This is a genomic window from Ruegeria sp. J8 (genome assembly GCF_056531925.1).
The window spans coordinates 226495-269772 of sequence record NZ_JBQFMR010000007.1 but is presented as its reverse complement, the minus strand read 5'-3'; the positions used below and the strand labels follow the sequence as shown (position 1 = coordinate 269772).

The 43278-nt window shown below is 56.1% G+C and carries 53 protein-coding genes and 1 pseudogene (1 of these 54 only partly in view); 23 read left to right on the top strand and 31 right to left on the bottom strand.

Annotated features, from left to right (window positions below; genetic code table 11):
* The 4 genes from ACR0L1_RS16350 to ACR0L1_RS16335 all read right to left on the bottom strand — a co-directional run.
* Positions 1-196: hypothetical protein (locus tag ACR0L1_RS16350; RefSeq protein WP_480859862.1), on the bottom strand; the 196-nt coding region annotated here is incomplete at its 3' end.
* Between the two features lie 129 nt (positions 197-325).
* Positions 326-1939, bottom strand: a complete 1614-nt coding sequence (locus ACR0L1_RS16345) for an alpha/beta fold hydrolase (protein WP_480859860.1) — start codon at positions 1937-1939, stop codon at positions 326-328.
* Positions 1940-2181: 242 nt separating this feature from the next.
* The gene (locus ACR0L1_RS16340) at positions 2182-2481 is read right to left on the bottom strand and encodes a hypothetical protein (RefSeq protein WP_480859858.1); all 300 of its coding nucleotides are present in this window, start codon (positions 2479-2481) and stop codon (positions 2182-2184) included.
* Between the two features lie 364 nt (positions 2482-2845).
* Positions 2846-3145 carry a hypothetical protein gene (locus ACR0L1_RS16335; RefSeq protein WP_113790467.1) on the bottom strand — a complete coding sequence of 100 codons (300 nt, stop codon included), beginning with the start codon at positions 3143-3145 and terminating at the stop codon, positions 2846-2848.
* Positions 3146-3705: 560 nt separating this feature from the next.
* Here ACR0L1_RS16335 and ACR0L1_RS16330 point away from each other — a divergent pair.
* Entirely contained in the window at positions 3706-4221 is a 516-nt protein-coding gene (locus ACR0L1_RS16330) for a DUF805 domain-containing protein (protein ID WP_480859857.1), read from the top strand.
* 75 nt (positions 4222-4296) lie between these two features.
* Complete coding sequence (locus ACR0L1_RS16325) at positions 4297-5067, top strand: hypothetical protein (protein WP_480859855.1); 771 nt, start codon at positions 4297-4299, stop codon at positions 5065-5067.
* Between the two features lie 826 nt (positions 5068-5893).
* Here ACR0L1_RS16325 and ACR0L1_RS16320 read toward each other — a convergent pair.
* On the bottom strand, positions 5894-10192 hold the full coding sequence (locus ACR0L1_RS16320) for a hypothetical protein (RefSeq protein ID WP_480859853.1): 4299 nt from the start codon (positions 10190-10192) through the stop codon (positions 5894-5896).
* A 445-nt stretch (positions 10193-10637) separates the two neighbouring features.
* Entirely contained in the window at positions 10638-10886 is a 249-nt protein-coding gene (locus tag ACR0L1_RS16315; RefSeq protein WP_480859851.1) for a helix-turn-helix domain-containing protein, read from the bottom strand.
* Between the two features lie 112 nt (positions 10887-10998).
* On the opposite strand from ACR0L1_RS16315, the gene ACR0L1_RS16310 reads away from it, so the two are divergent.
* Entirely contained in the window at positions 10999-11301 is a 303-nt protein-coding gene (locus ACR0L1_RS16310) for a hypothetical protein (protein WP_480536155.1), read from the top strand.
* A gap of 261 nt (positions 11302-11562) precedes the next feature.
* Here ACR0L1_RS16310 and ACR0L1_RS16305 read toward each other — a convergent pair whose 3' ends face one another.
* Both ACR0L1_RS16305 and ACR0L1_RS16300 read right to left on the bottom strand, forming a co-directional pair.
* Complete coding sequence (locus ACR0L1_RS16305; RefSeq protein WP_480859849.1) at positions 11563-11823, bottom strand: DUF2312 domain-containing protein; 261 nt, start codon at positions 11821-11823, stop codon at positions 11563-11565.
* 157 nt (positions 11824-11980) lie between these two features.
* A pseudogene (locus ACR0L1_RS16300) lies at positions 11981-12139 on the bottom strand (DUF2312 domain-containing protein); the annotation flags it as partial.
* A gap of 163 nt (positions 12140-12302) precedes the next feature.
* Here ACR0L1_RS16300 and ACR0L1_RS16295 point away from each other — a divergent pair.
* Positions 12303-12521: a hypothetical protein gene (locus ACR0L1_RS16295; protein WP_170770077.1), complete on the top strand. Its 219-nt coding sequence runs from the start codon at positions 12303-12305 to the stop codon at positions 12519-12521.
* Positions 12522-12530: 9 nt separating this feature from the next.
* On the opposite strand, the gene ACR0L1_RS16290 is transcribed toward ACR0L1_RS16295, so the two are convergent.
* Complete coding sequence (locus tag ACR0L1_RS16290) at positions 12531-12746, bottom strand: hypothetical protein (protein ID WP_170770076.1); 216 nt, start codon at positions 12744-12746, stop codon at positions 12531-12533.
* A gap of 244 nt (positions 12747-12990) precedes the next feature.
* Here ACR0L1_RS16290 and ACR0L1_RS16285 point away from each other — a divergent pair, with 244 nt between their 5' ends.
* From ACR0L1_RS16285 to ACR0L1_RS16270, 4 genes are read left to right on the top strand one after another with little or no spacing between them, the layout of a single operon-like run.
* Complete coding sequence (locus ACR0L1_RS16285; protein ID WP_480859847.1) at positions 12991-13854, top strand: MBL fold metallo-hydrolase; 864 nt, start codon at positions 12991-12993, stop codon at positions 13852-13854.
* 22 nt (positions 13855-13876) lie between these two features.
* Positions 13877-14299, top strand: coding sequence for a YeeE/YedE family protein (locus tag ACR0L1_RS16280; protein WP_170790449.1), 423 nt, complete (start codon positions 13877-13879; stop codon positions 14297-14299).
* The gene (locus ACR0L1_RS16275; protein WP_480859845.1) at positions 14299-14730 is read left to right on the top strand and encodes a DUF6691 family protein; all 432 of its coding nucleotides are present in this window, start codon (positions 14299-14301) and stop codon (positions 14728-14730) included. The genes ACR0L1_RS16280 and ACR0L1_RS16275 overlap by 1 nt, the downstream gene beginning before the upstream one ends.
* A gap of 9 nt (positions 14731-14739) precedes the next feature.
* Positions 14740-15171: a protein tyrosine phosphatase family protein gene (locus ACR0L1_RS16270; protein ID WP_170790448.1), complete on the top strand. Its 432-nt coding sequence runs from the start codon at positions 14740-14742 to the stop codon at positions 15169-15171.
* 9 nt (positions 15172-15180) lie between these two features.
* On the opposite strand, the gene ACR0L1_RS16265 is transcribed toward ACR0L1_RS16270, so the two are convergent.
* The 5 genes from ACR0L1_RS16265 to ACR0L1_RS16245 form a co-directional block, all read right to left on the bottom strand.
* Positions 15181-16254 carry a FliM/FliN family flagellar motor C-terminal domain-containing protein gene (locus ACR0L1_RS16265; protein ID WP_480859844.1) on the bottom strand — a complete coding sequence of 358 codons (1074 nt, stop codon included), beginning with the start codon at positions 16252-16254 and terminating at the stop codon, positions 15181-15183.
* A gap of 73 nt (positions 16255-16327) precedes the next feature.
* Positions 16328-19006, bottom strand: a complete 2679-nt coding sequence (locus tag ACR0L1_RS16260; RefSeq protein ID WP_170790447.1) for an ATP-binding protein — start codon at positions 19004-19006, stop codon at positions 16328-16330.
* Positions 18994-19305, bottom strand: a complete 312-nt coding sequence (locus ACR0L1_RS16255) for a hypothetical protein (RefSeq protein WP_480859843.1) — start codon at positions 19303-19305, stop codon at positions 18994-18996. Before ACR0L1_RS16255 ends, ACR0L1_RS16260 begins: the two co-directional genes overlap by 13 nt.
* A complete protein-coding gene (locus tag ACR0L1_RS16250) occupies positions 19302-19682 on the bottom strand; it encodes a response regulator transcription factor (protein WP_480859841.1) in 381 nt (126 codons plus the stop codon). The genes ACR0L1_RS16255 and ACR0L1_RS16250 overlap by 4 nt, the downstream gene beginning before the upstream one ends.
* A gap of 77 nt (positions 19683-19759) precedes the next feature.
* Positions 19760-21055, bottom strand: a complete 1296-nt coding sequence (locus ACR0L1_RS16245) for a helix-turn-helix domain-containing protein (protein ID WP_480859839.1) — start codon at positions 21053-21055, stop codon at positions 19760-19762.
* Between the two features lie 177 nt (positions 21056-21232).
* Between ACR0L1_RS16245 and ACR0L1_RS16240 the strand changes: the two genes are divergently transcribed.
* The 4 genes from ACR0L1_RS16240 to aat all read left to right on the top strand — a co-directional run bounded on the left by ACR0L1_RS16240 (position 21233) and on the right by aat (position 24459).
* Positions 21233-21769 carry a LuxR C-terminal-related transcriptional regulator gene (locus ACR0L1_RS16240; RefSeq protein ID WP_170770066.1) on the top strand — a complete coding sequence of 179 codons (537 nt, stop codon included), beginning with the start codon at positions 21233-21235 and terminating at the stop codon, positions 21767-21769.
* Positions 21770-21918: 149 nt separating this feature from the next.
* On the top strand, positions 21919-22419 hold the full coding sequence (gene accB / locus ACR0L1_RS16235; protein WP_170770065.1) for an acetyl-CoA carboxylase biotin carboxyl carrier protein: 501 nt from the start codon (positions 21919-21921) through the stop codon (positions 22417-22419).
* 9 nt (positions 22420-22428) lie between these two features.
* The gene (accC, locus tag ACR0L1_RS16230) at positions 22429-23778 is read left to right on the top strand and encodes an acetyl-CoA carboxylase biotin carboxylase subunit (protein WP_170782801.1); all 1350 of its coding nucleotides are present in this window, start codon (positions 22429-22431) and stop codon (positions 23776-23778) included.
* Between the two features lie 48 nt (positions 23779-23826).
* On the top strand, positions 23827-24459 hold the full coding sequence (gene aat, locus ACR0L1_RS16225; protein ID WP_480859836.1) for a leucyl/phenylalanyl-tRNA--protein transferase: 633 nt from the start codon (positions 23827-23829) through the stop codon (positions 24457-24459).
* On the opposite strand, the gene ACR0L1_RS16220 is transcribed toward aat, so the two are convergent.
* The 6 genes from ACR0L1_RS16220 to ACR0L1_RS16195 form a co-directional block, all read right to left on the bottom strand.
* Positions 24414-24782, bottom strand: coding sequence for a DUF2155 domain-containing protein (locus ACR0L1_RS16220; RefSeq protein ID WP_170770062.1), 369 nt, complete (start codon positions 24780-24782; stop codon positions 24414-24416). The two genes, aat and ACR0L1_RS16220, sit on opposite strands and share 46 nt — an antisense overlap.
* Positions 24782-25231, bottom strand: a complete 450-nt coding sequence (gene mlaD / locus ACR0L1_RS16215; protein ID WP_170770061.1) for an outer membrane lipid asymmetry maintenance protein MlaD — start codon at positions 25229-25231, stop codon at positions 24782-24784. The genes ACR0L1_RS16220 and mlaD overlap by 1 nt, the downstream gene beginning before the upstream one ends.
* Before the next feature lie 12 nt (positions 25232-25243).
* Entirely contained in the window at positions 25244-25627 is a 384-nt protein-coding gene (locus tag ACR0L1_RS16210) for an NADH:ubiquinone oxidoreductase subunit NDUFA12 (RefSeq protein WP_170770060.1), read from the bottom strand.
* A gap of 79 nt (positions 25628-25706) precedes the next feature.
* The gene (locus ACR0L1_RS16205) at positions 25707-26066 is read right to left on the bottom strand and encodes a RidA family protein (protein WP_480859833.1); all 360 of its coding nucleotides are present in this window, start codon (positions 26064-26066) and stop codon (positions 25707-25709) included.
* Between the two features lie 62 nt (positions 26067-26128).
* Entirely contained in the window at positions 26129-27394 is a 1266-nt protein-coding gene (gene clpX / locus ACR0L1_RS16200) for an ATP-dependent Clp protease ATP-binding subunit ClpX (RefSeq protein ID WP_170770058.1), read from the bottom strand.
* A 135-nt stretch (positions 27395-27529) separates the two neighbouring features.
* The gene (locus ACR0L1_RS16195) at positions 27530-28162 is read right to left on the bottom strand and encodes an ATP-dependent Clp protease proteolytic subunit (protein WP_170770057.1); all 633 of its coding nucleotides are present in this window, start codon (positions 28160-28162) and stop codon (positions 27530-27532) included.
* A 320-nt stretch (positions 28163-28482) separates the two neighbouring features.
* Between ACR0L1_RS16195 and ACR0L1_RS16190 the strand changes: the two genes are divergently transcribed.
* On the top strand, positions 28483-28824 hold the full coding sequence (locus ACR0L1_RS16190) for an ArsR/SmtB family transcription factor (protein WP_170790441.1): 342 nt from the start codon (positions 28483-28485) through the stop codon (positions 28822-28824).
* Between the two features lie 7 nt (positions 28825-28831).
* Here ACR0L1_RS16190 and ACR0L1_RS16185 read toward each other — a convergent pair whose 3' ends face one another.
* Positions 28832-29953: a zinc ABC transporter substrate-binding protein gene (locus tag ACR0L1_RS16185; protein ID WP_480859832.1), complete on the bottom strand. Its 1122-nt coding sequence runs from the start codon at positions 29951-29953 to the stop codon at positions 28832-28834.
* 93 nt (positions 29954-30046) lie between these two features.
* Between ACR0L1_RS16185 and ACR0L1_RS16180 the strand changes: the two genes are divergently transcribed.
* From ACR0L1_RS16180 to ACR0L1_RS16165, 4 genes are all read left to right on the top strand, one after another.
* The gene (locus ACR0L1_RS16180) at positions 30047-30526 is read left to right on the top strand and encodes a Fur family transcriptional regulator (protein ID WP_480502737.1); all 480 of its coding nucleotides are present in this window, start codon (positions 30047-30049) and stop codon (positions 30524-30526) included.
* Positions 30523-31266 carry a metal ABC transporter ATP-binding protein gene (locus ACR0L1_RS16175; protein WP_480859830.1) on the top strand — a complete coding sequence of 248 codons (744 nt, stop codon included), beginning with the start codon at positions 30523-30525 and terminating at the stop codon, positions 31264-31266. Before ACR0L1_RS16180 ends, ACR0L1_RS16175 begins: the two co-directional genes overlap by 4 nt.
* Positions 31266-32060: a metal ABC transporter permease gene (locus ACR0L1_RS16170; protein ID WP_480859828.1), complete on the top strand. Its 795-nt coding sequence runs from the start codon at positions 31266-31268 to the stop codon at positions 32058-32060. The genes ACR0L1_RS16175 and ACR0L1_RS16170 overlap by 1 nt, the downstream gene beginning before the upstream one ends.
* Positions 32061-32134: 74 nt before the next feature.
* Positions 32135-32272, top strand: coding sequence for an entericidin A/B family lipoprotein (locus ACR0L1_RS16165; protein ID WP_170770051.1), 138 nt, complete (start codon positions 32135-32137; stop codon positions 32270-32272).
* Positions 32273-33349: 1077 nt separating this feature from the next.
* On the opposite strand, the gene ACR0L1_RS16160 is transcribed toward ACR0L1_RS16165, so the two are convergent.
* Both ACR0L1_RS16160 and ACR0L1_RS16155 read right to left on the bottom strand, forming a co-directional pair.
* The gene (locus tag ACR0L1_RS16160) at positions 33350-33799 is read right to left on the bottom strand and encodes a hypothetical protein (protein WP_237215606.1); all 450 of its coding nucleotides are present in this window, start codon (positions 33797-33799) and stop codon (positions 33350-33352) included.
* 116 nt (positions 33800-33915) lie between these two features.
* Entirely contained in the window at positions 33916-34230 is a 315-nt protein-coding gene (locus ACR0L1_RS16155) for a hypothetical protein (protein ID WP_237215608.1), read from the bottom strand.
* Positions 34231-34421: 191 nt separating this feature from the next.
* Here ACR0L1_RS16155 and ACR0L1_RS16150 point away from each other — a divergent pair, with 191 nt between their 5' ends.
* Positions 34422-35369: an aldo/keto reductase gene (locus ACR0L1_RS16150; protein WP_170790436.1), complete on the top strand. Its 948-nt coding sequence runs from the start codon at positions 34422-34424 to the stop codon at positions 35367-35369.
* 34 nt (positions 35370-35403) lie between these two features.
* On the opposite strand, the gene lepA is transcribed toward ACR0L1_RS16150, so the two are convergent.
* Positions 35404-37203 carry a translation elongation factor 4 gene (gene lepA, locus ACR0L1_RS16145; RefSeq protein ID WP_170355008.1) on the bottom strand — a complete coding sequence of 600 codons (1800 nt, stop codon included), beginning with the start codon at positions 37201-37203 and terminating at the stop codon, positions 35404-35406.
* Between the two features lie 86 nt (positions 37204-37289).
* A complete protein-coding gene (locus ACR0L1_RS16140) occupies positions 37290-37790 on the bottom strand; it encodes an RNA ligase family protein (RefSeq protein ID WP_480859826.1) in 501 nt (166 codons plus the stop codon).
* On the opposite strand from ACR0L1_RS16140, the gene ACR0L1_RS16135 reads away from it, so the two are divergent.
* From ACR0L1_RS16135 to ACR0L1_RS16125, 3 genes are all read left to right on the top strand, one after another.
* Positions 37749-37994, top strand: coding sequence for a hypothetical protein (locus tag ACR0L1_RS16135; RefSeq protein WP_480859871.1), 246 nt, complete (start codon positions 37749-37751; stop codon positions 37992-37994). The genes ACR0L1_RS16140 and ACR0L1_RS16135 overlap by 42 nt on opposite strands.
* A gap of 84 nt (positions 37995-38078) precedes the next feature.
* Positions 38079-38387 carry a hypothetical protein gene (locus tag ACR0L1_RS16130; protein ID WP_170770048.1) on the top strand — a complete coding sequence of 103 codons (309 nt, stop codon included), beginning with the start codon at positions 38079-38081 and terminating at the stop codon, positions 38385-38387.
* Positions 38388-38453: 66 nt separating this feature from the next.
* Complete coding sequence (locus ACR0L1_RS16125) at positions 38454-39395, top strand: LysR family transcriptional regulator (RefSeq protein ID WP_480859825.1); 942 nt, start codon at positions 38454-38456, stop codon at positions 39393-39395.
* On the opposite strand, the gene ACR0L1_RS16120 is transcribed toward ACR0L1_RS16125, so the two are convergent.
* Positions 39392-39835, bottom strand: coding sequence for a low molecular weight protein-tyrosine-phosphatase (locus ACR0L1_RS16120; RefSeq protein WP_480549097.1), 444 nt, complete (start codon positions 39833-39835; stop codon positions 39392-39394). The genes ACR0L1_RS16125 and ACR0L1_RS16120 overlap by 4 nt on opposite strands.
* Positions 39836-39863: 28 nt before the next feature.
* Between ACR0L1_RS16120 and ACR0L1_RS16115 the strand changes: the two genes are divergently transcribed.
* Together ACR0L1_RS16115 and ACR0L1_RS16110 are read left to right on the top strand one after the other, a co-directional pair.
* Positions 39864-40559, top strand: coding sequence for an NAD-dependent deacylase (locus ACR0L1_RS16115; RefSeq protein WP_170790434.1), 696 nt, complete (start codon positions 39864-39866; stop codon positions 40557-40559).
* Between the two features lie 61 nt (positions 40560-40620).
* On the top strand, positions 40621-41229 hold the full coding sequence (locus tag ACR0L1_RS16110; protein ID WP_170782814.1) for an HdeD family acid-resistance protein: 609 nt from the start codon (positions 40621-40623) through the stop codon (positions 41227-41229).
* A gap of 76 nt (positions 41230-41305) precedes the next feature.
* Here the strand turns inward: ACR0L1_RS16110 and ACR0L1_RS16105 are convergent, their stop codons facing one another.
* The 5 genes from ACR0L1_RS16105 to meaB all read right to left on the bottom strand — a co-directional run.
* The gene (locus ACR0L1_RS16105) at positions 41306-41779 is read right to left on the bottom strand and encodes a copper chaperone PCu(A)C (RefSeq protein ID WP_480502743.1); all 474 of its coding nucleotides are present in this window, start codon (positions 41777-41779) and stop codon (positions 41306-41308) included.
* A gap of 44 nt (positions 41780-41823) precedes the next feature.
* Positions 41824-42174 carry a hypothetical protein gene (locus ACR0L1_RS16100; protein ID WP_480859823.1) on the bottom strand — a complete coding sequence of 117 codons (351 nt, stop codon included), beginning with the start codon at positions 42172-42174 and terminating at the stop codon, positions 41824-41826.
* Positions 42175-42257: 83 nt separating this feature from the next.
* The gene (locus ACR0L1_RS16095; protein ID WP_214646780.1) at positions 42258-42407 is read right to left on the bottom strand and encodes a hypothetical protein; all 150 of its coding nucleotides are present in this window, start codon (positions 42405-42407) and stop codon (positions 42258-42260) included.
* Positions 42408-42573: 166 nt separating this feature from the next.
* Positions 42574-42861 carry a 50S ribosomal protein L28 gene (rpmB, locus tag ACR0L1_RS16090; protein ID WP_170326827.1) on the bottom strand — a complete coding sequence of 96 codons (288 nt, stop codon included), beginning with the start codon at positions 42859-42861 and terminating at the stop codon, positions 42574-42576.
* Between the two features lie 231 nt (positions 42862-43092).
* A protein-coding gene (meaB, locus tag ACR0L1_RS16085; protein ID WP_170782816.1) for a methylmalonyl Co-A mutase-associated GTPase MeaB crosses the window boundary here: on the bottom strand, positions 43093-43278 show its 3' end. 786 nt of this gene lie beyond the right edge of the window; only the last 186 of its 972 coding nucleotides appear in the window; the start codon falls outside the window, past its right edge — the gene reads right to left on this strand; the stop codon is at positions 43093-43095.

Sequence of the window (43278 nt, the reverse complement as noted above, 5' to 3'; positions counted from 1 at the left end):
CACCTGCATCACGCAGCATGACGAGCGTACCAGCTTCCGAGAACTGAGAGCTTTCAATCGTTCCGGATTGACCGTCTGGTCCACCAACCTGCCGCAAATGGTCGATACACGCGTCGTCGGCTTCAGACATTGCAAAAGCAGCTGTGCCCGCGATTGCGAAGACGGGTGTAAGGAGTTTGAGTATCTTAAGCTTCATCAGTTGGCCCCTGTTGAATGATCGTTTTAGTTTCGTTTGGCCCAAGGTTGTGGCGGGCTATTTTCGGACTTCAGAAATGCCTATCTCTGTTGCTTAGCTTCCAAATGAAGATCTACGTGTCCCGAATTTCTAATCCCTCGACAAAGACCCGTCTGGTAAAACGAAGTTCACCGGCTCAAGTGCGTTTAGGCAGGGTGCAGAAACCACGTTTGAAACGTCGGCAAGAAACTTGACCACAAGTGAAGCCGCGCAACGGTTGAATTCCCCAAGCTGGACATGCGTCCCAGACGGAAAAACAAATTGTTGCGCGTTCGGTAGAGCCTCCTCGATTTTGTCGGCTAGGAACGCTGGTGTTCTCGCATCTAGCTGACCTGTCAGTATCAGCGTCGGAACGTCGGTTTTGAGCGGCTCATCGGTTTCCCTTGGAAGCTCTGGAAGCGCCAAAACCTCACACGCAGTCTTATACTGTTCAACTACCAACCCAGAAAACAACGCAGCGTATTCACTTGTGTCAGGTGTTGTCTTGACCTCATCGGTAGATTTGACCGGATCTTCAGAACAGACGACTGCGAAATGCATCAGTGAAGCAAGACTCCCAGCCGGTGCATCTCTAGCTTCTAGCGCTGCCTGTCCAATTATTGGGCCGAGCCCCTCTGACAAACCTGCCCGGCCTTCGGAAAGTAAGAGTGTCAGTACGGCCGGTAGACTGCCAACTGAGATCTGACCGCTTTGCCGCTCAAACACAAACTCAACGAAACTTTGCTTGGAGATGCTGAAGGTTAAAGTCTCTGTCTCGTCTTTCGGGTTCGTATAGGTTGTTGGGATTGGGCCCTCTTGAAAGAGATCAATTCCCTCTTGAACCAGAGAAAGCAGATCGAACTCTGCATCGCATTTTGGCTCGGCGGAACACTGCGTTGCGAGTTGCCCAATCGAAAAATCAACGCCAATCGCCCTGTTTTCCGCCCAATTTTTGGTCGTCCGTGTTTCTGCGCCGTCAAGTATGAGAGCTTCAAGATTGTGGCCGAACATACGAGCGTAGTGTTGCGCCAGAAGTGTTCCATAAGACGCACCATAGACGGCGATTTTTTCGTATCCGAAGGCTTCTCGGGCAGCGTCCAAATCCCGTGCCATTTGCAGGCTATTGAATTTGGTCAAATCAATACCGTCAGTTTCAGCATCTGATTTGCAAGTTTGAATAGCGTCACGAAGCCAATCCTCATCATTAGATGCAGTTTGATCTTCAAAGACAGCCCGCCACGGTAAACGATGGAAGGAAGTGCAATCCAAAGAAGGTACACTGTGTTTGGAACCGCGCTCTTCAAGGATAAAGATATCTCGGGTCGAGACCAATGGGCCGAGCATTGGATCTGAGAAGACGGCGTAAATCCCTTCCGTCAAAAGCGAGGATCCGGGTCCCCCCGACAGCATAAACACTGGCGGAGCTGCCGTTTCCCTTTTTTGGGAGACACGGACGAAAGGTAGGCCAATTAAGTCTTCGTTAGGGTAGGACCGGTCCTGTGGAACATAAAACGTGCCACAAGACACATCCGACTCAATTTCTGCTTCATCTGGGAGGGGTACAACGCAGGGACCAGGAACAATCTCAAACACACTTTGCGCGAATGCTGATCCGCTGAAAAAGGCCATCTTCAACATGCTCAATGTGCACGTCAAACGCAGTTTGCCGACATTGGATAGAGCAAATTGGCAAATATCAGTAGGTTTCAGCGTCCTGCTGCTCATCAGGTCATGGTCCGTACGGCCATACTAAATTCAGCAGAAAAACAACAACGGCCATCGCGACAACTACTTTCCAGTTAAACTTGCGACGTTCCTCTTCTTTAATGATCCCTGTCATTTGAAGTACAAAGAGTGTTGCCACTAGTAGTAGTACGGTTACGACAGCATGTGCCAAGTCAAAGTGCATTCAACAAGTTCCTTTCATTTACCAATCAATCCCTTCTTTGAACTGAGATCAGGGGATTTCACTTCGCTTCTCTTAGCTTTGACAGAAACTCATCGCATGCCTGTGCGCTGCCGACGATCTCGTCCGTCGTCTCAATCCCTTGAAGTGACGCCATCTCGGAATTCACGCGATTTAGGATCTGGTCCGCTTGCTCAGCGGTGATCAGGTTTTCGGCCTGTGCTCCTTTCAATGTGGAACAGACACCGGCGGACAAGCCAGTCGCAACGCCGACACCCACCGCGGCACCGCCACCCAGGGTCATCGCCCCAACCACGCCGAGGACGAGCCCGATCACGATTCCCAAGATTATTTTTCCCATGATTTCCTCCCTGTTGGTGACAACGAGCTTAGCCTTCACTACTGCCGCGAACCGCGTGCCCATCTGCAAATCAAAACCAGCACCAAAAGGTTGAGAACCGGTGCAAGCGCCGCGAACCACGGTTTGGCCGTCTCTGAAACCCACTCCGCTACGAGTATCCAGGGTAATCCCAATGGCAAAAGGAACACCCCGGACAACGGGTCTCTTTCTTGTCCCAACCAGCCAAATGTACCCGTCAAGAACAGAAACAAAGCCAGCAGGTAAAAGATCGCAAATACGATGGTGGTTATTCTACAAACCAAGTCGAGTTTTCCGAAGAGCAAGCCAGTGTTGCGCAGCCGTATTCAGCTGCGCACCAAACAGATCACAATGCGCCTTCGTCGCCCAGGAACTCGATACCAGCTGTCGCGCCATCACTGTAAGCAATGCAATTCCAAGGAGCACGATCCTCGCCAACGCCGACTGTGACCTGTGTTCCCGCCTCGCTAAACGCGGATGAGAGCACCACGACTTGCGAATTGTTCGTCGTGTTGGCTACATCTCGCAAACACGCCTGCTGAGCCGGCGTGAGTTCGGCGGACGCGCTTGATGTACTCGTATCGTCGCAGGCCGCAAGCAGTGCGAAACATGTCGCGCCTGCAATCATCACCATCTTGTTGGTCATCTTCTTCTCCCTCTGGTTCCCTTGAAATTAGTGAAATTGGATGCGCTTGTTTGAAGCTCTCGCGTCTGTGCAGCCAATTGAACATACCTTGATCCTGTGACTACCTTTCCCAAAACTTGCCGCGGTGGGCTTGGTCGGCGGGACGATATTTCGTTAACTATCGGGGCCGACATTAACGTGTGAAGGCCGAATGACGTCACTAGCAAATGCTAGAGCAAACTCTGGAAAGAGAGCGAGTACCTTAAGTCTGAGCATCGCGTCCTCCCAGCGCTCAATCATTGTAAAGTGCCTTCCGACCGCTAGCACTCACTCCAGCAGTCGAAAGGGCTCGGCACAGCGAGCAGCAACGACAACAACGGAGGTAAAATAAAGTTGTGTCGAATTCGCATGTTTGAATCTAATTTTTAATAAATCAATATTTTTTCCGCGCGTAAATTTCTCTACGCTCTCGTACGATAGGCCTCTGCGTTCAAACGAAAAAGTAAGTGAGAGCTACGAATGTGTTCCCCTGAGGGGCGAAGCGATTTGAGGCCGCACAAAAACAATGAAGGGATTGAAAGATGGGATTTGGTGAAGCCGTTAAGACGTGTTTCTCGAAATACTTCCAGTTCTCCGGTCGGGCTATACGCTCAGAATACTGGTGGTTCTTCTTGTTTGTGGTTCTCGTGAGTACTGCCTTAGCTGTGCTGGATACGATCATATTCGGGACCAACCCCGAAACAGGCCAGGGATCTCGGGTCCTGTCCTCTGTTTTCCAGCTGGCTGTTCTCATACCTATGCTGGCCGCCGGTTGGCGGAGACTGCACGATACGGGACGACCTGGCTGGTATTTGCTGCTACCGATGGCGCTCAGCATTACAACGCTTTTTGTTATGTTGGGTGGGGTAGCGTTCTTTTCGGTATTGGAGCAAGGGACCGAGAACCCTGACGCATTACGGGGACCCGCGGCAGTACTGGGCGTGACCGGTATTGTTGTTGTCTCAATTCTTCAATTGGTTCTGTCTATCCTGATGATCTGGTGGCTGACAAGACCTTCCCAAGAAGGCGCAAACGAATACGGCGAACCTGTTTCCTGATCTGGCTGTCCGGGCAATTGGCTGGAACTTCTGCTGAATGACAGTGCGAACCGTAACTCAATGGAGAGAAAAAAAATGAGCTGCAAAACCATTTCCATTGGAATGCTACTGATGGCAGTGGCGACCACAGCATCAGCGGAGTGGTCGTTCAGTTCCGGGCCTATTCCCAATGCATTTATTCAAACCGGAAATATGACGTTGGAGCTTCAATGTAACCGTATCCGCTTTGCTCCGGCTGGATACGAGGACAGCCAGGACATTGTGGAGAAGCAAGGGCTCTCCATTCGTTTTTTGAAAACCGGAGCCACCGAGGTTGGTGCACTTCAGGTTGGCGTAGAAAACGCTGCCTTACAGATCGTCGACAACTATCCCGTCGAGATCAGTTTCAATAATCAGCAGGACTATGGTTTTGTACTGGACCAGCTTGCGGCCAATGCATCGGTTAGTCTGTCGATGATTGATCAAAATGTCAGCTACGGAATCTTTGACTTGAAGGGTTCCAGCGTGGCAATTCGATCCCTTCGTTCCGCCTGCGAGTCAGATATTAACCAAGGGGCCTCCTACGAAGCGCCCGAAGGCATTGTCTATTGTGGTGGCGGGGCGATAGAACGCGTGATCGAACCCGTAATTTTGGACAACCCGGAGGGAGAGTGGGACGCGCGAGTAACGGTCGATGGAAAGTCGGTCAGAGCCATGACGGCCTACAGCTACTTCGGAAACTCTGAGCCACCGGCCGGATTTGTCGTTGCCCTGCTTGGGGAAGACAGGTCCGAGTTTCTGATTTTTAGCGAAGGCTCGGCAAACTGGCTGGAATATGGGGATTACAGGTATGATCAATGCAATTGATACCTCCTGCCAACCCGCGTTCCAAACAGCGCGTCAGATGAAATGTTTGGTCGCCGGTATTGCGCTTTCTTCGGGCCTTGTTTGGACCTCACCAGCTGTTGCGGTTGATGTTTCGAAACTTCCGCCCGGTTTGCAGGCAAAGGTTGATCTGGCGGCACGAGCCTGCGCGGAGTTCAACGATGGTCAGTTTGACTTAGACTGGGGTGCGGTTGAGAGGGTCGATCTCGACGGAGATCTACAACGCGACTGGGTTCTGAATGAGTCTGGTTTCACGTGTTCAAACGCCGCATCCCTTTATTGCGGAACTGGCGGATGCATGTCGCATTTTTGGGTTGGTGAAGAGATGCACTCGTTGCTCAACCAAGGCTGGACGGTCGTTGGCTTTGGGCGTCAACGCGTTGTTGTTGCGGATATTCATGGATCCAATTGTGACGGAATAAACCCAACGCCTTGCGTCACCGCCAGTGTTTGGGATGCGGACGCTAAGACGTGGCGCTCGTCTGCTGGTGATTGGGAGTAAACTGAAATTGGGCACCGCAGATAAGCCTGAGAGCCTGTTTGTTCGATAAGTTATCTGTAGCATGCAATCTTTTGGGCGAAATTTTAGTATTTTTTAATGAAAACAATATTATAAATGTAGCAGATCAAACGCAGCTACACCCAGTCTCGGAAATTGCAAAATCTTGTTACGAATGTCCGCTTTGCTTGTGATTAAAATGGCTTGTCCCGCAGAACGGCCGGGAAGTAACCATTGGATGCGACGGCGCACCGTCTCGAACTCAACAAGTAAGTCGGACCTTCGAACTTGTCAGTTTTTTGCCAAGAACTAAGAGTAATCAATGCCTTTTACCGAAATGTGTAATTCCGGGTTTTGCGACATCAATTCATTAGCCTGTGATTGAAGATGAATGACAACTTCTTTTAGTCCCCACATCTGTCCACCTTCAGGGTTCCGCCACTGCCTTTTAACTCGCTGACAAATAAGAAGGCATCCGACCTGACATCTTTCATGTTGAAGATATTGACCGACAAGCTGATCATGAAGGGCGGTTTCAAAATCAGAAACACTCCATGTCTCGCGCTTTAGCTCCACTGTTGCATATCCTTGCATAGATTTTGGATGGAGTCGCAAGTCCGTGCGATTTTCGTCAGCGACAACTGCTTCTTGGGTAAAGTCGAACACCCCTCGGTCCCGTCCCCTAAGCCAATTTGAAATGAACGAGCGCAAATCTGTTTCTTGATCCAGCAAGCGTAGCGCTTCAATCGGACGATCCTCTGCATGCAGAATGTCGTGTTCAAATGCATCAAGCCGCCCCATCATTGCTGTAAACAACGACCGGTTGTCGTAGGGAACAAACGCACTCTCACGGTCTAGTGCTTGAAACGAAGCCAGCGGATAAGGTGTTTCGTCGCTGATTTGCGATGCGATTTCATATGACATCTGGCGAAGTCTATCAGGCATATGGGAGAATTCTGGCCTGTCGGCGAGCTCATGAAGGATCGACAGAACAGACGGGTGCTTTACTTCGAGTAAAGTATCAACCAAGAAGGATCGCGCATCTTGAGCGTCGTCTCGAACCCCTGGTGTATAGACACCATCGCGTTTAACGTCTTCGTCGCGGCGAACGGCTTGGTAGGCTCGCAATATGAGGTCACGAAGCAACGGCACCCGGCGTTCAACGGGTACAGAGTTCAGATTTGGTATTCGCCGGTCATACCTGTCACCAAACACGGATGCAAAAATTGCCACAGCTTCAGAACGCTGAGAGCTGTTGTCTAGATTGCAGGTCTCATCCAAAAGCGCCTGACATCCAGTTTCAGGATTCAGGGTTGCAAGTAGGGAAAATTTGAAACCACTTGGCCAGTCTTCGTCACTGGGCAATCCGGACTGCAACGCATTTGTTACGATCTGCTTTTCTTCCTCTGAGCCATGCGTAGAAACAATTCGGACGGCGTAGTCGATGGCGTCGCGCGAGCCCTGAATATCACGAAGGGGCCTAGCACCCAGTTGCGATGCAACATGAGCTGCAAATGCAGATTTCATGTTGTCCGTTCCGTGATAAAAAATGTCATGAAACATGTCCGCGCGACCTGTTTCATTCAGTTGGTTCAGTTGCGCCAGACTCTCTCTGGTGATGACTTGCGCCATCGCTTCCGGATGTGCTCCGTCGAGCTCAACATAGTAGCTGCCAAATCCGTTGAGTTCCAAGCAAGCAATTCGCGAAGCCTGAATAGCCTCGTCGTTTGTAAGCCGGGATTCCCAACCTGAAATTTCTGCCTCTGCCTTCACGCCGGCTAGAGCCAGCAGCCAGCTGTTGTACATCGTGTCTCGTTCGCCAGTCTCGCGCTCGCTTTTCAATAGGACCTCAGTTTGCCGCCAAAACGTGGACAACTCCGCCCTATATCTTTCGAGAAACGCCTCGTTAAAGGTGTTAGCAATAATCTGGCCATCCCAAAGTCCCCAGTGGCCGTGATCCGAAACACCTTGTTTGATTACTTTGTGCGCATCATACAGAGTGCTAAGCCGCCGTTCACCTCCCATCAGAAAGTCAGGGCTAGCAAGAACATCGGATCGCCATTCGACCCAATCCTTTACTCGCTTCGTTTCTTCTTGCTGACGTTCCGCGTCCCGCGCTTGCATTTCAAGATCGAACTCATCTGGTTGGCGTGGCTGCGGGTTCAATATCAGATGTAATGTTTCACACCACGCCGGCTTATCCTCAATTCTCTGCGAAACTGATTTCACCAATTCCGCGTTATTTCTCAGATCAAAGAAATACTTAACTGCCTCAAAGGCCACCCCTCGCCGGTTTTCTGGCGCGCCCTTGTCGATGGCTGGAAGAAGCCATTCTAAGTCGCTGTCGTCTAGTCGAATTGATCTTCTGCTTTCTGAGACTGATCGAATGAATCTCGGCCAGTCTTCCTCATGCCCTTCAAGCTCGTCCGACATTTTAAGGCATGCCCAAAATAAGCTCTCCCGAAGTTCAGGATTCTCACCCAGAGCGGCCCAGACTACCTTTGTCTCCTCTTTTGCGATGATGCTTTCACGTCGTTCACCGAAGTGCATCGCTATTGCAACTGCACGCGCCCAGATTTGGGAATCCTCACCTGTTGTGGGTATTGATGCAGCGCACGCAGCAATGAGACCGTCCTGATAGTGATCTTTTTCCGAATGGGCCTTGTACATTCTGCAATCTGCAAGACGCGTTCGCCAGATGGCATCCGCCAATTGATTTCGCAACGAAATCTGATCCGAACGTGAAACCTGCGCGTTCTTCGAAATTTGATATATCGTATAATTCAGTCCATGAACTGAATTCGGGATCTCCTCCATACGCTCAATATGAGCAAAGGCTTCATCTAAGCTGATCTGCTGCGGGACCAATCTCGGCAGTATGTTCCTCGTTACCCGCTCTGAAAAATGGCCGTGCAGCAACGCTTCAGCTAGTACCTGCTTTTGTTCGTCCGAACCGCCATCCAGAACGCCCCAAGCTCCGTAGGTTTGGTGAACGGGACCGATTTCTGAATCCAAGGCGGCATCAAGTGCGAGATCGGCACACTCCGTAATTGGAGCCGCATAGATGAAGTCCAGAAGAATCTCTCGGCTGTCGTGCCCGGTGTAGCCTTCCTCCCAAAGCTCCCTCACCACAGGATTTAGATTGCTATCTGCAATTCGCCGCAGGTTCTCCGCATCAACTCCAGTGCGGCACCAGTCCTTATTCGAATACTGTTTGACATACGCCCTTAGAACCTCAGCCTTAAGATCAATCGGCAAAGCACTGGGTAAGCCCTGTCGAAAGAGAAGAGTTGGTTCGAGATCCAGTACCTGTTGACGAATATCAGGAAGCCACAGTGACAGCCAAGCCGCTATCGGTGCCATACTAGGCTTAATAACCTGCTCCCCACCGATGTTGCTGAATAGTAACTCGAAAAACTCACGGATCGGCATGCCTTGCTCACGTAGGCGGAGCAACCTCCTGGCGGCTAAGTATTCTTGGGATGACCGATGATGAAAGCGAACTGCCCCAACGCCACTTGGATCAAACAAAGCCTTCCCGATCAATTCGTCCTGCTCGTTTGGCTGCCAATCTGTGAGAACGTCGTTTACGTCCAAGGTCTCAGGGTCATTGTTTTGCTCAGTCTTTAGGCTGCGGCGTTTTAGGAGAAACAACGCCAGTGCGATCCGCTCAGCTCCTTCTAGAGCTTTGTCTAGACTTAAGGATCGCCGCTTGTTTTCCTCCGTCTCCCGCAGTTTTTCCTGAATGCCAAACCGAACTTGATCTTCCAGTTGCCCCAGAGGTTGGCCCGCCTGCAACTGATCAAGAGCGTCCATGATCTCCGCGGGCAACCGATGAAGGTGCCAAAGATCATTAGATTCCATATGATTGCAAAACTCCTCCGCGTATTCTAGGGAGTAGAGATTTGCAAAATTTCGAACCTCGTTTTGGCTCAGCGGTAAGATAGAAACGATGTTGATTTGACTTCGGTCCACGCCACCGAATTCTGTTTCCACAGGGTCTTTCTCTTCAGCGGTTACTTCCTCTCTTGAAACAACGGCAAGAAAAGCGACTTCTGGGTCCGTAATGACTTCTGGGCGGCCTTCATTCCCTGAAACACAGAAGGCTTTCAACGACTGTTGATCTATGGTGGTTTTCCAATCGGCGGGGCGACAAGATAGGACGACATTGACGCGCCCAAAATGAGGTTCAACTGCATCCTGTAGCTTCTTGAGCGCCTTGCGCAGAGTGCCTTCACGGAGTTTCAACTCATCCAACGCATCCAGAAAAAAGTAGCCAACTGAATTTGCCGAGTTTTTCCAAGCATGGAAAAGCCGGACGTCTTCGGGATCTAGCGCTTCGTCCAAGTTCTCATCGTGCAACCGTTCCAGAGGAACAAAGAACGCAAATTCAGTTTGTGACTTTAAACTCTCAACTTGGGACACAAACTCGAAGGTTTTTCCAATCCGTCCTTCGCCAAGCACAACGACGGGGCTCACCTTTAACAAGTCTAACCACGTTTTGACGCCGTGAGGCTGATCTCCGAAATACGAAAGATAGTCTGGGTCACTCAGTTGCTTTTCTTCTGTCGGGACAAATCGACGTTCAATATCAACTTTGTTAGTCATTGCAGCTGCTCATGCTCAAAATAGTATTTGTCAAAAAATCCGCATTTATTGCATGCGGCAACTTTTCTCGCGACAATAAGAGAGGTCATTGCCAGAGTAAATCTTTGGTGCACAGCACGAACGTCTGCTCAATTGAAATTACGCTTCAGTTTCAAGCGCGATGATAAAGGTCGGGTCTGGGCCGCACCCTCTCTAGGTTACGGGTAGACTTTGCAGATTTGCAGTGTCTACTTACTGCGCATAGCGGCTGATGGTGTTGACCTGAGCGTAGGAGGCAGTGTTCCAAGGAGATTGATTGGCCACATTCGGAGAGAAGTTCCGCAGTTGCTTTGAACACGGTTGCTTATCATCCGAAGCCTTTCACGCGAGAATTGTTGACCACGCCCTTCCAGAAGCAAAACTCGTCGGATGCTACCCAGCAACAACCTTCAGATATCCGAAACCGCTAAACGTCGCTCACATCCTTTTCAATTTCCGCCATAAGTTCAGTCATGGTTAGACCAAGCGAAACACTCAAAAAGTACAAGGTCTCCAATGTCGGTTGGTGACGGCCGGATTCCATCAGAGAGACATACTGCATGCTTCTGTTCGCCTGCGCGGCCAGCTCTTGCTGCGAGAGCTTCTTCGCGATCCGATGTCGACGCAAAACTCTGGAAAATGCTGCTAGTAGTTGGTCTTCTGGTGCGTGCCCCATGTTTTGACAAATCACGCACACACCGCTAGGCGTCTATACAGTATACTTTGAATCTCAGAATATTGTCCGTCGATTTCTGAGGCAGGCGATATGAACGAATAGGATACGTTTCATGAAAGAAGACGTTCACTTGTCAGAAAGTCAGATGAGCGAAATACTTGATAAGCTCGAGGCAAGACTCATGCGGAGAACGGCACGAGACCAAGGACAGATAGTTTTTGTCAAACCGAGGCTAAACGGCGATGAAAACCCGGCTCAATCAATGGGTAGGCCAAAATCACAATACACTGGGCAGCTACATTTATCTGTTCTGAAAGAGGACGAAATCTGGTTCAAAAAAACAGCGCAAGCCAACGATCTTCAATACGGAAAGTTTGTTTCGTGTCTCCGCAAACTTTTTGAGATCTATGGGTAATCCTCTAGCAAAACCACGCTTTGACTATTAGAAATATTGAGGGGTGCCGACGAAAACGAATGCCGCTCGTAAGCGAAGAACCTACCAATCCTAAAATACTACGGCGCACAACAAATCGCCGCGCCGCCTGCTAGGTCTGCGGTATTTGAGGTCTCCGCCTTATCTATCCGCGTTCTGTTTCTATGCTTGGCCAGCGAAGCGCTTGCAAACACGTAGCCTTCAGCTACGTGTCCAAAACAGCGCTTAAACCAAGATACGGTATTAGCTCATACCCAGAGCTTCCTTGTACATCTCCAAAACCGCTTCTTCCTCAGCGATGTCGTCTTTATCGCGCTTGCGCATGGCGATCAGCTTTGTGAGCACGCGAACATCGTAGCCTCTACCACGAGCTTCGGCTTTGACTTCTTTGACCTGATCAGCGAGGTCCTTTTTTTCGGCCTCCAGTCGTTCAATGCGCTCTACAAACTGACGTAATTCGCCTGCCGTTACACGGTAATTTTCCGTTTGTGCTTCTTCGTCCAAGAACCAGACCCTTCTATTAGTTGCTTTCCGCTATTTGCGTGAAAGAAACAATTATCCTTTGTCCCCCAAGCGCTACACTCAGGGAAGTCATTACGTCACGTGTGCCTTAGCTAACCATTTGATTTTCAACTAAGGTCACACAAAAATGGGGGTAATAGTATCCGCGGGCCTTGGCTTCGGCCATAACCTCTTTCTGCTGCTCTGCGATGTCTTTTTTCTCGGCATCCAGACGCTCGAACCGCTCGATAAATTGGCGCAGTTCTCCGGCGGTCACGCGGTAATTGGCGGTGGCCTGGTCTTCGGTCATATCTTCCATCTACGTCTCTCCCAGAGGTTGCGGTCCTGCCGCGGTGGCAGCGGCAATATGCCGGATACATCGCACCCGCCGGCGCCGCAAGCGGTCAATCGCAGGCCGGGCTTGTGCGCCACAATGCGATCCGGTAAGCGCAATGCGCATCAGCAAAAGATTGCGAGGCCAAATGTTCGAACTCATCACCTGGGGCGGAGCCGCCCTGTCGCTTGCCGGTCTCCTGGGGCTGGTCTGGTGTATCCTGCGCGTGATGAAGGCCCGCAAATCGGGCCTGTCTGATGATGAACTGCGCGCCGTTGTTCAGGGGGTTCTGCCGTGGAATCTGGCATCCCTGTTTTTGTCGGTCCTGGGCCTGATGCTGGTGATCCTGGGAATTTCGTTCAGCTAAACCTGTACGTCATACTGGCAAGTTGTCGAACTGCGCTTCCATTGCATCTTCGCAAAGGGCCGCATCCAGGCGACGCAGCCGCGATGGCACGTGAACGCCCTGCTGGCGCATCCGATCGATTACCTTTGTAACGCTAGGCTGCAAGGCCAGACGAGTTTCCAGACAGGCACCCTGCAACTTTTCTTCCAGTTGCGCGGCTTCGGAATACAAATTGCTTGTAGACATCGTCATCCTCCCAAATGCTGTCTGACTACACCCATATAGGTAACTGTTTTAAGACTAGCTGATCCACGCCCGCGGTCGCGCATAAACTTGCCGTTACGTAAGGCAAAATCGGCGGCGAATTGCGGAACGATTAAAGTCTAGTCGATTTCCGGCTAATCTGCCTTGACAGGCATCAAGTCACGCAAGCTTGATTGCGATATATTCCAGACTTACTATATAAAGAGAAAGACAAGCGGAGGGCAAGATGACACCCAAGGTCAAGGCATTTTTCGACACCGATACATTCACGGTGTCTTATCTGGTGCAAGAACCCGAAGGCACAGCCTGCGCGATTATCGACAGCGTTCTGGATTTCGACCATGCCTCGGGTCGCACGAGCACCAGTTCAGCCGACGAGATCATCAGCCATGTCCGCGCCAACGGGCTGAAGGTCGAATGGATTTTGGAAAGTCATGTCCATGCCGACCACCTGTCGGCTGCGCCTTACCTTCAGCAGGAACTGGGTGGGAAAATTGGCATCGGCGACCAGATCGTCACCATTCAGGAAACCTTCGGCAAAATCTTCAACGAAGGGACCGAGTTTCAGCGCGATGGCAGCCAATTCGACGCCCTGTTCCGCCAAGGCGACAGTTTTCACATCGGCCAGATGCGGGGTGATGTCCTGCATACGCCCGGCCACACTCCGGCTTGCATGACCTATGTGATCGGCGATGCAGCTTTTGTCGGCGATACCCTGTTCATGCCCGATTTCGGAACCGCGCGCTGTGACTTTCCCGGTGGGTCCTCGGAGGTCTTATATGACTCGATTCAAAAGATCCTTTCCCTGCCCGACGAGACTCGGATCTTTGTTGGTCACGACTACAAAGCCCCCGGCCGCGATGAGTTCGCGTGGGAAACCACCGTGGGCGAACAAAAGGCGCTGAACGTGCATATCGGTCAGGGCCGCCCGATCGAAGAATTCGTCGAGATGCGGGATGCGCGCGATGCGACCCTGGGAATGCCGCGTCTGATCCTTCCTTCCCTTCAAGTCAACATGCGGGCCGGCCAGATGCCACCAGCGGACGAAAAAGGCGATTTTTTTCTGAAGGTTCCACTGAACAAGCTGTAACGATCCGTCGAAAGGGCAAACAATGCAAACGGAATGGATTTGGGGATTTGGCGGCGGCCTGATGATCGGGCTGGGCGCTGCCATTTACCTGTTGGGTAACGGTCGCATCATGGGGGCCAGCGGTATTTTAGGCGGGCTGATCGACGGCTCGGACCGTACAAAGGAGCGACTGGCCTTTATCGCAGGACTTGTCGGAATGCCCCTGATTCTCAGCCTGCTTCTATCTCCCGCGCCCGCGACACATCTGACAGGCAATCTCTCGGTCGTCATTATTGCGGGCCTGCTGGTTGGGGTCGGCACTCGGATCGCCAATGGCTGCACGTCGGGGCATGGGGTTTGCGGCATCTCCCGGTTTTCGCTGCGCGGCATCGTGGCGACGGTAATTTATATTGGCGCCGGTGCCGTAATCTTGGTGTTCCTGCGCCACCTGCTGGGGTTGATCTGATGCGTATGGTGATTTCCCTCTTTGCAGGGTCCCTTTTCGGCGCGGGGCTGCTTTTGTCGGGCATGACCGACACCACCAAAGTTCAGGGTTGGTTGGACATTTTCGGAAATTGGGACCCGACGCTGGCCTTTGTGATGGGCGGCGCGATCGTGCCCATGTTCTTTGCCTGGCGACTGGCCGAGCACCGCCGCCCGTTGACTGGCGGGACGTTTCCGGCCCCATCCGCTCCCGAGCTTGACCGCAACCTGATCATCGGCTCGGTTATGTTCGGGATGGGTTGGGGGCTGTCGGGCCTGTGCCCCGGACCGGCCATTGCGTCGATCTCATATGGGGGAGTTGGCGGGATTGTGTTCCTTCTTGCGATGATTGCGGGGATGTATGCGGCCCCTGCGGTGGGGTCGAAACTGGACAGGGCGGCCAACGCGGCCTAATCAAACAGGATGGAGATTCGCCCCATCACCCCCCGCTACGCCGTCTCGCCGCAAATCACGGTCGAGGATGTCCCAGCCATTGTCGATGCAGGTTTCGTGAAGGTTATCTGCAACCGCCCGAATACTGAGGTGCCGGTCGATATGCAGTCTGACGCAATCGGTCAGGCTGTTCGGGCGGCAGGGCTGGAATATGAGGTTCTGGAACTGACCCACCAGACGATGACGCCGGAAAACGTGACCCGTCAGCGTGACCTTGCCGAAAACTGCACCGGGCCGGTTCTGGCCTATTGCGCCTCTGGCACGCGATGCTCGGTTGTCTGGGCCTTGGGACAATGTGACCGGATGAGCACCGATGACATTCTAGAGGCCACAACCAAGGCGGGTTACGCACTGGAGAACCTGCGCCCGACGCTGGACCAAATTCGCGGCTCGACAGACTGATCTACCGCTTTACCCAAATGCATCCGGGTTGTTTTCCAAACCAGCGAGTTTGGAAATTTCGGCGGCGATCTGATCAGAGTCGTTGAATTCCAGTGTCTCTGCTGTCAGATCGGGCGCCTTTATAGAGGGCTGACTTTCTTGCCTCGCTGTTTCTGCGTGGTGAGGTTGCTCGGTGGCCAACCGGGCTTCCAGAAACTCTTCGGTATTGGCCAGTGCTGGCAGTGGTGCATATTCATTTAACCGCACTGCTCGCATCCCGCCACATTGGCCCAATCGTCCGACCGCGGCACGGGTGCGATCTATGGTCAGAACCTCGGCCCGATCCAACCGGGAGGCGGTAAGCGGCAATACATCGCCCGCCGAGAGCCCCGACAATGCAGCCAGCGGCAGGGTCATTCGGCAAATCACCGTGTTCAATTCGGCCCGCACAACCCCGGTTGCCTGCTCCAGGCTCGGCCCCGAGGGGTCTTCTGGCACAATTTCAGCATCCGTGCCCGCCCGCTCGGGCAAAAGCAGTGCAATATGGCCCTGACGCAACCCGCCACTCAATTCGACCGTCAGATCAAAGGTCAAATATGCGTCCTCAACCATGGCCAGGGACAACGATCGCATATCAGCAAGACGGGCTTTGAATTCATAGCCGGTTAGGCCAGGCTGGCCGCCAGTGGGATCGGCTAAAGCATCGGCGCGACGCAGTGCCTCTTCGACCATTGGCGCGACCATGGCGGCATCCGTGTCTGTGAACGAACGACCGGAAGGAGGGTCAGGCATGACCTCTCCGATCGTTTGCACCTGAAGGATGGCCGATACCACCCCGATATCCATACATACCGCTGCCGCGACCCCATCGGGATCTGAGAAGCGCAACAACAACCAATCGTCGCCTGCAAAATCGCCCAGTACATCCGGAGATCTTGCTGACTGCTTCGCCCCGATGACTGAAAGAGGTAAGTTCAACCGATCCCCCGCGGCGCGGGCAAACCCCAGCCGAAAAGCGCGCAGGGCAGAACGAGGGCCATCCCCCTGCCCTTCTTGCCCGACCGAGAGTTTGCGCGCCAACACCGCGTTGACCGGTTGTGCCATAGCCTAAACCGCCAATTTACTTCACCTTCTCTGGTCTAACCCAGCGGCGGTTACCAATGTCTTTACAAAAAAGCTATTGCGCGGCCTGCCGATAGGCCAACGGCACGCGAACGCGGAACGCTGCGCCGCCTTGACCGGGCAAGTAGGTGATCTCTCCGCCAAGGCGCTGCATGATTTCCCGGCAGATCGCCAGACCCAATCCCGCCCCGCCGGCTTTGTCACCGCCGATCCGAGCGAATTTCTCGAACACCATCGACTGCGCCTCGGGAGGAATGCCGCTGCCGTTATCGGTGAAATCGACCACGACTTGTCCCCCTACATCATGGGCGGAAATCGTCAGAACCGGCTCATCCGCGTCGCAATACTTCTGGGCGTTCGTGATCAGATTGATGAAGACCTGCCCCAGACGGTCAAGATCAGTATGGAGCGGCAGGCGTTCAGACGCGATTGAACGCCGAACGGTCAAGGTATGGCTTCCTCCGGCCAAAGCGCTGGAAACAGCCCGATCCAGCACGGACCGCAACGTATCGCCACCCATGTTCAAACTGACCCGACCGCTTTCCAGAACGCTGAGGTCCAACAAATCGTCCAGCAGCCGCGTCAGGCGCAGCGCCTCGTCATGGATGATGGCGGCATAGCGCGTCTGTTCCTGGACGCTCAGCCCGTCCGTGTCGCGCATGATCTCGGAAAACGCCCGGATCGAGGTCATGGGGGTGCGCAATTCATGGCTGACCTGGCTGAGGAAACTGTCTTTCTGCTCTGAGATTTGGGTCAGCTTGGTATTGGCCTCGCGCAGTTGCCGTGCAGTGCGGCTGAGTTCGGCTGACTTCACCTCAAGCTGGCTGGAATATTCCAACAATTGCGCCGATTCGTCGGCCACCGCCAGCAGGTCTTCGACCGAAACCGACGAGCCTCCCACGATCTGACCGATCATCGCGTGGGCCGTCGCCGCCCCGACCGAACCGCTCAGTTCCCGTTCCAGCCGCTCCAGAAAGGCAGGTGTCGGCTCGGGTAGGCGCGTGCGGCCACCCTGTTGTTGGGCTTCGGCCTGAAAGAATTCCTGCGCAGGACCGGCCCCCAGAATCCGCTGGGTCATGATCATCAGGTCTTCGCTTTGTGCGACCGATCCACTCCAGCCACGTGGGGCAACGGAATGGTCAAATACATTGACGAATTGCGCGCCCTGCAACCGTTCCAGCGGGCTGGGAAAGCTCAGCAGCGAAGCCACGCAGAACGCCACCGTGTTCAACGACAGCGACCACATCACCGCGTGGACCATTGGATCCATGCCCTCGATCCCGAACAGCGCCTGCGGGCGTAACCAGCCCAGCCCGAAAGGTCCGTGCTGCAAGACGCTGTCGGTCATCAGGACACCGCCCATTCCGGGCAGCAACAACGTATATATCCAAAGCAGAAACCCGGTCGTCAGCCCCACAAGCGCGCCCGTCCGCGTGGCCCCTCTCCAGAACAACCCGCCGACCAAAGCGGGTAAGATTTGCGAAATTCCGGCAAAAGCCACCAACCCGATTGACGCAAGCGCCGCTCCTCCTCCTGACAATCGGTAATAATAGTACCCAAACGCCATGATCACCGCGATAGACACGCGTCGCGCCATCAAAACAACGTTGCGCACATCGCCCGAGACAGGTCCGCCCCCTTCCTGCGTGCTAAGCCAAATGGGCATGACCAAATGGTTCGACACCATAGTCGACAGCGCCATGGCGGTGACGATCACCATGGATGTGGCCGACGAAAATCCTCCGATAAATGACAGCATGGCCAGCCATTCATTGCCCTGCGACAGCGGCACCGTCAGCACAAACAGATCGGGGTTCGAGCCGTCGGGCAACAGGTCAAGCCCGACCACGGCGATCGGCACCACGAACAGGCTCATCAACAGAAGATACAGCGGAAAGGCCCAGGCGGCAGTCCTCAGATGCGCTTCATCTGCGTTCTCAACGACCATGACCTGAAACATGCGGGGCAGACAAACAAAGGCCGCGGCGGACAGAAAGACAAAGGTTGTCCAGCGACCGGCATCGACGTTCCACTGACCTATCTCCGAGGCGTCAATACGGTCCATCATTGGCGCGACACCGCCGGCAATGCCCCAGACAACAAAGATGCCCACCGCCAGAAGCGCAAAAAGTTTGACGACGGATTCAACCGCAATTGCAGTGACCACGCCGTGGTGGCGCTCGTTGGCGTCCAGATTTCGCGTTCCAAACAAAATGGCGAAAACAGCCAGCCCTGCCGCAACCCAAAACACGCTTGATCCTTCGCGGTAAAGCCCTGTGGGGTCGGCCTCGGCAAAGATCGAAAAGGATAGTGTGATGGATTGCAGTTGCAGCGCGATATAAGGCGTGCCGCCTAGCACAGCCAGTATGGTCACGCCGATTGCCAGCGTGTTCGACTTGCCATACCGGGACGAGATCAGGTCGGCGATTGACGTCACCCGCTGACTGCGCCCCACCCGCACCAGTTTGCGTAAACCCCACCACCAACTGATCATCACCAGCGTGGGGCCAAGATAGATCGTAACGAATTCCAGCCCCGAGCGGGCAGCATTGCCTACAGCGCCGTAAAAAGTCCAGGCAGTACAATAGATTGACAGAGACAGCGTATAGATCAGAGGTGAGCGCAACCACGCACCCTTGCCTGCCGCCGCCAACCGGTCCGCCGCAAAAGCGACGCCAAACAACAGCACGACATAGCCCAGACAAACAAGGATTAGAACGTTCAGCGTTGCCATTTGTCCGCATCCGATTCGGCGTCATCTCGGCTAGCGCTGCGCCTAGCTGCGAAGCCAAAGATCAAGCTGACCCCGATCAGCAGGCCCCAGCAAAAGAAAATGTAGAACATGGCCGAGGACAGGGGCACACCGTTGCCGCCTTCGGATTCCGGCCAAAGCAACGGAATGGCGATCAGCGCGGCCCCCAGAATCGGAAGCAGTCGCGCGGCGTCCATCAGCCGGCGGCGGCGGTAACTCTGGCGTTCCAGAAACAGCGAAGGCCGAACGCCCGGAGGCTGTCGATCCCCGCCGTAGCTCATGATTGCGTGGCCTGAGCGTGCAAGTCGCGTACGGCTGTCAGCACCTCGGCATTGGAAAACGGCTTAGTCATAAAGCGGTTGACCCCAGCATTTTCAGCCATCTCGCGGTCGCGCGATTGCCCGCGTGCGGTCAGCATCAAAACCGGCAAGCTGCGCATATCGTCCAGTTCGCGCAGGTCACGCAGAATGTCCATGCCACTTTTGCCCGGCAACATGACATCAAGAATCACCAGATCAGGCTGTGCGCCCTGGATCACCTCGATCGCGTCCGTCCCTTCCGAGTGCGTTTCGACCTGCCAACCCTCACGCGTCAACAGGAACCGAATGGCCTCGGCAATGTTGGGCTCATCCTCAATCAACAGAACCTTGCGGCTCATTTGTCGTATTCCTCCCCGAGACGGATCATCCATCCACAAACCGTCAGCGCCAGCTTACGCCGTCTGTCGGGAAACTGTCAAAAACCTTCGCTCAGAATCGATGGTTCGCGGCGCGACGCGCAATCGTCGTTGGGGCACACCCGGCAACTGGGACCTACACGTGCGACGGCCTGATCACTGGGCTGACCCTCTTCAACCGACCGGACCAACATGACCGAATGGTAAACAGGCGCATCATCGTAGCCTGCGACCCCTTGCGGCCACGCGTAGGCAAAGCAATCGAACTCGGCAGCCGAGCGACCAAGCTGCACGATCCGGCGACGGATCGGAACCAGAGGGCGATTCAGCGCCTGAAACAGGGGCCAAAGGGGGCAGGCCTCGCCAAATCGGGGCATTGCGAAGCCCGGAACGGATTTGGTGAACAGGATGCTGCCGGATGCATCGCAAATAACCAGCCCTGTCGGTCGCCGCAGCACGCCTTCGGGCAAAGCCGCAAGTCGCCGCAGGACGGTCGCGATATCCACGTTGAATTGAGCAGCCAGTTTCAGCGGGTCTGGCTCTGCACCGTCCAGCACCGCTTTCACCGCGTCCAAAGGCATAGCACGTGCATCGGTTGCATAGACGTCAAGAAACCCGCGGGTCACAGTCCGGGCCGCCGTCGAACCAAAACCGCTCAGGTCCAAGTCTGCAGGGTCCGCACCAGCCTCGATCTCGGGGAAATGATGGTCGTGACGTTCAAAGAACGCCTCAACATCTTCCAGCGGCACCCCGCGCCGATCATCGGTGGTTTCGGTGTCGTCCAGGTAAGCCACCAGCGATTTGGAGCTATCTGCCAACCTCTCCGCATCCTGGTGAAGGTTGCGGTGGAATCGATCCTGCCAATCAGGCTCAATCTCATGTGTTTCAGCCAGAATGGCAGCTGTGGACCGAATCGCGGCGGCGGTCGACAGCACCTCGTGCATCGAGGCCGCCAAATGCGGGTCATGGGTCAGACGGTCGGACAGGGTTTCAACGGTGCGTTCCAGCGAAACCACCCGGCGGTGCATCTGCGCCAGAACCCCCGCCCAACCGGGAAACCGCCCAGCAAATTCCTCAAGCGCATCAACCTCAGCCTGCTGACCAACTGCGTCTACCGCAGCCTCACGCAGGGCCGAGATTAGGGTGGCTTCGATCCCCTGCGTCAAGACCGAAGGCTCAACCGACAGAGCCGCCGCAATATCGACCAGCAATTTCCCCCCGATCCGGCGGCGATTATGTTCGATCAGGTTCAGGTAAGAAGCCGAAATACCCACACGGCGCGCCAGTTCGGCCTGACGTAGACCGGCGATCTGACGCCTTTCGCGGATTCGACTTCCTGTCAGCGCGTCCCTCATAGCTGCACTTTCCCTGTCATTGTTCGTGGAATTTTCGGAACTCTTGATATATTTCTATTACTTATAGTCAAATTTTCCCACCATCTTTACAACCTTAACAAAATCACAGGTCAAGCCAGGAACATATTCCCGGCCTTCCCCCTTCTCATCCCACTAAAATCCCGGCACCATAGCGGGATGAGCGACCCCGCCTTCGAATATGCCCCAATCGGCCTTGTCGAGCTGGAGAACCGGATCATCCGACGGTGCAACTTGCAATTCGCCCGCACCTTTGGCGGGGAAGAATTCGAGTACCGCAATATGCCTCTGCTGCACCTTTACCCCTCGGTCGCGGATTGGGAACGGATTGGCGCGCGCAGCCTTCAAGTGATGCGTGACACAGGATATTACACGGACGAACGGGTCATGCGGCGGCGTAATGGCGACCTGTTCTGGTGCCGTGCACGCGGTCGGTCCCTAACGCCGGACGACCCATTCCGGCATGGAATCTGGAGTTTTTCCGACATCTCGGAAGAACGCCCCTTGGTCGAGTTGACCACGCGCGAGCGCGAGGTCGCGATCCTGTCCTGCCGTGGCCTGTCCGCCAAGGAAATCGGCGTGGAACTGGGCCTGAGTTACCGCACCATCGAGGCCTACCGTGCCCGGCTGCTGGAGAAATTCGGAGCGCGAAAACTACCGGAATTGGTAGCGAAACTTTCTGGAATGCCGCTCTAGGTTTATTTCCCTACCGAAAACTTAACCAAACCCGGTTCAGACAGGCCGAGACGCGCTTTTCATGGCTGGACGCATAGATTATAACGCTGCGTAATCAGATCAAAGCCCGCAACTCACAGACGGGCCAAGGGGAACCGTCGAGGACACTCATGACAGACACTAAACACGAAGCGGATGTGGCATTCATCAAGGCTCTTGCCGAATTGCTACGCGAAAACGACCTGACCGAGTTGCAGGTCAAACGCGAATATGGCGAAGAAGACAGCCTGAACGTGCGCGTCAGCCGCATGAACCAAGCCGCAGCCGCTCCTGTTCAGGTTGCCGTCCCGGCAGCAGCCCCCGCTGCTGCCCCAGCAGCCGCACCTGCTGCTGCTCCGGCCGAAGCCCCTGCGGCAGCCGAAGACCCCGCCAGCCACCCCGGTGCCGTAACCTCGCCCATGGTGGGCACCGTTTACATGCAGCCCGAACCGGGCGCGCCTGCCTTTATCTCGGTCGGTGCGTCGGTGTCCGAGGGCGACACGCTGCTGATCGTGGAAGCGATGAAAACCATGAACCACATCCATGCGCCGAAATCCGGCACCATCAAGCGTATTTTGGTGGGCGACGGCGACGCTGTGGAATTCGGCACGCCTCTGGTCATCGTTGAGTAAGGCGGGCCCATGTTCGACAAAATCCTGATTGCCAATCGAGGCGAGATCGCCCTGCGCGTCATCCGCGCCGCGCGCGAGATGGGGATTAAGACGGTCGCCGTGCATTCGACAGCCGACAGCGACGCGATGCATGTGCGCATGGCAGACGAGTCGGTTTGCATCGGCCCTCCGCCCAGCCCGCAAAGCTATCTGTCCGTGCCCGCTATCATCTCAGCCTGCGAGATCACCGGCGCGCAGGCGATCCATCCCGGCTATGGCTTCCTTTCCGAGAATGCCGAGTTCGTGCAGATCGTAGAAGATCATGGCATAACTTTCATCGGCCCGACCGCCGAACATATCCGCGTCATGGGTGACAAGATCACCGCCAAGGACACGATGAAAGAACTGGGCGTGCCTTGCGTTCCGGGTTCCGACGGCGGCGTCCCCACGCTGGAAGACGCCAAACGTATCGGCGAAGAATTCGGCTATCCCGTCATCATCAAAGCCACCGCCGGTGGCGGCGGACGCGGCATGAAAGTCGCGATGAACGCGGATGAGATGGAAAGCGCCTTCATGACCGCGCGTGCCGAAGGCAAGGCTGCCTTTGGCAATGACGAGGTCTATATCGAGAAATACCTTACCACGCCCCGCCATATCGAGATTCAGGTCTTTGGTGATGGCAAGGGCAATGCCGTCCATCTGGGCGAACGCGATTGTTCCCTGCAGCGCCGCCACCAGAAAGTGTTTGAAGAGGCCCCCGGGCCATGCATCACCCCCGAGGAACGCGCCAAGATCGGCAAGGTCTGCGCGGACGCGGTGGCCAAGATCAACTATATCGGCGCTGGTACAATCGAGTTCCTGTACGAAAACGGCGAGTTCTATTTCATCGAAATGAACACCCGCCTGCAGGTGGAACACCCGGTGACCGAGGGCATTTTCGGCGTCGATCTGGTGCGCGAGCAAATCCGCGTGGCGGCCGGCGAAGACATGTCGTTTGGTCAAGACGATCTGGAGATCAATGGCCACGCCATCGAAGTTCGGATCAACGCGGAAAAGCTGCCCAACTTCTCGCCCTGCCCCGGCAAGATCACAGCGTATCACGCGCCGGGTGGTCTGGGCGTACGGATGGATTCGGCGCTCTATGACGGCTATTCGATCCCGCCCTACTACGACTCGTTGATTGCCAAGCTGATCGTACAGGGCCGCGACCGGGCCGAGGCGCTAGCGCGTCTGGAACGTGCCTTGGGCGAGCTGATCGTGGACGGGATCGACACCACCGTGCCTCTGTTCCACGCCTTGCTGCAAGAGCCTGATCTTCACAGCGGTGACTACAACATCCACTGGCTGGAGCACTGGCTTGCGGAGAACATGGCCGATTAACACAACCCGGTCGAAGGGCCTTGGCCTTTCGACCGCGGGACGTCCTGCATGAGCCTCTCGCCGGAACTTTTGCTACATGGCTATTCCGTCGGCATTTTTCCGATGGCCGAGCACCGCGACGACCCGGAGTTGTTCTGGGTCGATCCCAAGTTTCGCGGCGTGCTTCCGCTGGACGGGTTTCACATTTCTCGCAGTCTGGCGCGGCGGATGCGCAAATGCGGATTCTCGATCAGCATCAATCAAGACTTCGCTTCGGTGGTCGATGGCTGTGCCGACCGCGCAGATACGTGGATCAATAGCGAATTGCACCGGCTCTACCAACAGCTTCACCGCTCGGGCCATGCGCATTCACTGGAGGTGTGGGACGAATCCGCGTTGGTTGGCGGCGTCTATGGCGTGACCCTTGGCGCAGCTTTCTTTGGTGAGAGCATGTTTTCCCGCCGTACGGATGCGTCGAAAATCGCGTTGGCCTATCTGATTGACCGGCTGCGAAGAACCGGATTCCAGCTATTCGACACGCAGTTTTTGACAGCGCACTTGGCCTCTCTGGGCGCGATTGAGATACCGCGCGTGCAATACCGGCAGGAACTGGAAGAGGCAATCAAACTTGAGGCTGACTTTGTCGCGGCTTTGGATCAATCCGCCGAAGGCGTGATACAACGGATGACCCAGACGTCATAGCGCGCGTGATCCAGGGCGTTCAACGCCGGAGCTGTCGCAATCATCCAACCGTCAAACAGTTGATCTGTCTTACCATTTTCCCAAATCGTCAGATAGGCAAAAGCGTCACCGGTCGGGTTCTCGGCCGGATATCGGCAGTCGCCCAAGGCAACATCCAAACCAAAGATTGCCTCGGTCTGACCATTTTGCATCTGGATATCCACGGTCTGGCCGCTGACTTTGTCCAACCCGCGCAACATCGCGCCCGGCCCGGATTGGACCTTTTGCTGGGCCGAAACGCCCGTTGCGGTCAACAATGCCGCGACAAGGGCTGCGCGTCGCATCAGCTGCCGTCCCCGGCAACGAATTTGACCAGCAAAGAGATCAGGCTGACCGCGCCCTGCGTGTCGGTAACTTCGTCACCCGGCTCAAAATAAAAGGGCGAACCACCAGGCATTACCTCAACGAAGTTGCCGCCCAGCAGCCCTTCGGAGGAAATCACGATCGCGCTGTCATCAGGCACCAGAATGCCGTCCGATATCGAAAAGGTTGTATCTGCGCGGTAGGTATCGGAATTTAGGGTTACCCCCGTCACAGTTCCGATTTTAACCCCGGCAAGGCGCACATCTGTCCCTACGCCCACGCCCTCCAGCGACCGGAACGAGGCCCCCAGTTCGTACCCTGTACCGCCCTGCGACAGGCCGGTGGATTGACTGGCATAGATGCCAAACGCAACGGCACAGGCTAAAACAGCGCCGCCAACTAGGACTTCGGTTACGTTATAGCTCGACATAAATTGCCTCGTTTATTCGGGGCTCCAGGCCTCGTAATCGGAACGTTCAATCGGGTCCGGGCGGCGCAGCGACCCAGCCGGTGCATATGCCAGCGCCGAGCCCGTCAGGTTTTCCTGATGCGGTTTTTCCCATGATTTATGCGCCAGCGGCTTGTCGGTCGGTGGTTCATCCCACGTGCGGTGCAGCCAACCGTGCCAGTCAGGATCAATGCGGCTGGCTTCGGCCTCACCATTGAAGATCACCCAGCGCTTGCTGTCATCGGCGTTGCGATAAAAGACGTTACCCTGGTCATCTTCGCCAACCTTCTCACCCTTGCGTGCAGTATAGATCTGCGTGTTCAAGGTCGCCCCGTTCCACCAAGTCACGGCTCGCAAGAGATTGTTCAGGATACCCATGGGCTGCCTCCGGCAATTCTGTTTCCGCAGATATGGACCAAAGGCGCGCCAAGGTCCAGTCTCACAAGGATCACACCTGTCATTCCGGCAGATATGCGGTCACTTCGATTTCAATCCGGTATTTCGGGTCGATCAACCCACATTCGATCATCGTTGCCGCCGGTGGGTTCGCGCCGAATGTCTCGCTCAGGATTGGCCAGCAGAGTTCGAACTCGGCCTTGTCAGGCAACATGTACGTCACGCGGACCACGTCAGCAAACCCAGCTCCGGCCTCAGCCAGCGCCTTTTCAATGATCGTCAACGCCGAACGGCACTGCTCGACCACGTCATTGCCTTGCCCGACTGTGCCCGCAACATGGACCCAGCCACCTGCAACAACAGCCCGGCAATATCCGAGTTTGGCTTCAAACTCACCACCGGACGAAATACGTTTGATCATTCCTGCGCCTCACAAGAAAACGGCGCGGAAAACCGCGCCGTATGTGTTTGAAATTAAGCGGTTTACCCGGCTGACGCAGATTCCGCTGCATCCGCATAGATGATGAGCGGTTGCGACTCTGAGGTCACGGCCTCTTCGTTGACCACAACTTCGGTCACGTTTTTCAGACCTGGAAGTTCGAACATCGTATCCAGCAGGATATCTTCCAGGATCGAGCGCAGACCACGTGCCCCGGTTTTCCGTTCGATCGCCTTCTTGGCAATCGCCTTAAGTGCGTCATCGGTAAAGGCCAGCTCGGCATCTTCCAGCTCGAACAGACGCTGGTATTGCTTGACCAGCGCGTTCTTGGGCTTGGTCAGGATCGTAACCAGAGCATCCTCGTCCAGATCCTCAAGCGTTGCCAGAACCGGCAGACGGCCAACGAATTCCGGGATCAAGCCGAATTTCAACAGATCTTCGGGCTCAAGATCTTTGAAGATCTCGCCAACGCCCCGGTCATCATTGTCACGCACATCAGCACCAAAGCCCATGGCCGAACCTTTGCCGCGCTGCGCGATGATCTTGTCCAGACCCGCAAATGCGCCACCGCAGATGAACAGGATATTCGTGGTGTCCACCTGCAGGAATTCCTGCTGCGGATGCTTGCGTCCGCCCTGCGGCGGAACGCTGGCCACTGTGCCTTCCATCAGTTTCAGAAGCGCTTGCTGCACGCCCTCACCCGATACGTCGCGGGTGATCGAGGGGTTTTCGGACTTGCGCGTGATCTTGTCGACTTCGTCAATATAGACGATGCCGCGTTGCGCACGCTCGACATTGTATTCCGACGCTTGCAGCAGTTTCAGAATGATGTTCTCGACATCCTCGCCCACATACCCGGCTTCGGTCAGGGTCGTCGCATCCGCCATGGTGAAGGGCACATCCAGAATACGCGCCAGCGTCTGGGCCAGCAGCGTCTTGCCGCAGCCGGTCGGGCCGATCAGCAGAATGTTGGACTTCGCCAGCTCAATATCGCTGCCCGCTTTCTGAGCATGGTTTAGACGTTTGTAGTGATTGTGAACCGCAACCGACAGAACGCGCTTGGCGGTGGCCTGACCGATCACGTAATCGTCTAGAACCTCGCAGATATCCTTGGGCGTCGGCACCCCGTCGCTGGACTTCAGGCCACTGGCCTTGGTCTCTTCGCGGATGATGTCCATGCACAGTTCGACGCATTCGTCACAGATGAATACTGTGGGTCCGGCAATCAGCTTGCGCACCTCATGCTGGCTCTTGCCGCAAAAGCTGCAATAGAGCGTATTTTTGCCGTCGCCGCCTGAATTCGTCGCCATGTTATACCTTTCGGGCTTCGTCTCTGCGGCCCCGCCCGGGGCCGCGTTTGCCGCTTGTTGGTGCAGCTTAGGCCACCACCGGGGCGGCTACAATCTCAAAAATGTACCCAACGTGGTCAACACGGGCACAGATTCCTACGCGTCGTCCCCGTCCATTTTTGCACGATTTTCGACGATTTCGTCGATATGGCCCCATTCTTTTGCTTCTTCCGGGCTCATGAAATTGTCACGGTCCAGCGCCTTTTCAACCGCCTTTTTTGTCTGTCCTGTATGGCGCACGTAAATGTCATACAGACGATCCTTCAGCTTTTGCGTCTCGGCCGCGTGGATCATGATATCGCTGGCCTGACCCTGATAACCACCGCTGGGCTGGTGCACCATGATCCGGCTGTTGGGCAGCGAAAAGCGCATCCCCTTCTCGCCCCCGGCCAGCAGAACCGACCCCATCGAGGCCGCCTGACCGATCACCAATGTCGAACATTTCGGCTTGATATACTGCATTGTGTCGTAGATCGACAAACCGCTGGTCACAACGCCGCCGGGCGAATTAATGTAGATCGAGATTTCCTTGTTCGGGTTCTCGGCCTCAAGATGCAGCAACTGGGCCACGATCAAATGGCTCATCCCGTCATGGATCGGGCCGTTGATGAAAATGATCCGCTCTTTCAGAAGGCGCGAGAAAATATCATAGGCGCGTTCACCACGGCTTGTCTGTTCGACCACCATGGGGACGAGCGTATTCATATAGGTATCAACGGGATCGAACATACGGAACCTGCCTGCTTTGCTATGGATCGGGACAATACCCGAAGAAACGTTACCCGAGTCTTAGTGCTGCCACTGAGGGGCTGCAAGGGGGGCCAAAGACTTCTGTATCTTCTTGTGCAAATGAGACCGTTCGGACTCGAAAAACACGCATCTTGCACACAGAGCCTCACAATCATGTGCAAGCATTATCCCATCACGTCATTTTGATTCATGCATATGGGGGCAATTGGTCAAAATACAGGCAGACGGCCTCCGCACAGCGGAGATCATTGAAAATCGAAAACACTCGCCCGTCGACCGGGCCCTCAAGGAAAATATAAATGGCACTGCCCCAGATTTCACAGGATATGTCACCTCAGAACCTCGAACAGATCGCGGGGAACGCAACGGACGCGTCGAACTTCCTGAAAGCCATTAGCCACGAAGGGCGGCTGATGATCTTGTGCCATTTGGTCTCTGGCGAAAAATCGGTCACCGAACTGGAAGAACTTTTGTCGGCGCGACAAGCCGCAGTGTCCCAACAACTGTCTCGCCTGCGTCTTGAGGGGCTGGTCGCGCCCCGACGCGAGGGCAAGGCGATCTTCTACCGTTTGGCAGATGATCGCCCCCGCCGGATGCTGGAACTTGTTTACGAGCTGTTTTGCACCGAAGAAGCAGCCTAAGCGCGGCTCAGGACCCGCTGGCACAATTCACGTAACCCTGTGCCATCCCCAATAGCATCGCCGAGTAATGATCGGTTCCGGGGGTGACGTCGACGCCAAGCGGGTCCAATTCATAAACTCCGGCCCCAGAACCTTCGATCGCTGTCTCGACAAGGCGCGTGTCGTATTGAGGTTCGGCGAAGGCACATTGGATTGAATCCTCTGCTACCTTCTCTTGCAGCGCGGCCAGTCGCGCAGGCCCAGGGTTGGACGCGTCGCCGAGACTTACGGAGCCAGATGTTTGCAGTCCAAAGCGGTTTTCGAAATACTGATAGGCGTCGTGGAACGTAATAAACCGGTGATCCTGCATCCCAGCGATTTTAGTAGCGATCTGGGCTTCCAACTCAAGCAGCTCCGCTTTGGCGCGCGCTGCATTTTCCCTGTAAATGGCGGCGTTCTCAGGGTCTGACGTGGCCAGCGCCTCAGCAATGACATGGACCCAAACACGCCCGTTTGCAGGGTCGAGCCAAGCGTGCGGGTCGACGCCTTCATGATCGTGACCATGGTCATCATGGCCTGCGTGCTCGTCATGATCTTCGTCTTGGCTGGCGTGGTCATCATGATCTTCATGCGCCGCGTGCTCATCATCTTTGTCATGACCGTCATGATCGTCATGCCCCACATGTTCTTCATGATCTTTGTGATCGTCATGCCCGGCGTGATCGTCATGTTCTTCGTGTTCATCATGCGAATCGTGACCATCGTGGCCCGCATGGTCATCATGATCGTCGTGAACATCTGCAACCACGTCGCGGAATTCATACAGCACTGTACCTTCCGAATCCAACAACGTGACGAGGCGCGCATCGCCCGATAGCGCAGCCAGCGGCTTCTCCATCCATGGTGTTAGCTCTTCGCCGACCCAGAACACGACATCGGCAGATTGTAACGCCCGCGCCTCGGATGGGCGCATGGCGTGGTTATGCGGCGAAGATCCAGCCGGGATGATCAGCGCCGGCTCTCCAACACCGTTCATGACCTGCGCGACCAACGAATGAACAGGCGCAATATCCGTCGCTACTTTAGGCGGCTCGGCGACCGCCTGACTTGCCAACACAGAGCCCACAGCACAAAGAACTGACCGTCGCATATTTACCCTCGAGTGATATGTTATTACATTTCTTGGTCGCTTGATATGCCCGACGTTATAACATATCAAGCCAAAAATAATTCGGAGCACCGGATGAGCACCGTCGGTTTCAGACAGCACGATCACGCCCATTGCGTACATACCGCCCTCGCCCAAGCTGAGGCGAAATGCAAAGCAAAACGTTTGCAATTTACGCCAGTTCGACGGCGGGTTCTTGAGATTTTGCTGGAAAAACACAAGGCTATGGGTGCTTATGACATCCTGGCCGTGCTGGCTGCGGAAGGCATGGGGTCACAACCCCCCGTGGCCTATCGGGCACTGGATTTTCTGGTGCAACACGGCTTTGTCCACCGCATTGAGCAGCTCAATGCTTATGCAGCATGCGCGCACCCCACCCATGATCACGTACCAGCCTTTTTGATTTGCCGATCTTGCAAAGCGGTCGCCGAAACCGAAACCGAACTGACGCAGGGCCGTCTGGGCGTTGCCGCAAACACATCCGGCTTTCAAATCGAACGCGTCGTGGTCGAGGCTGAAGGCCTGTGCCCGGAATGTATTGGAACACAGGCGTGACGACCCCACTGATCACTCTCAAGGACCTGACGATCCGGGTGGATGGGCGCACAATTCTGGAAAACGTCAACGCATCGGTGTCCGAGGCTGAGATCGTGACGATTGTCGGTCCTAACGGATCGGGCAAGTCAACATTGTTGCGCGCCATGATCGGTGCGATCCCGCCAGCAGAAGGAACAGTCCACCGTGCGCCAAACCTGAGCATTGGATATGTCCCTCAGAAATTGGCGTTGGATGCGGCCCTGCCGATGACCGTTCAGCGTTTCCTCGGCCTACCCCGACGGGTCCCGGCACAAGAGGCTGTTCAGGCCCTTGAATTGGCTGGTGTACCGGATCTCAGAAACCGGCAAATGACCAATCTGTCCGGCGGGCAGTTCCAGCGTGTCCTTCTGGCCCGCGCCCTTTTGGAGAAACCCCAAGTGCTTCTGCTGGATGAGGCCACGCAAGGGTTGGATCAACCGGGCGCCGCGGCCTTTTACCAAAGGATCGAGCAGGTGCGCCGCGATATCGGCTGCGCAGTCGTCATGGTCAGTCACGATCTGCACGTGGTCATGGCGGCCTCGGACCGGGTTCTGTGCCTGAACGGACATATCTGCTGTGAAGGGTCGCCGCGAACGGTTGCTGATGCGCCTGAATACCGTGCGCTGTTCGGCAGTGGCACCAAGGGGACCATGGCGCTCTACCAGCATCAGCACAGTCATTCGCATGACCATGATCACTCGCATGATGAGGCACATTGATGCTGGATGACTTCATGGTGCGCGCAGCGCTGGCTGGTGTTGGCGTGGCGTTTGCCGCGGCCCCTTTGGGTTGTTTCGTCGTTTGGCGCCGAATGGCTTATATGGGAGAAGCCACGGCCCATGCCTCGGCCCTTGGGGTCGCGCTGTCGCTTGCTTTCTCGCTTCCGCTTCTGCCCGCGATCCTGGCCTCGGCCCTTACCATGGGTTTGGCCGTAACGTTGTTGCGCGGCAAAGGTTTTGCCATGGACACTTTGCTGGGCGTCATCGCACATACCGCGCTGGCGGCAGGACTGGTGACGGTGGCGCTGTTGTCAGATGTACGTCTTGACCTGAACGCTTTTCTGTTTGGCGACATTCTGGCCGTGACCAAAGGGGACCTTGCCACCATCTGGATCGGAGGAGCGCTGATCCTGACAGTGATGACACTCAGGTGGTCTGCTTTGCTGGTCGCCACGCTGAACCCCGATCTGGCCTATGCATCAGGCATCGACCCCAAACGCGAGGAGCTTTGGCTGACCCTCGCCATGGCGCTGGCCGTTGCAGTCGCAATCAAAGTGGTTGGCATCCTGCTGATCGCCGCACTGTTGGTCATTCCGGCAGCCGGGGCGCGGTCGCTGGTCAAAACCCCGGAAAGCATGGCTGTTTTCGCCGCCGTGATCGGGTCCCTCGCCGCTTTGGGTGGGCTCGGCGGTGCCTATCTGGCCGACACACCGGCGGGTCCCAGCATCGTCTGTGCCGCCGCTATAATCTTCCTGCTGACCGCGCTTTTTGGCCCTTTCATCCGCAAGGACTGATTCCGCTGCAAAACGCTGGTTTCGCTTTTGAAAAACTGCTAGGCACGGCATAGCAAACACCTATGGAGACACAGATGATCCGCACCGCTCTGATTGGACTGACCCTGCTGGCCCTGACCGCCTGCGAAACTGCAAAAGGCGTTGGTCGGGATATCGAGAAAGCCGGGGACGCAATTACCAACACGGCAAGCGACGTTCAGGAAAACATCTGATCCCCTCCATTTTGGGGCAAGAACTTAGCCGCCCTCAATATATTGTTGAATGATCCAACATATCGTGGCTATAATAGATCCACAGGTGCATAGACGCGGCATTGCATATCTGACACGACGTTGGGGTTCTTGTGGTCACACAAGAACCCCTTCTCGCATTTGGCGAAAGGTAAGTGGCAGCCTGATTGCCCAATAGCCTGGGAAAAGGAAAAGGCGTCAGGTGCGCAGACGCGGTCTTTGCATGTGCCCTTGCGGAACACTCCTGACGCCTTGCCGGTTCGGCACACCCGAGGGACGCACCGTTCCAGTTGTCTCGGCCCCCGCAGGAACCGCGACCACCGTGCCACGCTCGTGAAAGCGCGTCACAGCCCGCATCAACCATCTGATAAGGTTTCGAAACGGTCCGGCCATGATGCCCGGACCACCTTGAAACCAGCCGGTAACCCGCTGCGATCACAGAAAAACCCGAAAGTTCCCCATCATCCGCGTAGCCCCTTTGGCCTTTGCGTCCCGCCGCGACCCCTAAAGGCCTTGGCGATAACGAAACTGTTACATCCGATCCGCAGTCCGGCAAGAAAATAGCACCGCAGCATGAAAATTAACCGTGGATAAAGTGTTGATATCCGCAGGGATGATTTTGTGGACAAGTCTGGAAACCCAGCCGCGAGGGGCTGTTGAGTACGGAAAACTCCCGTCTGTGAAAAATGGCCTCCTTCGCACCCGTTTCTGCACCCGCAAATGGGTTTCCTGAAGGTGCAGAGGCAGAATCACGTTGCCAATCCGAATCAAACCGCGCAATTCGACCTGAATAACCAGAGAGCTCGGGCGACAGCATCGAACCACTGCAACACCGCGCTGAAGGTCGCGGGCCCAATCCCCTGCCGCCAAGAGACGCCGCGTATCTGGCGGAAAGGACCAAAAGCCTGTTGCATGTGGGCGCGCCGCCGCCCGAACCGCCTCCTCCCTGCGGAGACGGGTAGTCCTGAGAAGCGCCCTGACCCGGCCGGAATTACCTACTACGCCGCGGCATACCTTAGCAGCCGGTACCCCCTACAGCCCGTCCGAGTCAGGGTCGCTTCAGTTCACCTGCCGTTCCAGAACGGTGCTGTAGGTCGTTCCACGACGCAGGCTACGGAAATCCGCGTAAATTTTGCCGTCCTCATACCGGGCATCAATCAGCGCATTCACACCGATCTCGGGGTTGGCCGAGCTTTCGACGATGCTGATCCGGGTCGGGTCATCCAGACTGATGGTGCCAGTCGCGTCCATCACCCGCCAGGTCTGAGCCGCATTCGGACGCCACTTACTAGGCCCCCAAAACACATTGTCCTGTTGCTTTTGGATATCCAGAACCCACTCGGCGTTGTTGAACCGAGGCGCGTCCCCGGTCGAGGTCCGGTTCGGCCCGACGGCGGTATAGCTGCCCGTCCACGTCCCGCGCAGGTCCGGCGTATCGGCTGCGGCTGCGGTGGCAAGGCTGAGGCTCGTGGCCAAAGCGGCTGCTCCGGCAGTCATAAATCTGGTCATGGTCTCTCCTACGTTTGTGTCCGGGCCGATGCTGGCCTGCTCAACAGATTGGGAGGAGGCGGACACGTTACAACATTTGTGAAGGAAGCTTCATGAAGGGTTTAGATTGCGGTTAATCAGGCCCACGCCAAGGCGGTTCCAGCGACAACTAAGGCAATCCCGACCCCTTCTCGCATCGAGAAGTCTTCACCGAACAAGAAGAACGAGGCGATGGCGATCAGCACAACCTCGGCCCCCAGAATGCCGGTATAGATGATGCCCAACCGCTCCTCGCGCAGCGCGGCAAGCTCCAGCGTTGCGGCGGCCAGCAGGGTTGCCACGATCAACAGGCTAAGGCCGAGGCCGGGGATTTTCCACCAGAACTTCATCGAGATCATGGCAATGGAATAGAGACCTGCCGATCCAAGGGCGATTATGGGGACCATGGACATAGGGGCCTCCTGCCGAAGTTGCCGCTAGGTCAACACAAACAAGTTTTAAAAAGTTGGGCTGTGAGCTGGATCACAGATTCGGATATCCTGTTTGGATTTCAAGTGATTTTACTCAGCCCTCAAGCTTGAAGTGCATAACAGTCCCGCAGAATATTTATATATTCTGATTCGAATTTTCAGGGAGAGGAGCAATGACGACGTTTCACGAGATCGGTCTAACCGGGGTGCGAATTCCTCGAATTGGTTTTGGGTCAACAGGGATAGGTAGCATTCCGCAAATTTATGGCTACGAAGTTGATGAGAATAGGGCGCGAGAAACCTTGCGTACAATACTTACCCGCCCCGACGGGTTTATCGATACCGCCCGCGGCTATGCCATGGGCCGGAGTGAAGACCGCATTGGGAGCGTAATTCGTGAACTCGGTGGTTTGCCAGAAGGCTGTGTATTGTCCACGAAAATCGACCGCGACATGGAGACGAGCGTGTTCGACGCTACCCAAGCTAGGCGATCGCTAGAGCAAAGCTTAATGGCACTCGGCGTAGACAGCGTCGACATCCTTCACCTGCACGACCCGGAATACGCTGGTGATATGTCAGAGATCACGCGCAGCGGAGGTGCGCTGGACGAATTGTTCAAAATCAAAGAGGAAGGCCTTGCAACTGCCGTTGGTTTGGCCGGCGGACGGCTGGACGTCCTGTCGCCTATGTTGCGCGACTGGGACTTCGATGTCGTGATGACGCATAACCGGCACACACTTGTAAACGTGAATGCTTCGCCCCTAATCGAACAAGCCGTTTCCAAGGGTGTCACCGTCTTAAATGCAGCACCCTACGCGGGAGGAATTCTGGCAAGAGGTAGCGCGGTTCACCACTTTTACGTTTACCGGCCAGCAACAGAAGAAATGCTCGCGCCTGTGCGCGCGGTCGAAGATATCTGTGCCCGATACGACATTCCAATGGGCGCGCTGGCGCTGCAATTCTCGCTTCGAGATGCAAACATTGCTTCAACAGTTTGCGGGGTGACGTGGCCCCAGCATGTAAACCAAACGCTTGAGTGGGCCGATTGGGACATACCTGAGGCGGTCTGGACTGAACTCACCGACCTCGGACAATCGGACGCCGATCCAGAATCCGCGTAAACTTAGACAAACCAAGAGGAAGAAATGGACAGCCTTAGCTGTCCATCTTCAACGCCGAAATAAACGCCTCTTGCGGGATATCGACCTTCCCGAATTGGCGCATTTTTTTCTTACCCGCCTTCTGCTTGTCCAGCAGTTTGCGTTTCCGGGTGGCGTCGCCTCCGTAACACTTGGCGGTCACGTCCTTGCGCAGGGCCGAGAGGGTCTCGCGGGCGATGACCTTGCCTCCGATGGCGGCCTGGATCGGGATTTTGAACATGTGGCGCGGGATCAGGTCTTTGAGCTTTTCGCACATCGCCCGGCCCCGCATCTCGGCCCGGTCGCGGTGAACCATGGTCGACAGCGCATCGACCGGCTCGTCATTCACCAACACCGACATCTTGACCAGATTGTCCTCTGTATAGCCGGTCATCTGGTAGTCGAAGGATGCGTAGCCCTTGGTCACCGATTTCAGACGGTCGTAGAAGTCAAAGACGACCTCGTTCAGCGGCAGGTCATAGACGACCATCGCGCGGCTACCTGCATAAGTCAGGTCCAGCTGGATGCCTCGGCGGTCCTGGCACAGTTTCAGCACGTCGCCGAGGTATTCGTCGGGCACCAGAATGGTCGCCTTGATGCGCGGTTCCTCGATATGGTCGACCTTGGAGGGGTCGGGCATGTCGGCAGGGTTGTGCAGCTCGATCATCTCGCCGTCTTTCATGTAGACGTGATAGATCACCGACGGCGCGGTGGTGATGAGCTCGATATCGTATTCACGTTCGATCCGGTCGCGAATGACCTCAAGGTGCAACAGCCCAAGGAAGCCGCAGCGGAAGCCAAAGCCCAGCGCGGCCGAGGTCTCCATTTCGAACGAGAACGAAGCGTCGTTCAGCGCCAGCTTGTCGATCGCATCGCGCAGGTCTTCGAATTCGGAACTGTCGACGGGGAAGAGGCCGCAGAACACCACCGGCTGCGCGGGTTTGAAGCCGTCCAGCGCGTCCTCAGTCCCGTTGCGGTCATTGGTGATGGTATCCCCGACGCGGGTGTCGCGGACCTGTTTGATCGAAGCGGTGAGAAAGCCGATCTCACCGGGGCCGAGGCTGTCGACCATCTCCATCTCGGGGCGGAAGACGCCGACGCGGTCCACATGATGGAGTGTCCCGTTCGACATGAACTTGACCCGCATCCCCTTTTTCAGCGTGCCGTCCATGATGCGGACCAGAACGATGACGCCGAGATAGGCGTCGTACCAAGAATCCACCAGCATCGCCTTGAGCGGCGCGTCCAGATTGCCCTGCGGCGCGGGCAGTTGCTGCACGATGGCCTCAAGCGTCTCGTGGATGCCCTGCCCCGTCTTGGCGCTGACCTGAATGGCGTCTGTTGCGTCGATGCCGATTACATCCTCGATCTGTTCGGCCACGCGGTCACAATCGGACGCGGGCAGGTCGATCTTGTTCAGCACCGGCACGATCTCATGATCGGCGTCGATGGCTTGGTACACATTCGCCAGCGTCTGCGCCTCGACCCCTTGGGTCGAGTCCACAACCAGCAGCGAGCCCTCGACCGCGCGCATCGAGCGGCTGACCTCATAGGCGAAATCCACGTGGCCGGGCGTGTCGATCAGGTTCAGCACATATGCCTCGCCATTGTCGGCGGTATAGTCGATGCGGACCGTGTTGGCCTTGATGGTGATGCCACGCTCGCGCTCGATATCCATGCTGTCGAGCAGCTGTTCCTTCATGTCGCGATCCTTGACCGTTCCGGTCTCTTGGATGAGCCGGTCAGCAAGGGTGGATTTGCCATGGTCGATATGCGCGACGATGGAGAAATTGCGGATATGAGCGAGGTCTGTCATAGCGACGGGATATGGTTCGAAAACAGTCGCTGGTCAAGGTGGGACAGCCCCCGTCGAACGCCTTTGTTTGCCGGGCTTGCAGCTTGTCAGGCTAGCTCGTTTTTGACCAGTTCGGCATTCATCCAATGCGTGTCGCTTTGCACATGATCTTCGCGCACGTATTTGCCTAGGTGGGTTGGCATATCCTGTTCCGCAAATGCAGCCGTATCACGAACCGCAAAACCCTCTTGCCTATCAAGATCAAGTTCGGAAAGAACCGTGCTGACAACCTGATCCGAAAACGACCCGCGATACAATTCCGGTACGGGAGCGATCCCAAGCTCGACAAAGCGCAAAAGGGTCGCATCCCAGGCCTGAACTTCCTCCTGCTTGATCCACGCAAAACCAAGAAAATAGGATGGTAACGCGCCATACGCGATAGAGTGGCGCGCAAAGAGATATTCGCCAATTATGCGCTCGTCCCCGGCCAGTTGAGGCGAAATACCAGCCGCAAAAGCTTTCATCCAATCGCGCGACGGATGATACCGGGCATCGAGGCTGCGGGGATGGCAACCCTGGTTGTGAATAGTCGTATTCTCACCGTCCATTTTCTCGGTGAATACAACCTCATTTGCGGCGCCCAGCCCGTCGACCTGCGCATGATTTTGTCATCGCTGGTGGCTCCGGGGGATTGCGGCAGGTGGAATGTACGGCCGTATTTCTTAAGCATTGTGTTCTCAAATCCGATGGCTTGCCTTAGCAAACGCGACTTCGTTCCCCTGCGCAATCACAATTTTGAAACGCCCGATTGATCCCGAATCCAGTTTGATTCATACTTCGCCAAAGGCCGAGAGGGGCGCAAGATCCCTCCGGGCAGGCAAAAACGAGGCTCGAGCATGAAAAAGTTCCTCCTGATCGCATTCTGCGCTGCGTCTGTGGCAACCACTCCGCTGGCCGTCGGGGCCGCTCAGATCAAACAGGCATGTCTGGCTTCCGACCGTTCGGCAGCGACACGCGACCGATGCAGTTGCATTCAGCGCGTGGCCGATCAGGCGTTGACCCGCAGCGACCAAAAGACCGTCTCGAAATGGTTCGCTGATCCCCATAAGGCGCAAGAGTTGAAGATGTCGCGCAGCGCGCGCGATGATGCGCTTTGGGATCGGTATCAGAATTTCGGCCAGATGGCGCAGGCGATCTGTAGCTAAACACCTCAGCATCCTTGACCTGACCCGCCCTGCGCCCCAGAAAAGGCGCAGCGAGAGAGGTGTGCGATGGTGATGAAAGGGCTGACTCTGCGGGGCCTTGAAGTGTTCGAGGCCTTGGCGCGCACCGGCTCGGTGGCGCAGGCGGCCGAGATCACCGGGCTCAGCCAGCCATCGGTCAGCCAGCAATTGCGCAATCTGGAAAACGCATTGGGCACCGAACTGGTCGACCACGGACGCCGACCAATGCGGCTGACGCAGGCCGGGCGCAGCTTTCTGGCCCGCGCCGAGACCGTTCTGGCCGAATTGCAAATGGCCCAGAGCGAATTGACCGTGATGGATCTTGGCCATCTGACCACCCTCTCCATCGGGTTGATCGACGATTTCGACAATGACTTGACGCCCCGGCTGGCGACATTGCTGGCCGACAGCCTGACTCGCTCGAAATTCAAGCTGATCACCCTGCCAAGCCTTGATCTGTTTGCCGAACTCGAGGCACAGCGCCTGCACCTGGCCGTCTCGGCCCATTCCGGTGAAGTGCTTGAGGGCGTGGCCGAATACCCGCTGGTGCAGGATCCGTTCATTCTGGTCACTCCCAAAGGAGCGCAGGATGCGGTGCAGACGCTTCCGTTTCTGCGCTACGCCCGTGAACAGCTTATCAGCCGCCAGATCGAGGCACATCTGGCCCGCCAGAAGCTAGAGTTCGAGGAACGGTTCGAGATCGGCTCGCATCTTGCGCTGATGGCAATGGTCGCGCGTGGCCTCGGCTGGGCCATCACCACGCCCTTGGGGTTCATGCGCGCCGCCCGGTTCCATGAAGGGCTTGAGGCGCACCCTGCCCCGTTTGGGGATTTCTCGCGGATGATTTCCCTGTTCACCCGCACTGACTGGTCCGATCAGGTCCCGCAAGAGGTGGCCGACATGATGCGCCGCCTGATGCGCAGCCAGATCGTGGACCCGGCGCTATCGCAACTGCCATGGCTGGAGAGCCGGCTAAAGGTGATGGGCTAAGCGCGCAGATGCGTCTCAAGGCCTACGACGGCGGCTTCGATCAGGTCCAGCGCTCCGTCGAAATCGCGGGTATAGTAAGGATCGGGCACATGGTCCGCACCAGATTGCGGTGCAAAATCGATCAGCAAACGAACCGGGGTGTCGTTGCCCGCAGGCCGCAGATCCTCGATATTCGCGATGTTGTCGGCATCCATCCCGATGATCAGATCGAACCGGTGGAAATCCTCGGCCACGAATTGCCGCGCCCGTAGATCGTCCAGCTTAATCCCGCGCGCCCGCGCCGCTTTTTGCATCGGCCCATAAGGCGGATCACCGATATGCCAGCCCGAGGTCCCGGCACTGTCGGTGACAAAATGGGGCGCACGGGTACGAAAAGCACCTTCGGCGGCAGGAGAACGGCAGATATTGCCCAGACAGACAAACAGGATACGGTGGCTCATGAGGCGAGGTGTAGCGCGTGAGGCAAAGATGGGAAAGATCGTCATTCTGACAGGTGCCGGGATTTCCGCCGAAAGCGGTTTGGGCACATTTCGCGACGAAGGCGGTCTGTGGTCCCAGCACCGGATCGAAGACGTCGCCACGCCCGAGGGCTTTGCACGTGATCCAGCGTTGGTTCACGGCTTTTACAACGCCCGCCGTATTCAGGCTGCCAAAGCGCAGCCCAACGCCGCCCATCTGGCGCTCGCCCGCCTGCAACGCGACTTTCCGTCGGAGGTTGTGATCGTCACCCAGAATGTTGACAACCTGCACGAGGCTGGCGGGGCCGAAAACGTCCTGCACATGCACGGCACGCTTGCAGGAGCACTCTGTGCCACTTGCGATCATCGCTGGACTGCCCCACCCGAGATGTCCGTGGGCGAGGTTTGCCCGGCCTGCACCGCCCCCTCTGCCCGACCCGACGTGGTCTGGTTCGGCGAGATGCCGTATCACATGGACCTCATTTACGACCACTTGGCAGGGGCGACCGTTTTTGCATCAATCGGCACGTCGGGCCAGGTCTACCCGGCAGCTGCATTCGTACACGAAGCTGCCTTGGCCGGAGCGCGAACGGTTGAACTAAACCTTGATCCCTCGGATGGCGCCTCGCGGTATGATGAAGTCATTCTGGGCCCAGCCACTCAGATCGTGCCGCAGTGGGTCGACGGATTGCTGACACATTCCTAACCTGCGGTTGAAAAACGATTTATTTTGGGGCTGAATAACCCTGCCAATACCGGAGGCCCCAATGACCGACCCGAACAACCCCCAGCCAGAGATCCTTGAGGCACACAGCATGGACAGCCGCGATGCGCTGGGCGATCAACTGGCCAATCTGTGGTGGACCTTCCTGCTGCGCGGCCTTCTGGCAGGCGCGCTGGGAATTGCAGCGCTGTTCTGGCCCACGGGTAGTATCGCACTGCTGCTGCGGCTGGTGGGGGTGTTGCTGGTATTGGATGGCGGCCTCACCCTGCTGGGGTTCGGGCGGCGCGGCCTGATCGGCGGTGTTGGCGTCGGCGCGCTGCTGATCGGTCTGGTACTACTGATCTGGCCCGAAGGCGTCGCGCGCTTGACCTTTTTCCTGCTAGGCGCATGGGCGCTGATCGTGGGGATCGGCGCGCTGATGGCGTGGCGACAAATGCCCGAACGCAACCCAGATGCGGGGACTGTTCGCAATTCGGGGATCGTTGCCCTAATCATCGGGCTGGTCCTGTTGTTTTGGCCCGGTAGTGGCATGGTCGCGCTTGGCTGGGCGATCGCCTTCTCAGCCCTGGCCTTCTCTGCCGTCATGTTCTTTCTGGCAGCACGCTTCAAACGCGCCCATGACCGGGTCGCCCCGCGTGTCGTTAACCGCTAAGGCGCAAACAGGCCGGGTTTTACCCGGCCTGACGCATGGATGACGGCCGCATCGCGGCCCGAAGACAGGCGTAGGCCTAGTTAGAATGCGACCCGTGGCCGCCCGTATCGTGACGTTCCAAATCGACGGGAACCTCGATCACGACCTCACCGGCTTTTTCGAAGATCAGCGTCACAGGAACCGTCTCACCTTGTTCGAACGGAGCGGCAAGTCCCATGAACATCACATGGTCGCCGCCGCGTTTCAGCATATGCGACTCGCCCGCCGGGATCACAAAGCCTTCCTCAACATGGATCATCTTGGCAACGCCGTTTTCATCGATCTCATGGGTATGCAACTCGACCCGTGCCGCCGCGTCGGATTGCACACCGATCAGCCGGTCCTCGGCATCGCCACTGTTTTGGATCACCATAAAGGCCGCCCCGGCCTTGGCTGCTTTGCCTGCCGAACGCGCATAGGCATCCTCGACCGTGATAGTGTCCTGCGCCATAGCGGCGGAGGCAAAGGTAACGGCGGCCAGCACCGCCGTGAATTTGGATGAAAAGGGCATTGCGCCTCTCCTGACTTGGGTATTTGAACGAACTGAGTTTGCGATCAAATCCGGGCCGGAGGCGCGCGCGCCGGATGACGTGGACGGGGTGCCGCGATCAGATTTCCGCGCGTGCGTGCCGGCACGGCAACCTTGGGGCGCGGCGCAGGCGGAACGTCCACATGCGGCGCGTCAATCGCCCCCAGCAATGTCAGCGCATAGTCCGGACAATAGTGCGGCGGTTGCGTCGGTTGTCCTTCGGCGTCCATATAGACGACCACCGGCCCTGTGCCCGTACACAGCACCATCTGCCCTGCAGCGGCGTCCACCCCGCGCGAGGCCGCAACGCTCTGACCGGTCAGGACAACCAGCAGCGATAGCATGTAAGGCAAGAGATATTTCAGAACGGGTCTCACTCTGACCCACGGTATAAGCCCGAGGGAAAGCGGGCTTCAAGCACAATCGGCAGCGCTAGAAGCCCTTGGTTTGAAATGAACCGTCAGCGGTCCAGTTCCGGTCGTTTTACGGACCCTTTGGTCAAGCTCGTATGCAGCCGGTTCACCTGACGTTGCATCCGAAAACCTGTCCCAAAGGTATTGCCGAAAAAACCGGTCAACAGGGCAAGAAAATCGTAGGATTTGAAAGACATGAGAGTGAACTCCGCCAGATGAATATGACTTAACTTAACCCTACGTCAGCCAACTGTATGTGAACATTGTCACGCTGGAAGTGCTTTTCTCATAATGTCTTGACTGTAAACGAAAAGACCCCGCACCGGACAGGTGCAGGGTCAAAATTCGCAGATAGGAAAAAGCTTAGGCGGAGGCCTGTGCCTTAGCGATTTCTTTTTTCACTTTCAGCGCGTTGGCCGACAGCTCTTCGTCCTTGGCTTTGGCCAGGAACGCGTCCAGACCACCGCGGTGGTCGACCGAGCGCAGCGCAGCCGCCGAGATGCGCAGCTTAACGCCGCGGCCCAGAGCTTCGGACTGCAAGGTGACGTCGTTCAGGTTGGGCAGGAAACGACGACGAGTTCTGTTTTTGGCGTGGCTGACATTGTTGCCAGTCATCGGGCCTTTTCCGGTCAGTTCGCAACGGCGCGACATGGTTTCTTCCTTTGTTTCTGGAGGCCAGGCAAAACGCCCTCGGCCAAATCACAAGGGGCACAACCCGAAGTCGCGCCCGAAAACTGGTTGGATGCGTTTAGTGGGAATCGCCGAGAGGGTCAAGACGGATCAACGGAATTCTTTGACTTTGCTGCATGACGCCGGGGCGCACCAGTCACATCATGGTTTTGTCAGGAAAATTCGCAAAAAGAACACCCCACTGATAGCCCCCTAAACCAGATGAGACAGCATCTGTTGCGCAGCAGCAGCCGGGCTGAGCACCCCTTGCGCGACTTTGGCATTCAACGATGCCATTTCAGCTTTGGCCTCGGACGTTTCCAGCCTGGCCAGCAGGGCATGGCGCACCTCCTGATCGAACCAGAAACAGGCTTGATCGGACCGGTTCGCTGCCCATTG

What these genes read in the sequence shown, in the direction of transcription:
- ACR0L1_RS16345 (WP_480859860.1), bottom strand. Translation starts at nt 1,939, where the DNA reads ATGAGCAGCAGGACGCTGAAACCTACTGATATTTGCCAATTTGCTCTA.
- ACR0L1_RS16340 (WP_480859858.1), bottom strand. Translation starts at nt 2,481, where the DNA reads ATGGGAAAAATAATCTTGGGAATCGTGATCGGGCTCGTCCTCGGCGTG.
- ACR0L1_RS16335 (WP_113790467.1), bottom strand. Translation starts at nt 3,145, where the DNA reads ATGACCAACAAGATGGTGATGATTGCAGGCGCGACATGTTTCGCACTG.
- ACR0L1_RS16330 (WP_480859857.1), top strand. Translation starts at nt 3,706, where the DNA reads ATGGGATTTGGTGAAGCCGTTAAGACGTGTTTCTCGAAATACTTCCAG.
- ACR0L1_RS16325 (WP_480859855.1), top strand. Translation starts at nt 4,297, where the DNA reads ATGAGCTGCAAAACCATTTCCATTGGAATGCTACTGATGGCAGTGGCG.
- ACR0L1_RS16320 (WP_480859853.1), bottom strand. Translation starts at nt 10,192, where the DNA reads ATGACTAACAAAGTTGATATTGAACGTCGATTTGTCCCGACAGAAGAA.
- ACR0L1_RS16315 (WP_480859851.1), bottom strand. Translation starts at nt 10,886, where the DNA reads ATGGGGCACGCACCAGAAGACCAACTACTAGCAGCATTTTCCAGAGTT.
- ACR0L1_RS16310 (WP_480536155.1), top strand. Translation starts at nt 10,999, where the DNA reads ATGAAAGAAGACGTTCACTTGTCAGAAAGTCAGATGAGCGAAATACTT.
- ACR0L1_RS16295 (WP_170770077.1), top strand. Translation starts at nt 12,303, where the DNA reads ATGTTCGAACTCATCACCTGGGGCGGAGCCGCCCTGTCGCTTGCCGGT.
- ACR0L1_RS16290 (WP_170770076.1), bottom strand. Translation starts at nt 12,746, where the DNA reads ATGTCTACAAGCAATTTGTATTCCGAAGCCGCGCAACTGGAAGAAAAG.
- ACR0L1_RS16285 (WP_480859847.1), top strand. Translation starts at nt 12,991, where the DNA reads ATGACACCCAAGGTCAAGGCATTTTTCGACACCGATACATTCACGGTG.
- ACR0L1_RS16280 (WP_170790449.1), top strand. Translation starts at nt 13,877, where the DNA reads ATGCAAACGGAATGGATTTGGGGATTTGGCGGCGGCCTGATGATCGGG.
- ACR0L1_RS16275 (WP_480859845.1), top strand. Translation starts at nt 14,299, where the DNA reads ATGCGTATGGTGATTTCCCTCTTTGCAGGGTCCCTTTTCGGCGCGGGG.
- ACR0L1_RS16270 (WP_170790448.1), top strand. Translation starts at nt 14,740, where the DNA reads ATGGAGATTCGCCCCATCACCCCCCGCTACGCCGTCTCGCCGCAAATC.
- ACR0L1_RS16265 (WP_480859844.1), bottom strand. Translation starts at nt 16,254, where the DNA reads ATGGCACAACCGGTCAACGCGGTGTTGGCGCGCAAACTCTCGGTCGGG.
- ACR0L1_RS16260 (WP_170790447.1), bottom strand. Translation starts at nt 19,006, where the DNA reads ATGGCAACGCTGAACGTTCTAATCCTTGTTTGTCTGGGCTATGTCGTG.
- ACR0L1_RS16255 (WP_480859843.1), bottom strand. Translation starts at nt 19,305, where the DNA reads ATGAGCTACGGCGGGGATCGACAGCCTCCGGGCGTTCGGCCTTCGCTG.
- ACR0L1_RS16250 (WP_480859841.1), bottom strand. Translation starts at nt 19,682, where the DNA reads ATGAGCCGCAAGGTTCTGTTGATTGAGGATGAGCCCAACATTGCCGAG.
- ACR0L1_RS16245 (WP_480859839.1), bottom strand. Translation starts at nt 21,055, where the DNA reads ATGAGGGACGCGCTGACAGGAAGTCGAATCCGCGAAAGGCGTCAGATC.
- ACR0L1_RS16240 (WP_170770066.1), top strand. Translation starts at nt 21,233, where the DNA reads ATGAGCGACCCCGCCTTCGAATATGCCCCAATCGGCCTTGTCGAGCTG.
- accB (WP_170770065.1), top strand. Translation starts at nt 21,919, where the DNA reads ATGACAGACACTAAACACGAAGCGGATGTGGCATTCATCAAGGCTCTT.
- accC (WP_170782801.1), top strand. Translation starts at nt 22,429, where the DNA reads ATGTTCGACAAAATCCTGATTGCCAATCGAGGCGAGATCGCCCTGCGC.
- aat (WP_480859836.1), top strand. Translation starts at nt 23,827, where the DNA reads ATGAGCCTCTCGCCGGAACTTTTGCTACATGGCTATTCCGTCGGCATT.
- ACR0L1_RS16220 (WP_170770062.1), bottom strand. Translation starts at nt 24,782, where the DNA reads ATGCGACGCGCAGCCCTTGTCGCGGCATTGTTGACCGCAACGGGCGTT.
- mlaD (WP_170770061.1), bottom strand. Translation starts at nt 25,231, where the DNA reads ATGTCGAGCTATAACGTAACCGAAGTCCTAGTTGGCGGCGCTGTTTTA.
- ACR0L1_RS16210 (WP_170770060.1), bottom strand. Translation starts at nt 25,627, where the DNA reads ATGGGTATCCTGAACAATCTCTTGCGAGCCGTGACTTGGTGGAACGGG.
- ACR0L1_RS16205 (WP_480859833.1), bottom strand. Translation starts at nt 26,066, where the DNA reads ATGATCAAACGTATTTCGTCCGGTGGTGAGTTTGAAGCCAAACTCGGA.
- clpX (WP_170770058.1), bottom strand. Translation starts at nt 27,394, where the DNA reads ATGGCGACGAATTCAGGCGGCGACGGCAAAAATACGCTCTATTGCAGC.
- ACR0L1_RS16195 (WP_170770057.1), bottom strand. Translation starts at nt 28,162, where the DNA reads ATGTTCGATCCCGTTGATACCTATATGAATACGCTCGTCCCCATGGTG.
- ACR0L1_RS16190 (WP_170790441.1), top strand. Translation starts at nt 28,483, where the DNA reads ATGGCACTGCCCCAGATTTCACAGGATATGTCACCTCAGAACCTCGAA.
- ACR0L1_RS16185 (WP_480859832.1), bottom strand. Translation starts at nt 29,953, where the DNA reads ATGCGACGGTCAGTTCTTTGTGCTGTGGGCTCTGTGTTGGCAAGTCAG.
- ACR0L1_RS16180 (WP_480502737.1), top strand. Translation starts at nt 30,047, where the DNA reads ATGAGCACCGTCGGTTTCAGACAGCACGATCACGCCCATTGCGTACAT.
- ACR0L1_RS16170 (WP_480859828.1), top strand. Translation starts at nt 31,266, where the DNA reads ATGCTGGATGACTTCATGGTGCGCGCAGCGCTGGCTGGTGTTGGCGTG.
- ACR0L1_RS16165 (WP_170770051.1), top strand. Translation starts at nt 32,135, where the DNA reads ATGATCCGCACCGCTCTGATTGGACTGACCCTGCTGGCCCTGACCGCC.
- ACR0L1_RS16160 (WP_237215606.1), bottom strand. Translation starts at nt 33,799, where the DNA reads ATGACCAGATTTATGACTGCCGGAGCAGCCGCTTTGGCCACGAGCCTC.
- ACR0L1_RS16155 (WP_237215608.1), bottom strand. Translation starts at nt 34,230, where the DNA reads ATGTCCATGGTCCCCATAATCGCCCTTGGATCGGCAGGTCTCTATTCC.
- ACR0L1_RS16150 (WP_170790436.1), top strand. Translation starts at nt 34,422, where the DNA reads ATGACGACGTTTCACGAGATCGGTCTAACCGGGGTGCGAATTCCTCGA.
- lepA (WP_170355008.1), bottom strand. Translation starts at nt 37,203, where the DNA reads ATGACAGACCTCGCTCATATCCGCAATTTCTCCATCGTCGCGCATATC.
- ACR0L1_RS16135 (WP_480859871.1), top strand. Translation starts at nt 37,749, where the DNA reads ATGGCAACCCTGGTTGTGAATAGTCGTATTCTCACCGTCCATTTTCTC.
- ACR0L1_RS16140 (WP_480859826.1), bottom strand. Translation starts at nt 37,790, where the DNA reads ATGGACGGTGAGAATACGACTATTCACAACCAGGGTTGCCATCCCCGC.
- ACR0L1_RS16130 (WP_170770048.1), top strand. Translation starts at nt 38,079, where the DNA reads ATGAAAAAGTTCCTCCTGATCGCATTCTGCGCTGCGTCTGTGGCAACC.
- ACR0L1_RS16125 (WP_480859825.1), top strand. Translation starts at nt 38,454, where the DNA reads ATGGTGATGAAAGGGCTGACTCTGCGGGGCCTTGAAGTGTTCGAGGCC.
- ACR0L1_RS16120 (WP_480549097.1), bottom strand. Translation starts at nt 39,835, where the DNA reads ATGAGCCACCGTATCCTGTTTGTCTGTCTGGGCAATATCTGCCGTTCT.
- ACR0L1_RS16115 (WP_170790434.1), top strand. Translation starts at nt 39,864, where the DNA reads ATGGGAAAGATCGTCATTCTGACAGGTGCCGGGATTTCCGCCGAAAGC.
- ACR0L1_RS16110 (WP_170782814.1), top strand. Translation starts at nt 40,621, where the DNA reads ATGACCGACCCGAACAACCCCCAGCCAGAGATCCTTGAGGCACACAGC.
- ACR0L1_RS16105 (WP_480502743.1), bottom strand. Translation starts at nt 41,779, where the DNA reads ATGCCCTTTTCATCCAAATTCACGGCGGTGCTGGCCGCCGTTACCTTT.
- ACR0L1_RS16095 (WP_214646780.1), bottom strand. Translation starts at nt 42,407, where the DNA reads ATGTCTTTCAAATCCTACGATTTTCTTGCCCTGTTGACCGGTTTTTTC.
- rpmB (WP_170326827.1), bottom strand. Translation starts at nt 42,861, where the DNA reads ATGTCGCGCCGTTGCGAACTGACCGGAAAAGGCCCGATGACTGGCAAC.